This is a genomic window from Variovorax sp. RTB1 (genome assembly GCF_035018765.1).
GTDB lineage: Bacteria > Pseudomonadota > Gammaproteobacteria > Burkholderiales > Burkholderiaceae_C > Variovorax.
This window is the reverse complement of record NZ_JASJXG010000002.1, coordinates 55,313-109,868: the sequence shown is the minus strand read 5'-3', so window position 1 is coordinate 109,868 and position 54,556 is coordinate 55,313. Positions and strand designations below refer to the sequence as shown.

The window sequence follows — 54,556 nt, the reverse complement described above, 5'->3', positions numbered from 1 at the left end:
TCTTCGCCGTCAAGGGCGTGCACGTCGACCTCATCAAGCTCTACGGCAGCATGGAACTGGCGCCGCTCACCGGGCTGGCCGACGCGATCGTCGACATCGTCTCGACCGGCAACACGCTGCGGGCCAACAACCTGGTCGAGGTCGAGCACATCATGGAAATCAGCGCCCGACTGGTGGTGAACCAAGCGGCGCTCAAGCTCAAGCGCGAGCCCATCCGCCGCATCATCGATGCGTTCGCGTCGGCGATTGCGACGACACCTTGATCCTCGCGCCGTGACCCTTTCCGCCATCCTCCCTGCGATCCTTTGACGTCATGAAATTGACCGCATTTCCCGCGCGACTCTCCACCGCATCGACCAATTTCGAGGCCGAGTTCAAAGCGCGACTTCATTGGTCCGCCGAGGCGGATGCCGCCATCGAAAAAGTGGCGGCCGACATCCTCGCCGACGTACAACAGCGCGGCGATGCGGCGGTGCTCGCGTACACGCGCCGCTTCGACGGGCTCGATGCCGCATCGATGCAGCAAGTCGAGCTCACGCAGGCGGAAATGAAAACCGCTTTCGAGGAGTTGCCCGCCGTGCAGCGCGAGGCGCTCCAGTCCGCGGCTGCACGAGTGCGCAGCTTCCATGAGGCGCAGAAAAAGGCGTCGGGCGAGAGCTGGCGTTATCGCGACGCCGACGGTACGCTGCTCGGCCAAAAGGTCACGCCGCTCGACCGCGTCGGCATCTATGTGCCGGGCGGCAAGGCAGCCTATCCGTCGAGCGTGCTGATGAACGCCATTCCCGCCCACGTCGCCGGAGTTGGCGAAATCATCATGGTCGTGCCGACGCCGCGCGGTGAAAAGAACCCGCTTGTGCTGGCTGCGGCTTATGTCGCCGGCGTTACGCGCGGCTTCACGATCGGCGGCGCTCAGGCCATTGGCGCGCTGGCTTACGGCACGCAAACCATTCCGGCCGTCGACAAGATCACCGGCCCCGGCAACGCCTATGTGGCAGCGGCAAAACGCCGCGTGTTCGGCACCGTCGGCATCGACATGATCGCCGGCCCAAGCGAAATCCTGGTGTTGGCCGACGGCACCACACCACCCGACTGGGTTGCTATGGACCTCTTCAGCCAGGCCGAGCACGACGAGTTGGCGCAGAGCGTGTTGTTGAGCCCCGATGCGGCGTACATCGATCGCGTGCAGCAGGAGATCGATCGGTTGCTGCCCGACATGCCGCGCGCCGGCATCATCGCTGCGTCGTTGAACGGCCGCGGTGCGCTCATCCACACGCGCAGCATGGAAGAAGCCTGCGAAATCAGCAACCGCATCGCGCCCGAGCATCTGGAGGTGTCGAGCAGCGAGCCGCATCGGTGGGAGCCGCTGCTGCGCCACGCCGGGGCCATTTTTCTGGGCGCTTTCACCAGTGAAACGCTCGGCGACTACTGCGCTGGGCCGAACCATGTCTTGCCGACGTCCGGCACGGCGCGCTTTTCAAGTCCGCTCGGCGTCTACGATTTTCAGAAACGCAGTAGTCTGATCGAGGTGAGCGAGCAGGGCGCGCAAACGCTCGGCCCGATAGCCGTCACGCTGGCCGAAGGCGAGGGGCTGTTCGCCCATGCCCGTGCAGCGGCGATGCGACTGCGCAACTCCCGGGGTTCCTGATTTCAGTACTTTGAGTACTTTCAGTCCTTCAGTCCTTCAGTCCCGCAACCAATTCGCGATGTCCGGTATGTTTTCTATGCTGAGGCGCTGGGCCACCTTTCATCGAATTTCAACGCTGACTAATTTGGGCGCGGTGTTCGTATTTGCAGTGCTGTGCACGACTGCCGCCAATGCGATGACGATCCGCCAGTTCAAGCTGCTCGAAGCGAACGAGAAAAACGGCAAGGTCTACGCCGGCTACTACCTGGTCGGCGTGATGGAGGGTTTGCGCGAGGCCAGCGAGGCGTCGCAGCGCGAAGGCCGGAAGCCACCGTTCTGCGTCGAGAATCGCAAGCTCGATCCTGAGATGGCGCGCTCGCTCTACCAGACAGAATTGAAGCGCAACGCCGAAAGTTATGAAGCCGATATGCCCGTTCAACTGGTGCTGTCGGCAGCGCTCCGCAACAGTTACCGCTGCACGCACTGACTGATCCCCGCGACGCACAATCTTGTGACCTCGCAACCTTTCGATCTCCTGATTGCCCATGACTCCTGCATCGTCCGCCGACGTTTCGAACCCCGCGCTGCAACGCTTTCGCGCCGACGTGAAATCAATGCATGCCTACGCGGTGCAAGACGCGAACGGCATGGTCAAGCTCGACGCGATGGAAAACCCGTTCGGCCTGCCTCCTGCGCTGCAGGCCGAACTGGGCGCGCGGCTTGGTGCGCTGGCCATCAACCGTTATCCCGGCGATCGAGGTGTGGACCTGCAGCGTGCGCTGGCTGCGCACGCCCGCATGCCCGAGGGTTTCGCGCTGATGCTCGGCAATGGGTCGGACGAGCTGATTTCGCTTTTGGCGCTGGCGTGCGACCTGCCCGGTGCGACGGTGCTGGCGCCGGTGCCCGGCTTTGTGATGTACGCGATGAGTGCGCAGTTGCAGGGGCTTCGGTTCGTCGGTGTACCGCTCACCGCAAACTTCGAACTCGATGAAGCGGCGATGCTGGAAGCGATCGCGCTTGAGAAGCCCGCCATCGTCTACCTCGCTTATCCGAACAATCCCACCGCTAACTTGTGGGACGACGGCGTTATCGAGAAGATCGTCGATGCGCAAGGCGCGCAGGGCGGCTTGGTCGTGATGGACGAGGCCTACCAGCCCTTCGCTGGCAAAAGCTATATCGGCAGGATCGCCAAGCATGGGCATGTGCTCTTGATGCGCACGCTGAGCAAGTTCGGGTTGGCCGGCGTGAGGCTCGGTTACCTGATGGGCCCGGCAGCGCTCATCGCCGAGGTCGACAAGGTGCGCCCGCCCTACAACATCAGCGTGCTGAATTGCGAGTGCGCGCTGTTCGCACTTGAGCATTCCGCGGTGTTCGAGGCACAGGCCGAAACCATCCGCGCCGAGCGCGCCAAGTTGCTCGCCGCGTTGACAGCGTTGCCCGGCGTGACCGTTTGGCCGAGCGACGCCAACATGATCCTGGTGCGCATCGAGGGGGATGGGCAGGCCGGCGGCGACCGCGCCGGAAAAACCTTCGATCGCATGAAGGCGCACGGCGTGCTCGTGAAGAACGTTTCTAAAATGCACCCACTGCTCGCGAACTGCCTGCGCCTCACAGTCGGAACCGCCGACGAGAACGCTCAGATGCTCGCGGCGATCCGAAAATCCTTATGAACACCCCCACGACACCCGATCAGGTTCTCGCGGCCGCGGCCGGCGCTTCTTCCGGCGTGCCCGGCGCGCGTACGGCCTCTGTTACCCGCAACACGGCGGAAACAAAGATCACCGTCAGCGTCAATCTCGATGGCTCCGGCAAGGCGAAACTGTCAACCGGCATCGGTTTCTTCGACCACATGCTCGACCAGATCGCGCGCCACGGCTTGATCGATCTCGACATCCATTGCGAGGGCGACCTGCACATCGACGGCCACCATACGGTCGAAGACGTGGGCATCACGCTGGGCCAGGCGGTCGCCAAGGCGATCGGCGACAAGAAGGGCATTCGCCGCTACGGCCACGCCTACGTGCCGCTGGACGAAGCCTTGAGCCGTGTCGTGATCGATTTTTCGGGCCGTCCCGGGCTGGTCATGGACGTGCCGTTCACCAGCGGGATGATCGGCACTTTCGACAGCCAGCTTACCTACGAATTTTTTCAGGGCTTCGTGAACCACGCGTTCGTCACGCTGCACATCGACAACCTGAAAGGCGTCAACGCGCACCACCAGTGCGAGACGGTCTTCAAGGCGTTTGCGCGGGCCGTGAGAGCCGCGCTCGAAGTCGATCCGAGATCGATCGGCGTCATTCCGTCGACCAAAGGCTCCCTCTGAAAGATTCGAACGGCATGGCCAACACGGTGGCGGTGGTCGACTACGGCATGGGCAACCTGCGCTCGGTGTCGCAAGCCGTGCAGCACGCCGCCGATCAGGTCGGCGTACAGGTCTTTGTCACCTCCGACCCCGACGTCGTGCGCAAGGCTACGCGCGTGGTGCTGCCGGGCCAGGGTGCCATGCCCGACTGCATGCGCGAGCTGCGTGATTCGGGCCTGCAGGCGTCGGTGCTGGAGGCGGCTGCCAGCAAGCCACTGTTCGGCGTGTGCGTCGGCATGCAGATGCTGCTGTCGCACAGCCATGAGGGGCCGACCGACGGCCTCGGGCTCATTCCGGGTGACGTGGTCAAGTTCGACCTGGCGGGCAGGATGCAGCCCGACGGCAGCCGCTACAAGGTGCCGCAGATGGGGTGGAACCAGGTCCGCCAGGCGCAGCCGCACCCGATCTGGGCGGGTGTGCCCGACGGGAGCTACTTCTATTTCGTGCACAGCTTCTACGCGAAGCCGACCAATGCGAAGCACAGCGTCGGCGAGGCGGACTACGGCGCGCCCTTCACGGCCGCCATCGCACGCGATAATATTTTTGCTACCCAGTTTCATCCCGAAAAGAGCGCTGACCATGGTTTGCAGCTCTACCGCAACTTTCTCCACTGGAACCCCTGAGCCCCGTTTTCGGGCCGCCCTGCCATGTTGCTGATTCCCGCTATCGATCTCAAGGACGGTCACTGCGTTCGCCTCAAGCAGGGCGACATGGGCCAATCGACCATCTTCAGCGAAGACCCGGCCGCCATGGCGCGCAAGTGGGTCGAGGCCGGCGCGCGGCGCCTGCATCTTGTCGACCTGAACGGCGCTTTTGCCGGCAAGCCGCAGAATCACGCCGCGATCAAGGCGATCTTGCGCGAAGTCGGCGACGAGATTCCGGTGCAGCTGGGCGGCGGGATTCGTGATCTCGACACCATCGAGCGCTACATCGACGACGGCCTCCGCTACGTGATCATCGGCACCGCCGCCGTCAAGAACCCGGGCTTTTTGAAAGATGCCTGCGTGGCGTTTGGCGGCCACATCATCGTCGGCCTCGACGCGAAGGATGGCAAGGTCGCGACCGATGGCTGGAGCAAGCTCACCGGCCACGAAGTCGCCGATCTGGGCAAGAAGTTCGAAGACTACGGCGTCGAATCGATCATCTACACCGACATCGGCCGCGACGGCATGTTGTCGGGCATCAATATCGAGGCGACGGTGCGGCTGGCGCAGGCGCTGACGATCCCGATCATCGCCTCCGGCGGCTTGTCGAACATGGACGACATCGACAAGCTGTGCGCTGTCGAAAGCGATGGTGTCGAGGGCGTGATCTGCGGTCGGGCGATCTATTCCGGCGATCTCGACTTCGCACTGGCGCAGGAACGCGCCGACGAACTCGGCGCGGCCTGACAGCCTGAGCCGGCGGCGACCCGGCCTGCCCCGTGCGAGACGCCGACAGCGAGGGTCGATCAGCCTCTCGATCAGCCTCGGAAACACGTCCGAGACGATGAAGGTGGACGGGCCGACGCCGCACGCTCCATAGAATCGAGCGCATGCCGACTCAATCTCTACTTTTTCGCGGACAGCCAGCGCTGGCAGTGGCGCTGCCCGGCGGCGATCGCGCGGTGGTGGCGTTGCACGGCGCGCACCTGTTGTCGTGGACCACGGCCGATGGCATCGAGCGGATTTACCTGAGCCCGGCCGCGCAGTTCGACGGGAAGAGCGCGATCCGCGGCGGTGTGCCGGTGTGCTGGCCGCAGTTCAACGAGCGTGGCCCTCTGCCCAAGCATGGTTTTGCGCGGAACGTGCTTTGGGAGGCCGTGACCGAAGTTCCGGAAACCAAGGCGGGCGAGCTGACGCTGGTGCTGCGCGACAACGACGCCACCCGGGCGCTCTGGCCCCGCACCTTTGATTTGCGCCTTGGTATTTCGCTGACTCCCGGCAGCTTGCGCACCACTCTCGTGGCCATCAACACCGACAGTGCACCGTGGAGCTTCGCCGCCGCGCTGCACAGCTATCTGCACGTCGACGACATCGCCGATGCTCGGTTGGAAGGCCTGCAGAATGCGAAGCGCTGGGACTCGGTACGCAATGAGCGGCACGTCGAGATGACTGAATCGCTGAACTTCGACGCCGAGTTCGACAGCGTTTACGGTGCACCGGTGGCGCCGCTGAAACTGGTCCAGCCTTCCGGCACACTGCAGATCGCCCAAAGCGCGAGTTGCACCGAAACCGTGGTCTGGAACCCAGGCGCCGCGCTCAGCGCCAAGATGAGCGACATGCCGGATGACGGCTACAGGCACATGCTTTGCGTGGAAGCCGCGCGCATCGACGAGAACGTGCTGCTGGCACCCGGCGCGCAGTGGCAGTGCTGGCAACAATTCACCGTGCTCTGAATCTCTTTTTTTTCGATTTTCTGCTGACTCTTTACGACCGACCCATGCTCGCCAAACGGATCATTCCTTGCCTCGACGTCACCGGTGGCCGTGTCGTCAAGGGCGTCAACTTTCTCGAACTGCGCGATGCCGGCGACCCAGTGGAAATCGCAGCGCGCTACAACGCACAGGGCGCCGACGAACTCACGTTTCTCGACATCACCGCCACCAGCGACGGTCGCGATTTGATCCTGCCGATCATCGAAGCGGTGGCGTCGCAGGTATTCATTCCCCTGACCGTCGGCGGCGGCGTGCGCACCGTCGAAGACGTGCGGCGGCTGCTCAACGCGGGCGCCGACAAGACCAGCTTCAACTCCGCCGCCATCGCGAACCCGCAGGTCATCGACGACGCCTCGCACAAGTACGGCGCGCAATGCATCGTGGTCGCCATCGATGCCAAGCGTCGCAGCGCCGAAGAGGCCGAGCGCATCGGGCCGAACGGTCTGCGCGTCGGCCCCGGATGGGATGTGTACAGCCATGGCGGGCGGCAGAACACGGGATTGGATGCTGTGCAATGGGCCATCGAAATGGCACGCCGCGGCGCCGGCGAAATCCTGTTGACCAGCATGGACCGCGACGGCACCAAGAGCGGCTTTGACCTGGAACTCACGCGTGCCGTGAGCGATGCGATCGGCATCCCGGTGATCGCTTCCGGCGGCGTCGGCACACTGGCCGATCTGGCGGACGGCGTGCAGACCGGCGGCGCCGATGCGGTGCTGGCGGCGAGCATCTTTCATTACGGTGAGTTCACGGTCGGCGAGGCCAAGACCCTGATGGCCTCCCGTGGCATACCGATGCGGATTTAGCGATCCGGGACAATGCACCAATGAATTGGCTCGATGAAGTGAAGTGGGACGCGAACGGCCTGGTGCCGGTCATCGCGCAGGAGCGCGGCAGCAACGACGTGTTGATGTTCGCCTGGATGAACCGCGAGGCGCTCGAAAAGACCGCCGAGCTCGGCCGCGCGGTGTATTACAGCCGGTCGCGCGAAAAGTTGTGGTTCAAGGGCGAGGAGTCGGGCCATGAACAAAAGGTCCACGAGATCCGGATGGACTGCGACAACGACGTCGTGTTGCTCAAGGTCACGCAACTCGGCCATGAACCCGGCATCGCCTGCCACACAGGGCGCCACAGCTGCTTCTTCAGCAAGTACGAAGGCGGGCAATGGACGGCGGTCGAGCCTGTCCTCAAAGACCCTGAAACGATCTATAAATCATGAGCACGAGCCGAATCGACGACGCACTCGATCGCCTTGCTGCGGTGATCGAAAGCCGGTTGCCCGCCCGCGGCGGCGATCCGGACACGAGCTACGTGGCCCGGTTGTTGCATCGTGGCCCGGATGCCTTTCTGAAAAAGATCGGCGAAGAAGCCACTGAAGTCGTGATGGCCGCCAAAGATGCGGACCACGGCGGCGATGCCAAAAAAATAGTGAACGAAGTGGCCGACCTGTGGTTCCACAGTATGGTAGCGCTGGCACATTACGGGCTGTCGCCGCGTGACGTGGTGGCCGAACTGGAGCGCCGCGAAGGCACCAGCGGCATTGAAGAAAAGTCCTTGCGCAAGGCGCAAGACCGCGAAGCATCAAACGACTGAAAGGACGTCATGGCCAACGACATCGTGACCGTTCAACCCGACAACTCGCTCAAAACCTGGGGCTGGGTCAGCTACGTGCTGCATTTGGTGGTCGCCATCGGCGCCGTGTTGCCCGGCGCCCAGGTGTCGGTCGTGCTGCTGCTGGTGGCGCTGGTGATCGACGTGGTCAAACGCGATGATGCGGCCGGCACTTGGCAGGCGTCGCACTTCAGCTGGCGCATTCGCTCAGTCTTGTGGGCTGGGGTGCTGTACCTGCTGACCTCGTGGCTCTGGCTGCTGCTGTTGGTGCCGGGATGGATTGCCTGGGGCTTGATCTCCCTGTGGTTTCTCTACCGCATCGTCAAGGGAATGATCCGCATGAACGACGGCCGCCCGATGGACACCAGCAATGTCGTCTGACCCGAACTGCGTTTTCTGCAAGATCATCGAAGGCAAGATTCCTTCGCGCAAGGTCTACGAAGACGACGACCTGTTCGTCTTCCACGACATCGCGCCTTGGGCGCCGGTCCATTTCATGATGGTGCCCAAAGACCATATTCCGTCGATGGCGCAACTGACACCCGCACACGCCGCGCTGATGGGAAAAATTATGACGCTGGCGCCCAGCCTAGCGACGGAGCAGGGCTGCCGCGCTTACCCGGAAGGCGGCTTTCGCGTCGTAGTCAATACCGGCGCCGAAGGTGGGCAAGAAGTGCACCATCTCCATGTTCACGTCATGGGCGGCCCTCGTCCGTGGCTGCGCGGCTGAGATCGCCGCAAGACTAAAATTCATACATTCTTCAGGAGTCTTCCATGGGTTCTTTTTCTATCTGGCATTGGCTGATCGTGCTGCTGATCGTGGTGATGGTGTTCGGCACAAAGAAGTTGCGCAATATGGGCAGCGACCTTGGCGGTGCCGTCAAGGGTTTCAAAGACGGCGTCAAAGACGGGTCGAGCACCGACACGGCGGTACCGCCCGCCGGTCACGTAACGTCGAACCCGGCCGCCGACAAGTCGACGATCGACGTCGAAGCGCGCCAGAAGTCCTGAGCCGCCGCACCCAGTGTTCGACCTCGGTCTAGAAAAGATGGCGCTGATCGGCGTGGTCGCGCTGGTCGTCATCGGTCCCGAAAAGCTGCCCCGCGTGGCGCGCACCGTCGGCATGCTGCTGGGCAAGGCGCAGCGCTATGTCAACGACGTCAAGTCCGAGGTCAATCGGTCGATGGAGCTCGATGAGTTGCGCAAGATGAAGAGCACTGTCGAAGACGCGGCGCGCGACGTTCAGAGCAGCATCCAGTCGAGCGCGAGCGATCTCGAAAAGCAGCTCTCCGGCAGCAGCGCCGAAACGTTGTCGGCGCTGGCCGAGCCGGAGCCGGTGGTTCCGGAATACAGGCATCCCCGCAAAAACTGGCGCCTGAAACAGGGCGCCACCCCGCAGTGGTACAAGTCGCGCAACGGTGTGCGCACCAAGGCGCTTTCGGGTGCGGCGCGCGTTGCGCGCTTCCGCCCCCACAAGATCAACTAGCGCACCACCCCAGCGACCCTCGCGCGCCGCACGGCGTCCGACAGCGCTCCTTGTTCTCCATTGCTCCCCATGGCTGATTCCGATACCCATAACAAAGAAGACGAACTGGCCGGCACCGAGCAGCCTTTCGTCGCGCATCTCGTCGAGCTGCGCGACCGATTGCTGTATTGCGCCTACGGCCTTGCCGTCGCCGCGGCGCTGCTCGCTATTTGGCCCGGCCCGAGTGGTCTGATCGACATGATCGCGGTGCCGATTCGCGCGCACATGCCAAGTGGGGGCAAACTGATCGCCATTGGCGTGTTCTCGCCGTTTTTCGTGCCGCTCAAAGTGTTGGGCATGACCTCGGTGTTGCTGGCGCTGCCTTGGCTGATGTACCAGATCTGGATGTTCGTGGCGCCTGGCCTGTACAGCCACGAAAAACGCTTTGCCTTGCCGCTGATTTTCTTCGGCAGCTTGCTGGCGTACACCGGCATCGGCTTCGTGCAGTTCTTCGTGCTCGACAAGATGTTTGGCTTTATCCAGCGCTTCACGCCGGTGTCGGTCAATGCGACGCCCGACATCTCGTCATACGTTGAAGCCATCCTGTCGCTGTACATCGCGTTCGGCGTTGCGTTTCAGGTGCCGATCGTGGTGATGTTGCTGGTGCGCTTCGAGTTGGTCACCGTCGAAAAGCTGCGCTCTTTTCGCGGCTATTTCATTGTCGTCGCATTCGTGGTCGCCGCGGTGTTGACGCCGCCCGACGTGGTGTCGCAACTGGCGCTCGCCATTCCGATGTGCCTGCTTTACGAGATCGGCATCCTCGGCGCGAAATACTTCGTAAAGCACAGCAAGAAGCCCGACGACATCGCGGCATCGACCGAAGTCGATGCCAAGCTTTGAGCTGAAATTCGGCTGAGCCGAAGGGCGCTTGAGCCGAACTTCGCCGAGCGGCGGTCGGCGTTTATTCGTTGTCTTGCGCAGGTGCCTTGCGAATCGGCGTCTTGGGTCGCAGGCCGGGCGTCACGTCGAGTTCCATCTTGTCGCCGCCGCGGCGCAAGGCGAAGCGCGAGGCGTTGCCCGGCTTGAGTCCGGCGACCGCAGTCAACAGCTCCTGCACGTTGTCGATCTTCTTGTCGCCCACACCGGTGATGACGTCACCCGGACGAATCCCCGCTTTGGCAGCCGGCCCGGCCTGCAGTACGCCGGTGATGATGACGCCGGTGTCGGCCTTCACACCGAAGGTTTCGGCCAGCTCGGGCGACAGGTTGTTCGGCTCCACGCCGATCCAGCCGCGCCGCACCTGGCCTTCTTTGACGATGCCTTCAAGCACGATCTTCGCCATCGACACGGGGATCGCGAAGCCGATGCCCATGCTGCCGCCCGAGCGCGAATAGATCGCGGTATTGATGCCTTCGAGGTTGCCGTTCACGTCGATCAGCGCACCACCGGAATTGCCCGGGTTGATGGCGGCGTCGGTCTGAATAAAGTTCTCGAAGTTGTTGATGCCCAACTGGTTGCGGCCGAGTGCGGAGACGATGCCACTGGTCACGGTCTGGCCGACGCCGAACGGGTTGCCGATGGCCAGCACCTGATCGCCCACTTCCAGCCCGTCCGAATTGCCAAGGGTAATGACCGGCAGCTTGTCGAGTTCGATCTTGAGCACGGCCAAGTCGGTATCGGGGTCGGTGCCGATGACTTTGCCATGCGCATGCCGGCTGTCGTTGAGCGTAACTTCGATCTCGTCGGCGCCCTCGACCACATGGTTGTTGGTCAGGATGTAGCCATCGGCGCTGACGATCACGCCGCTGCCCAGTCCGACTTGTGGCTGGTCGCCCCCCTGGTCGCCGAAGAAAAACTTGAACCACGGGTCGTTGCTGCGCGGATTGCGCTGTGCGGCCTTGCTGGTGTTGATGCTGACCACGGCGGGAGATGCCTTCTTGGCAGCAGCGCTCAAGCTGCCCGGCGCGATGTTGTTCAGTGCGCCTGCGGGCGCTTCGACGACCGACACCACGCCACCGAGCAACGTGGCACGTCGGTTGACCCATTCGGGCTTGAGCGTCGACACGACGAAAAAAGCTGCCAGCAGCACGGTGACGGCTTGGGCGAACAGCAGCCAGATACGTTTCATGGGAAGTGGAAAGGGGGAGAAAAAGAAAACGCATTGTCCCTCAGCGCCTGGCCTTCGGCCGCGGCCACAATGGCGTGATGAGCACGACCCGCCACGAACTCCTGCATGCGTTCGACCTGCTGCTGGCCCCCGCACGTTTCAAGGACTACGGGCCAAATGGCCTGCAAGTCGAAGGCCGTACGGTGGTGCGCAAGATCGTATCCGGTGTCACTGCCAGCCGTGCGTTGATCGAAGCCGCCATTCATGCCGAAGCCGACGCGATTTTTGTCCACCACGGCTTGTTCTGGCGCGGGCAGGACGGGCGTGTCACCGGCTGGATGAAGCAGCGGCTCGGGTTGCTGCTTGGCGATGACGTAAATCTGTTCGCGTATCACCTGCCGCTCGACGCGCATCCCGACCTCGGCAACAACGCGCAGCTTGGGCTCAAGCTGGGCTTGGTCGCGCAACCTGGCTCCGGTGGTCGGTTCGGGGAGCAAGAGCTCGGGTTTCTCGGCGGACGTACCGATGGCGCATCGTTCCCCAGCGCTGCTTTGCTCGCGATTCATGTTGAAAAAATACTCGGACGCCCGGTCACGCTGGTTGATGGCGCGCATCGTCCGATCAAGACTATTGCGTGGTGCACCGGTGGCGCGCAAGGCCACTTCGAGGCAGCGATCGCGGCGGGTGCCGACGCCTTCATCACCGGAGAAATTTCAGAGCCGCAAGCGCATTACGCGCGCGAAATGGGTGTGGCGTATCTCGCCTGCGGCCATCACGCGACAGAACGCTACGGTGCGCCTGCTGTGGCCGGGCATATCGCTGCGCAGCTCGGCTTGGCCCACGAGTTCATCGACATCGACAACCCGGCATGAAGACGACGAAGCCCATTGCAATTACGTTGGGCGACCCGGCAGGTATCGGCCCCGAGATCATCGTCAAGGCTTTTCGGGATGCGCCGGATGCCACACGAGGTTGCTTCGTTGCGGGCGACGTTGCGACGGTGCGCGCTGCATGTACGGCGCTGGCGTCACCGGGGCAACTGGCTTGGCCGGTGGCATTGCTCGACAGCGCAAGCGAGGCGGTCGATGTTCCGCCTCGTTGCGTTCCGGTGCTGCAAGTGGTCGAGCCGCCGCCCGTTTTCGCCGTGGGCATCGTGAGTGCATTGGCCGGACAGGTGGCGGGCGACTGCGTGGTGTGGGCGGTGCGTGCTGCGCTTCACGGTGACATCGCTGCGATGGTGACTGCGCCGCTTCACAAGGAGTCTCTGGCTGCGGCTGGTTTTCCATATCCCGGTCACACCGAGTTGCTGCAGGCCGAGTCGGCGGCGTATCTCGGGCGCCCTGTCTCCAAGGTGCCGGTGCGCATGATGCTGGCAAACGACGAGCTGCGAACTGTGCTCGTCAGCATCCACATGTCGCTTCGAAACGCGATCGACGCCGTCACGTTCGAAGGCGTGTTGCAGACGTTGCGCATCACGCATTCAGCTTTGGGAGTGGCGCTGGGGCACGCGCCGCGAATCGGCGTGGCTGGCCTCAATCCCCACGCAGGCGAGGGTGGGTTGTTCGGTTCGGAAGAGCAGCACATCATCGCGCCGGCGATAGCCGCGGCGCGTTTGGAAGGAATCGACGCGCACGGGCCGTATGCGCCGGACACCGTGTTTATGCGTGCGCGCGCGACGCCAGGCCGCAAAGGCGAGTTCGATGTGGTCGTCGCGATGTACCACGACCAGGGGCTGATTCCCGTCAAGTATCTTGGTGTCGACAAAGGCGTCAACGTGACGCTGGGCTTGCCGCTGGTCCGCACCAGCCCCGATCACGGCACGGCGTTCGACATTGCCGGCACCGGACGCGCAGATGCATCGAGCCTGATCGAGGCGCTGCGCATGGCCCGCACGTTGGCTGGCGTCGGCAGAAATAAAGCTGCGGTTACGAGCGTTTGAGGCTGTCGCGGATTTCGCGCAACAACACGATGTCTTCGGGCGTCGGCGCAGGGGGTGGCGCCACGTCGTCGTGCCTGCGCAGTTTGTTGATCTGTTTGACCATGAGGAAAATGATGAAGGCAAGAATTGCGAAGTTCACCGCCACGGTGATGAAGCTGCCGTAGGCGAGCACGGGTACGCCAGCCTTCTTCAGGTCGGCCAGCGTGTTGGCTACGCCGGGTGGCGCTGTGCCCATCACGACGAAGTAGTTCGAAAAATCGAGCTTGCCGAATACGAGCCCGACGATCGGCATGATGATGTCGCCGACCAGTGAGTCGACGATCTTGCCGAACGCTGCCCCGATGATCACGCCCACTGCCAGGTCAACGACGTTCCCTTTGACTGCGAACTCGCGAAATTCCTTGATAAAACTCATGCCGGTTCCTCGTGCGCTAGGGCTGATTCAGGCGTCGAGTATAGGAGGCTGAAACGGCGTTGCGGGGTGTGTCGACGCCCCGCCGCACGTTGAATTCGCCTGTATCGCTCCGCTACAATCGCGGGTTGAGCCAAGCCCCAGCGAAGAAGATTGAGGACCCCCATGAGTGACATCACTGTCGGCCAACCCAGGATCGACACCAGCAGACGGACGTGGTTGATCGCATCCAGTTGTGCAGGCGCGGTGGGCGGCGTCGCCGTCGCAGTGCCCTTCATCAGCACGTTCGAGCCTTCGGAAAAGGCCAAGGCTGCGGGCGCACCTGTCGAAGTGGACATCAGTGCTCTCAAGGTCGGCGAGAAGATGACCGTCGAATGGCGCGGCAAGCCGGTCTGGATTCTGAGGCGCACGCCGGCGCAACTCGCCGAGTTGCCGAAGCTCGATCCGCAGCTGGCAGACCCGCAGTCAAAGCGGCATCCCGACGAGTTCACTCCTAAATACGCGCAGAACGAGCACCGCTCGATCAAGCCTGAAGTGCTGGTTGTCGTTGGTATCTGCACGCACCTCGGCTGCTCGCCGAGCGATCGATTTCAAACCGGCCCTCAGCCTTCGCTGCCTGCGGATTGGGAGGGCGGTTTTCTGTGCCCTTGCCACGGCTCGACCTTTGATCTTGCCGGTCGCGTGTTCAAAAACAAGCCCGCGCCCGACAACCTGCCGGTGCCGCCGCACATGTACATGACCGACACGCGTTTGCTCATCGGCGAAGACAAAAACGCCAAGGCTTGAGAGACAAACACATGGCTGAATTCCACGAGATATCGCCCAATGCACCAGCCGGTGAAAAGCTGCTGAACTGGGTCGACAACCGGTTCCCGCTGACCAAGCTGTGGAACGACCAATGGGGCAAGTACTACGCTCCGAAAAGTCTTAACTTTTGGTACGTTTTCGGTTCGCTTGCGATGCTGGTGCTGGTCATACAGATCGTGACCGGCATTTTTCTGGTCATGCACTACAAGCCCGATGCAACGCAGGCGTTTGCGTCGGTCGAGTACATCATGCGCGACGTGCCCTGGGGCTGGCTCATCCGTTACATGCATTCGACGGGTGCCTCCGCGTTCTTCGTCGTGGTGTATCTGCATATGTTCCGCGGGCTTCTTTACGGCAGCTATCGCAAGCCTCGCGAACTGATCTGGGTCTTTGGTTGCGCGATCTTTCTGTGTCTGATGGCTGAAGCCTTCATGGGCTATCTGCTGCCATGGGGCCAGATGAGCTATTGGGGCGCTCAGGTGATCGTGAACCTGTTCGCCGCGATCCCGTTCGTCGGCCCTGACCTCGCATTGCTGATTCGCGGCGACTACGTGGTGAGCGACGCCACGCTCAACCGCTTTTTCAGCTTCCACGTCATCGCCGTGCCGTTGGTGTTGCTCGGCTTGGTTGTTGCGCATTTGATCGCGCTGCACGAGGTGGGATCGAACAATCCTGACGGCATCGAGATCAAGGCGAACCGCGGCGCCGATGGCCACCCGGTCGATGGCATCCCATCGCATCCCTACTACACGGTGCACGACATCTTCGGCGTGGTGGTGTTCCTCACTATCTTCTCGGCGGTGATCTTCTTCGCGCCTGAAGCGGGTGGCTACTTCCTGGAGTACAACAATTTCATCCCGGCCGATTCTTTGAAGACGCCGAACCACATCGCACCGGTCTGGTATTTCACTCCGTTCTATTCGATGCTGCGTGCGACCACTGACGACATGGTCAACGTGTTCGCGCTCATCCTCGCGATCGCGGCGGTCTGGAACTTCATCAAGGGTAAGTCGGGCATGTTCATCAAGGTGGCTGTCGTGGTCGCGGCTTTGGTGCTGATCGCCTTGCTGAAGTCGTTCGACGCCAAGTTTTGGGGCGTCGTGGTGATGGGTGGTTCGGTCATCATCCTGTTCTTCCTGCCGTGGCTCGATCACAGCGAAGTGCGGTCAATTCGTTATCGCCCGAGCTGGCACAAGTATGTATACGGCGTGTTCGTATTCTTCTTCTTGATCTTGGGGTACCTAGGTATCGAGCCGCCAGGCGTATGGGGCGGCATCACGATTGGCTCCCTCACGCTCGACATCGCGCAGACGGTTTCGCAAGTCGGCACGTTGCTCTACTTCGGTTTCTTTCTCCTGATGCCTCTCTGGAGTCGCGCAGGCGAGTTCAAGCCGGTGCCCGACCGCGTGGTCTTTGCTGCGCACTGAGGCCGGACCAGCATGACCAAAAAGACAAATACATCGACAGGCTCTGCGACCACGATGAAGACGCTGAAGCAGGGTATTGCCAGCTGGCTGGCAACGTTCAGCCTCGCCCTAGGCTTGGCCTTTGTGGTGGCTGCCCCGGCTGCTGCCGAAAGCGAAGGTTATGTTTGGGACAAGGCGCCCAACAAAACAAACGACGTTGCCGCGTTGCAAAACGGCGCCAAGCTCTTCGTCAACTACTGCCTGAACTGCCACTCGGCTGCGTTCATGCGCTACAACCGGCTGCAGGACATCGGCATAACCGAGCAGCAGATTAAGGACAATCTTCTGTTCACGACCGACAAGGTCGGCGAGACCATGAAGGCCAACATCGATCCTCGGCAGGCCAAGGAATGGTTCGGCGCCAATCCACCCGACCTGACTTTGGTCGCGCGCTCGCGCGCTGGCCATGGCGGCACTGGCGCTGACTATCTTTACACCTACCTGCGCACGTTCTACCGCGACGACACCAAAGCGACGGGCTGGAACAACATGGCCTACCCGAGCGTGGCCATGCCGCATGTGCTGTGGGAACTGCAAGGTGACCGTCGCCCGGTCTACGAGAAGATCGAGCAACACGGTCATGAGACCGAGGTGTTCAAAGGCTGGCAACAGGTCACTCCGGGCACCATGACGCCTTTGCAGTACGACCAGTCCATTGGCGATCTCGTCAGCTACCTTCAATGGATGGCCGAGCCTGCACAAAACACGCGTGTACGCATCGGTGTGTGGGTCTTGTTGTTCTTGCTGATGGCGGTGGTCTTTACGTGGCGGTTGAACGCGTCTTACTGGAAAGAAGTCAAGTAGCGCCCGCTTACCGCCGATCGGCCGCTGACGCGTCCGGTCCTCCAGAGTGGGTTGCTGATGCTGCCCACTCTTTTTGATTTTTAGGAGTCTTTCGCCATGATGGTTCTGTATTCAGGAACAACCTGCCCCTTTTCCCATCGCTGCCGCTTTGTCTTGTTCGAGAAAGGCATGGACTTCGAAATTCGCGACGTCGACCTCTATAACAAGCCAGAAGACATCAGCGTGATGAACCCGTACGGGCAAGTGCCGATCCTGGTCGAGCGCGACCTCATCCTGTACGAGTCGAACATCATCAACGAGTACATCGACGAGCGCTTTCCGCATCCGCAATTGATGCCCGGCGACCCGGTCGACCGCGCACGCGTCCGGCTGTTTCTGCTCAACTTCGAAAAGGAACTTTTCGTGCATGTGTCGACGCTCGAAAACCGCACGTCGAAAGGCAACGATAAGGCGCTTGAGAAGGCCCGTGCACACATTCGCGATCGCCTTACGCAGCTCGCGCCGGTTTTCTTGAAGAACAAGTACATGCTTGGCGACAACTTCTCGATGCTCGACGTCGCGATTGCACCGCTGCTCTGGCGCCTTGACTACTACGGCATCGATCTCAGCAAGAACGCTGCACCGCTACTCAAGTACGCCGAACGCATTTTTTCGCGCCCGGCCTACATCGAAGCGCTGACGCCGTCTGAAAAGGTCATGCGCAAGTAAGCGCTCTTTGCCGGTGACTTTGTCGAAATGATCAACGCGCTCGAATCGTCTTCCACGCGACCGTACCTCATTCGGGCACTGTACGAATGGTGCACCGACAACGGGTTCACGCCCTATGTCGCGGTACTGGTCGACGAGACCGTGCAGGTCCCGCGCGAGTACGTCAAGAACGGCGAGATCGTGTTGAACATCAGCTTTGACGCGACGAGTTCGCTCAAGCTCGGCAACGATTTCATCGAGTTCAAGGCTCGCTTCGCAGGCACGGCGCGCGAGATCAACGTACCGGTCGGTCGCGTGATTGCCATCTACGCGCGTGAGAACGGGCAGGGGATGGCTTTTCCGGCGCCTGCGCAGCCGGCTGCTGCAAAAGGCCCACAGGTAACTCAGTCAACCGTTGATATAGGCGACGGGCGCTCACCGGTGCGCGCAGCGCAACGCGGCGACGGTGCCAGCGACACCAAAATCATGCACCTCGTCACTGGCGACGAGTTGCCCGGCCACCGTGGCACAGCCGAAGATGCACCGACGGATCAGGACGATCCGCCGCGGCCCCCAGCGGGCGGCGGCGCCAAGCCCTCGTTGAAACGCATCAAATAGTCGACGAAGTCGAGGCTACAAGTTGACACCGCGATGCGCGCTACGCGCACCGCTAAAATCCAGATCCCGCCGCTTTAGCTCAGTTGGTAGAGCAACCGCCTTGTAAGCGGTAGGTCGTCAGTTCGATTCCGACAAGCGGCACCATTCATGGCCGGGGCTCAAGATGCCCCGCACAAACAATCCCAGCACGGCGCTCAGGCGCTTCATGCCACTGGCGAGCCTTGGCGGCTCGTCGTTCAGCCAGCGGCGCACCTCGATCAGGTACAGGCTGAAGATAAGCGAAGCGATCTGGTCGGCGGGCACGTCATCCTGTGCTTCTCCGCTTTTCTGTGCAGCGCGCACCATCTGTTCGATGTGGCCCAAGATCACCGGGCGGCGGGCGTAGAAGCGATGCGCCTCTTCGCCGTGGGTAGCCCCCGGCGCCAGAAATTCGGACGTCTCGCGCAGCGCCGGACGCGCCAGCCGCGGTTCGCTGGCCCAGTAGCGGTATCGGAGCTCGAAGTACGGTAGCAATCTTTCGCGCAGCGAGCCCGGTCTTTCCAGCAATGCTTGTCCTTTGAGATTGACCGCGTCGAGCTCGTCGTTGACCACCTGCAGCAACAAGTCACGCTTGTCCTTGGCGTAGACGAATACCGTGCCGGTGGACACGTCAGCCCGCGTGGCGATCTCGCGGGTAGTCGCCGCCTCGTAGCCATGCTCGATGAACACAGCGCGCGCCGCCTCGATGATGCGCTTGCGTTTGTCGGTTTTGCTCCGCTCGCGCAGGCCCGCTCGGGGTGCTTGTGTCGGCTCAGTCTCGAAGTTGGGCATCTACGCATTATCTAGTCGTTGACGAGAAAATTGAGCAAAGTTATATTTGAGCACGCTCAATTAAACGAGTCAGTTGCCTGAAGTGGCGAGTGCCACCCCACCAAAGAGAGACACGCATGTTCCCGAAGAATGCTTGGTATGTTGCCTGCATGCCCGAGGAAATCGACGACAAACCATTGGGTCGAAAGATCTGCAGTGAGGCGATCGTTTTTTATCGCGGCCCGGACAACGTGGTCGCAGCGCTCGAAGACTTTTGCCCACATCGCGGTGCGCCGCTCTCACTGGGCTCAGTGGTCGAAGGCAAACTGGTCTGCGGTTATCACGGGCTGGAAATGGGATGCGACGGCAAGACCATCGCCATGCCGGGCCAACGCGTGCGCGGCTTTCCAGCGATACGTGCTTATCCGGTGATCGAGCGCTACGGCTTTGTCTGGGTCTGGCCCGGCGATCCAGCGCAAGCCGACGAGGCCAAGCTCCACCGGCTCGAGTGGGCCGAAAGCCCCGAATGGGCGTATGGCGGCGGGCTCTATCACATCGAATGCGACTACCGCCTCATGATCGACAACCTGATGGATCTGACGCACGAAACCTACGTTCATGCGACCAGCATAGGGCAGCCGGAAATCGACGAGACGCCGACCAAAACGACCACCGAGGGCGACGAAGTGATCACCGCCCGCCACATGGAAAACATCATGGCGCCGCCATTTTGGCGCATGGCGTTGCGCGGCAACCATCTGGCCGACGACGTGCCGGTGGATCGGTGGCAAATCTGCCGCTTCACCCCTCCGAGTCACGTGCTCATCGAGGTGGGCGTCGCCCACGCAGGCAACGGCGGCTACAACGCCGACGCCAAGTTCAAGGCGTCGAGCATCGTGGTCGACTTCATCACGCCGGAAACCGAGACGTCGATCTGGTATTTCTGGGGCATGGCGCGTAACTTCAATCCAAACGACAAGGCGTTGACAGCCAGCATCCGCGAAGGCCAGGCCAAAATTTTCGGTGAAGACCTCGAGATGCTCGAGCGCCAGCAAAGGAACCTGTCGGCGCACCCTCACCGCGCGTTGCTCAAGCTGAATATCGACTCGGGAGGAGTTCAGTCGCGCCGCGTGCTCGACCGTATCCTCGCGGCGGAGAGCGCTTCGTGACGCCAAGTGACCATCAGGTTCGCGTCGCTCGCAAGGTCGACGAGGCCATCGACATTGCAACCTTCGAACTGGTCAGCATCGACGAGCGTCTCTTGCCGGCGTTTTCGGCAGGTTCCCACATCGACGTGCACTTGCCTAACGGGTTGACTCGCCAGTATTCGCTGTGCAACGACCCGAAAGAAGCGCATCGCTACCTGATCGGCGTGCTGCGTGACCCAGGCTCGCGTGGCGGCTCGCAAAGCCTTCACGATGCGGTCAACGAAGGCGACATCTTGCACATCGGCGCGCCGAAAAATCACTTTCCGCTGGCGCACGAAGCGAAGCACAGCGTGCTTGTCGCTGGAGGCATCGGGGTCACGCCGATTTTGTGTATGGCGGAGCGCCTCGCGGTGACGGGAGCGTCGCTGGAAATGCACTACTGCACTCGCTCGCCCGAGCGCACTGCGTTCCGTCAACGCATCGCAGCTTCTGCGTTTGCAGCGAAGGTGCAATTCCATTTCGACGACGGCGATTCAGCGCAGAAGCTGGACCTCGCCCGGCTGTTGTCCAAGATGAACCCAGGGGTGCATTTGTATGTCTGCGGGCCCAAGGGCTTCATGGACTGGTTGCTGAATGCCGCCCGCGCCGCGGGCTGGCCGGCGGAGCAACTTCACTGTGAATTTTTTGGCGCGGAAGTCGTCAAATCAAAGGACGACGCCAGCTTCGAGGTGAAGCTTGCGAGTTCGGGCAAGGTTGTCTTCGTCTCCAAAGAGCAGACCGTGGTGCAAGCCCTGGCCGCCGCCGGCATCGAGGTGTTGACTTCGTGCGAGCAGGGCGTCTGTGGTACTTGTCTGACGCGCGTGCTCGAAGGTGAGCCCGACCATAGGGACATGTACCTGACGCCGGAAGAGCAGGCGGCCAACGACCAGTTCACGCCGTGTTGTTCGCGCTCGAAGTCGCGGCTTCTGGTGCTTGATTTGTGACCTTCAACTGCGAGGTTTTCTGATGTCTTGCTCGATCTCAAAAATCGTTTTTGCGTTCTTCGTTGCCACCGCTGCCGTCATGGTGAACACCGCCGATGCAGCGCCTGTGAAGCGACATGGCGCTCACCCGGTCAAAAAGGCGCGGGCCGCTGTCGATGCACCCAAGCCGGAAAAACTGGTTCGGGCGCCCGGCGGCGTCATGGTGCCGAAGCAAGCAACGGCGGGCCGCAACCCGGGCTTCATGGACGACGGAGCGAGCAAGCGCGGCGACAAGCCCTGAGCCACTCGAGCAGCTTGCGCGCGCTCTGAGAAAGCAAAAAGCCGTGAGTCGGCCAGAGCGGCGATCGCAGTCAGCGTCGAGTCTGCTGCACCTTGATTCGCAACGTCGCCACCTCCCAGCCCCGGTCCTTCAGTCGCGCGACGATCATGGGTGCCAGCTGGCGCAGCTTGGCCGCCGCGGCGCTGCCATTGACCAGCACGCACCACACATCGCCGTCGGCCGGGCCGGGCTGAACCGCGGCACGCATCTCCTTCGGTATCAGCTCTTCCACCGCTTTTAGACGTTCCGAGGCGTCGCGGGCGCGTGCCAGCAAGCCCGCGAGGGTGGGGGAGCCGTCGGCAGCCTGGAGCAATGTGAAGGTGGTTGTGCGGCGGGTCATAGGGAAATAACGGACTGAAACAAGCTGGCTAAAATGCGGGGTTTGTCGGCGCATTCGCCTGGCATCAGGGCCGCTTGCTTTTCATGAAAGTGCGCCCAATTGCTTTCACCATATCTTAGGGATCTGGATCGCAGCGCCCCGCGTGCAGGGTGTCCGTCGATCCTCCACTCATGGCAACCAATTTCCTGACCCAGATTTTCGGCAGTCGCAACGACCGTCTCCTGAAGCAATATCGGAAGACGGTCGAACGCATCAATGCGCTCGAATCCGAGTTCGAAAAGCTGAGCGACGACGCCCTGCGCGCCAAGACCGAGGAGTTCAAGGCCCGCGCCGCCAAGGGCGAAACCCTCGACGACCTGCTGCCCGAAGCCTTTGCGACTGTGCGAGAAGGTTCCAAGCGTGTCATGAAGATGCGCCACTTCGATGTGCAGTTGCTCGGCGGCATGGCCCTGCACAACGGCAAGATTTCTGAGATGCGTACCGGCGAGGGCAAGACGTTGACCGCCACGTTGCCGGTGTACCTGAACGCGCTGTCGGGCAAGGGAGTGCATGTCGTCACAGTGAACGACTACCTGGCCAGCCGCGACGCGAAATGGATGGGCCGGCTCTACAACTTTCTCGGTCTATCGGTCGGCATCAACCTGCCGAACATGCCGCGCGAAGAAAAGCAGCAGGCGTATGGCAGCGACATCACGTACGGCACGAACAACGAGTACGGCTTCGACTATCTGCGCGACAACATGGTCTACGAGCCCGGCGATCGGGTTCAGCGCGGCCTTAACTACGCCATCGTCGACGAAGTCGATTCCATCCTGATCGACGAGGCTCGCACGCCGCTGATCATCAGCGGCCAGGCCGAAGACCACACAGACACCTACCTCGCGATCAACAAGGTCGTACCGCTGCTCACCAAGCAGGAAGGTGAAGCCGATCCCCGCACCGGCGAGGGCGTCACCAAGCCCGGCGACTTCACCGTCGACGAAAAAACGCATCAGGTCTTTCTGACCGAAGACGGTCACGAGAACGCCGAGCGCATCCTCAGCGAGTTCAAGCTCTTGCCCGATGGCGCATCGCTCTACGACCCGACCAATATCACGCTGATGCACCACCTGAACGCCGCGCTGCGTGCGCGGCACCTCTATCACCGCGATCAGCATTACGTGGTGCAAGAGGGCGAGGTTGTGATCGTCGACGAATTCACTGGCCGCCTGATGACGGGCCGCCGCTGGAGCGATGGTTTGCATCAGGCCGTCGAAGCCAAGGAAGGCGTGCAGATCCAGGCCGAGAACCAGACGCTGGCGTCGATCACGTTTCAGAACTATTTCCGTCTCTACGGCAAGCTGGCTGGCATGACGGGTACGGCAGACACCGAGGCCTACGAGTTCCAGGAAATCTACGGGCTCGAAACCACGATCATTCCGCCGAATCGACACAGCAAGCGCGAAGACCAGCTCGACCGCGTCTACAAGACCACGCGCGAAAAGTACGAAGCTGCGATCGAGGATATTCGCGAGTGCTACGACCGCGGTCAGCCGGTGCTGGTCGGCACCTCGTCGATCGAGAACTCCGAAATCATCGACGAGCTGCTGAACAAGGCGGGCCTCCCGCACCAGGTGCTCAACGCGAAGCAGCATGCGCGTGAGGCCGACATCGTGGCGCAAGCCGGCCGCACGAAGATGATCACCATCGCGACCAACATGGCCGGTCGCGGCACCGACATCGTTCTTGGCGGCAACGTCGAGAAAATGATCGAGCTGGTCGAGGCCGACGAGGGCCTGGACGATGCGGGCAAGCAGGCCGAAATCGCAACGCTGCGCGTCGAATGGGACAAGGACCACGAGTTCGTGAAGTCGCTTGGCGGTTTGCGCATCATCGCGACCGAACGGCATGAATCACGTCGTATCGACAATCAACTGCGTGGCCGCTCAGGCCGGCAAGGCGATACGGGCTCGTCGCGCTTCTACCTGAGCTTGGACGATCCGTTGATGCGTATTTTTGCAGGCGATCGGGTGAAGGCGATCATGGACCGTCTCAAGATGCCGGACGGAGAGGCCATCGAAGCCGGCATCGTCACGCGCAGCATCGAGAGCGCGCAGCGCAAGGTCGAGGCGCGCAATTTCGATGTGCGCAAGCAGTTGCTCGAGTACGACGATGTTTCGAACGATCAGCGCAAGGTGATCTATCAGCAGCGCAACGACATTCTTGATGCATCCGACCTGACGGCGCAGATCGAGGCGCTGCGCGAAGGCTGTTTTACCGATCTCGCGCGACAGTTCGTCCCGCCGGAATCGGTTGAAGAGCAATGGCAGCTGGCTGCGCTCGAGAAGTCGCTGAACACCGAGTGGGGCCTCGACATTCCGTTGCAAAAAGAAGTCGAATCGGCCGCATCCATCTCCGACGAAGAGGTCGTCGAAAAGGTCGTTGCAGCAGCCAATGCCGCCTTCGACGCCAAGGTGGCGTTGATCGGGCAAGAGAACTTCACGCAGTTCGAACGCATGGTCTTGCTGCAAAGCATCGACACGCATTGGCGCGAACATCTGGCATCGCTGGACTATCTGCGCCAGGGCATCCATCTGCGCGGCTATGCGCAAAAGCAGCCCAAGCAGGAATACAAGCGCGAGGCTTTCGAGCTCTTCGGCCAGCTGCTCGACTCGGTCAAGAACGAAGTGACGCGTCAGCTGATGACGGTGCGGGTGCAGTCCGGTGAACAGCTCGAAGAAGCCGCCGAAGCGCTCGAGAGCCGCGGTGAGAACCTCGCCAACATAACCTACTCGGCGCCAACGGAATCGGGCGAAGTAGAAGTGCGCGTTGAGGAAGAGAGTCAGCGTCGCATCGCCGCGGCTGGGCTCGGCACGCTGGGCGCTGAAGCCGCTGCGTTGGCGCGCGTCGGGCGCAACGATCCATGCCCGTGCGGCAGCGGAAAGAAATTCAAACACTGCCACGGCAAGTTGAGCTGATTGGCAAGGAACCAAAACCATCTAACGCCATGCCCGTCAATCTGTCTGCCCCTGATCCTGCCGCCTTGTTCGCGGTGCCTGGCGTTCGCATCGGTGTCACCGAAGCGGGCGTACGCAAAGCCAATCGCAAAGACCTGACGGTCGTGTTGATCGACGAAGGTGCGGCGGTCGGCGGTGTTTTCACCCAGAACCGCTTTTGCGCGGCGCCGGTGCAGGTGTGCCGCGATCATCTGAAGGCGGACCATGGCATTCGTGCCATGGTCATCAACACGGGCAACGCCAATGCCGGCACTGGGGAAGATGGTCTGGCGCGCACGCGTACGGTGTGTGTTGCGTTGGCGCGGCATCTGAACATTTCACCAGAGCAGATCCTGCCGTTTTCGACGGGCGTGATCATGGAGCCGTTGCCCGTCGATCGCATCGAAGCCGGCTTGCAGGCGGCCCTGGCCGATGCAGCCCCTGGGCATTGGGCGCGTGCGGCCGAAGGCATCATGACCACTGACACCGTGCCCAAGGCCTTCAGCGAACGGGTGCTGATTGGCGGCGCCACGGTGACGATCACCGGCATCAGCAAGGGCGCCGGAATGATCCGGCCCAACATGGCGACCATGCTCGGCTTCATGGCGACCGACGCAAAGATCGACGCGTCGTTGATTCAGCCGCTGGCGCTGCAATTGGCCGATGCGTCCTTCAATCGCGTCACCATCGACGGTGATACCTCGACCAACGACTCGTTCGTTGTCATCGCGACGCAGAAGGCTGGCAACCAGAGCATCACATCGCTCGATTCGGCCGACGGTCAGGTTTTGGTGGCGGGGATGCAGAACGTGGCGCGCCAGCTCGCACAGGCGATCGTTCGTGACGGCGAGGGCGCGACCAAGTTCATCACGATCCGTGTCGAAGGCGGCAAGAACTCGGCGGAGTGCCGCCAGGTCGCGTACGCCGTCGCACACTCGCCGCTCGTCAAGACCGCCTTCTTTGCCAGCGACCCCAATCTCGGCCGCATCCTGGCCGCTGTGGGCTATGCGGGCATCGACGATCTCGACCAGACCGGCATCGATCTCTATCTCGACGACGTGCATGTGGCCGTGCACGGTGGGCGCGCCCCGGACTATCGCGAAGAAGATGGCCAGCGCGTGATGAAGCAAAGCGAGATCACGGTACGCATCGGCTTGGGTCGAGGCGATGCCAGCGACGCCGTGTGGACTTGCGACCTGAGCCACGACTACGTGTCGATCAACGCCGACTACCGCTCCTGACCATGCGCACGCGATGAACGAGAACTTCGAACACCTGCTCGTGCGCGCTGAGCAACTCATCGCGCGCATCGAATCGATTCTTCCGCAGCCGCTGGTTGCACCGACCGATTGGAACGCGTCGATCGCGTGGCGCTACCGCCGTCGCAGCTCGGGCCATGGTTCGCTGGAGCCGGTTCGCCACGTCGGCACCATGCCGCTCGATGCGCTGAAAGAAATCGAAGTTCAGAAAGAAAAGATCGAGCGCAATACGCGGCAGTTCGTCGAGGGAAAGCCTGCCAATAACGTGCTGCTAACGGGCGCTCGCGGCACCGGTAAATCGTCGCTCATCCGCGCATGTTTGCAGGCTTATGCACCGCAAGGCCTGCGCTTGATCGAGGTGGACAAGGCGGAGCTGGTGGACTTGCCCGACATCGTCGATGTCGTGTCGGGTCGGCCGGAGAAATTCATCGTCTTCAGCGATGACTTGAGCTTCGACGAAGGCGAGCCCGGCTACAAGGCGCTGAAGTCGATCCTCGACGGATCCATCTCCGCGCCGACGCCGAATGTGTTGATCTACGCGACCAGCAACCGGCGTCATTTGCTGCCGGAGTACATGAAAGACAACCTCAGCTATACCCACACAGAGGAAGGCGAAGTACACCCTGGCGAGGTGATCGAGGAAAAGATATCGTTGTCGGAGCGCTTCGGCCTGTGGGTCAGTTTCTATCCGTTCAGCCAAAACGAGTATCTGACGATCGTGGCGCAGTGGTTGTCTTCTTTTGATGTCGACGCCGCAGCCATCGACGCGGCCAAGCCTGAAGCGCTGGTGTGGGCCTTGGAGCGTGGCTCCCGAAGTGGCAGGGTGGCTTACCAGTTCGCGCGCGACTATGCGGGGCGGAGGGCGGTGTGAGCGACCTGCGCAACGCGAGCGACGTGATCACCGAGACGCGTCTGCACACCGAAGTCGCCGTCGGCATCCTGATCCGGAAAAGCGACGATGCCTTGCTCCTGTCGACGCGCCCGGATGGCAAACCTTACGCCGGTTACTGGGAGTTTCCGGGCGGCAAGGTAGAGGCGGGTGAAAGCATAGAGGAAGCATTGCGGCGCGAGCTGCACGAGGAGCTCGGCATCACGATCGACAGCGCCTCGGTGTGGAAGGTGACCGAGCACGACTACCCGCATGCGCTGGTACGGCTGCACTGGTGCAAGGTCACCGCTTGGACCGGTGAGCTAGAGATGCGCGAAGGTCAGGCGATGCGGTGGCAGCAGCTGCCGTTGGACGTCGCGCCAGTGTTACCTGGCGCAATCCCAGTGCTGGGTTGGCTGGCTGCCGAGCGCGGTGTACCCGGCCCTTGATCCTGCCGGTCTACTGAAGCCGCGGGTCGCCGAACGGATCATCATCGGGCGGTGCGTCGGTCGGCATCCTGAACTCTTCACTGGCCCAGGCGCCCAGGTCGATGCCCTTGCAGCGCGCGCTGCAGAACGGCCTATTCGGATTGGCTGGCCCATAGACGCTATCGCCGCCGCATGCGGGACAGCGAACGATCCGGTCGCCCGCCTTGTTCACTTTGCTCGTCGCCACGTTTTCTCTCCTCCCGTCCTGTCTCAAGCGCAGAGGGTCAGCTCGAGCGGCGCGTCATCGGTGCTCTGGTGCAGCCGGTCGTCGTCCTCGTGGCGCATCAATCTCACCGAGACCATCAAGCGGTTGCCGCTGATCTCAGGAATAAAGCCGAGCTTCGGATCGATGCGAAGGCGCAGCAACTGAAAGCTGCGTCCTTGCGGCAACGTTTGCTGAAACTGGCCGTGGGCTGCGATCACCTTGTAAGGAACATCGGCATCACGCAGCAGCTTGAGCAAGAGGTAAATCGATTCGGCCAATGGTGCGAGGGTCGTCAGCCAGCGCTCGATGTCGGTTCGACGCATCTTGGCCGTACCGTTTTGCCACGCAAAGTACGCGGGCAAATCGAACTGGCACGTTCCGCCGGGAATGCCGACGCGGCTGCGAATACTCATCAGCCATTCGTTGTCCGTGAGCGACTGTCCGGCCTTTCCAGGCACGGTATTGAGCGTGGCGAAGTTGCGTTCCAACTGCGCAACGACCTGGTCGAGCGCGGCCACCGAGATCTGCGGATTACCGCGATAACTGTTGAAAACGTTCTTGTGCTTGTCGAGATCGCGCAGCACATCGGCCTTCAAGTCGGCGCGCGCTGCCACGTCCATGATCTCGAAGATCGTGACGAGTGCGTAGTGGTGCAACAGCGCGGAGTCGGAGGGCACCAACTCGCCAAGGCGGCGAAAGAGATGCTCGAGCCGAAGGTAGGTCCGGATGCGCTCGTTGAAGGGGTACTCGTAGAGGATCACGCTGTTCCGTTCTGGTCGGGAATCATAGTCTCACGGCGGCCGCGGCGCGGGCGGCGCCAAGACTTGGCGGACAGCTTGCAACATGCGGTCGCCCACGACCAATTGGCCATGCATCGAGAGGTGCGTGTCATTTGGGAAATAGAAATCGCGGACTCTGGCGCGCTCATCGGCGGCAAAACTGAAAAGGTCAGGACCCAGGTCTGCAGTCTTGAAGGCCGCGACGAAGGGGGCTGCATGTTGCGTGTCGACGTACACCGTCGTCTTGTCGGGAATGACCATCCAGACGAACTTGAGGTCAGACTGAGCTTTGTCAAAAGCTTTCATTTGCTCGACCGCCTCCGGTTTGAGCGGTGGATTGTCTGTGTCCTCGAAAAAGAAGAGAGCCTTCTCGCACAGCTTGTGACTGAAGTAGCTGCAACCGTCCGGAACCGGGCGCACCCAGGTCTCGTCTCCAAAGAGCGCATCGCCCGAGAGCTTGCGGACTTTTCTCATGTTGGTGTACGTGATGAGTCCGGTCGTCAACTTGGCGCTCCAGTTCAGCTCAAAGCCGGGCACGGCTTCGAGTGGTTCGAGAAACGGAACGGTCTTGACGACGGGCTCCTTCGACATGGTCGTACAGGTGGAGCCCCCCTTGAGCCGGTCACCCAGCAGGCGCTCGACACTCTCGACCACGACGAGCTTGCCCTTGAATCCGGCGCGCCGTATCCAAGGTGTGAAGTCTTTGCACAACGGGCCGGTCTGGCCCCAGTAGATCGTCGCTACTTTGTATCCCTCTTTGACGAGCCGTGATTGCCAACGCAGCGTCATCGAAAAACTGTCACCCACCACCAGCACGTCAGCTTGGTCCAAAGGCACGCCTTTGATGTATGCCTTCGTTACGATCGGAGGTGCGGCTTGCCACCCGAACTCTGCATCCGAAAGACGGCCGATTCGCGTGAGGTCGCCATAAGGCGCCGGAGTGAAAAGCGTCACCAGCAACATCGAGACGATGACCACGAAGCCCGCGGCAAAGTAGCGAAGCCACAAACGCGCCGGCATCATTTTTCAGAGTCCTTTACGGCTCGCAACATACGGGCGCCGACCAACTGATAGCCGGCAGGAGAAAGATGCGTGTCATTCGGTGAGTAGAGGTCCATTACATGGTGCCGGCTGTTGGCGGCAAGCGCAAAAAGATCGGGACCCAGGTGCAGCGCACCAAGCGCCTGCACAAAAGAAGACGCGTGGTCTTGATTTAGGTACACCGTGGTCTTGTTCGGGATCACCATCCAGATAATCTTGGGCATTCCGGCGAGCCCGTCGAATCGAGCCATCAAGGCGGCAGAGCTTGGACTTAGCACCAGATTGCGATCGTCATCAACCAGAAAGATTCCCTTATTACACAGGCGATTGCTGAATTCCTTGCAACCGTTTGGCAAAGGACGCGACACGATCAAGTCGCCCCATCTCGGGTGGTCGAATACGAGATCGGTCTGACTCGTCTTGATGGCCCGCGTATGAATGTAGGTCAGCCAGCCGCTTGCCCACTCGGCGTCCCAGTTCAGGCGCTGCGGCAGCGTCATGGCGGTGTCCGCAGCCAGTTGGGTCGCGCGTGGAATGGCCTGGAACGGCAGTGACATCGTTGTGCACGCCGCAGCTTCGTCGAGACGTTCAGGAAGAAGGCGTTCGATGCTTTCAATGATGACGTAGCGCCCCTTGAACCCTGAGCGACGCAGCCACTCGGGAAAGTTGGCGCACAGCGGACCAGTCTTGTCCCAGTGCGTCGTGACGACGCGGTAACCACCTTCGACCAGTGCTGCTTGCCAGGCAAAGCGAATCGAAAAACTGTCGCCGATGACGAGCACGTCGGCGGCGGAAACGGGGGAGTCGACCAAATACGCACTATCGAACTTGGGACCCGGTCGACGCGCCGCAAACTCGGTTTCGGAAATGCGCCCGACGCGTGTCAAGTCTCCGTAGGCAATCGGGGTGAGCAGCGTGATCCAGAGCAACGCAAAGCAGACGACAAAGCCGACGCCGTAAATGCGAAGCCACAGAACACCCGGCTTCATGACTAGAACTGGAAATACAGGAAAGGGCTGTATGTGCCCAGCCGCGACACGCAGAGGCCCAGAAGAATGACGGTGCCCAGCGCGGTCAGTGCCGGCGCGATCCGCGCGAGCACCGCGCGATGGGCGACAGCGCCAGGAACTGGAATCCAGCGATCGAGCGAGATAGTCGGTGGCAATGCCAGGCAAATCACCATGCCGACCAACAGCGTCTGGAAGAACTCAGGCTTGCGGAAGGGCACGACGAACTCGGCAAAGGCGCTGACCGGTGCGCCGTGTATACCCAGCATTCCCTTGTAGATCTGGATCGCGGCATTCATGCTTTCGGCGCGGAAAACGACCCAAGCCACCATGACGCAAACGAAGGTCAGGAACCAGCCCAGCACGATTGCAAGCCAACCGCTGGACGGTTTGTCATGACGTACTTTGCTAGTCCAGAGGTGGTTGATGACAAGGAAGGCGCCGTGCAGCGCACCCCAGATCACGAATGTCCATGCTGCGCCATGCCAGAGGCCGCCCAGCAGCATCGTCATGAAGAGGTTGAAGTAGCGGCGACCGGGGCCCTTGCGGTTGCCGCCCAGCGGGATGTAGAGGTAGTCCCGCAGAAAGGTCGACAACGAGATATGCCAACGCCGCCAGAACTCGATGATGTTGGTCGATTTGTAGGGCGAGCGGAAATTCAGCGGGAGTTGTACGCCCAAGCAAAGCGACAGCCCGACAGCCATGTCGGAGTAGCCGGAAAAGTCGAAATAAATCTGCAGTGTGTAGGCGAGCACGCCCAGCCAAGACGTGTACAGCGAGGGCAGAACGCCGGTGTGCACGCCGTTGAACACCATGTCGGCGTACTGGCCGAGACGGTCCGCAATCAGCAACTTCTTGGCGAGTCCGAAGGTGAAGATGGCAATGCCGAGCGCTAGCTTGTTGCTGTCCGCGCGGTAGGTCGAGGGGTTGGCGAACTGCGGCATCATTTGGGCGTGATGCAGCACCGGCCCGGCCACCAGGTGCGGAAAGTACGTGACGAACAAGACGTACGGAATGAACCGCCGCTCCTTCACCTTTCCCTGCCAGCAGTCGACCAAAAAAGCGATCTGCGTGAACGTATAGAACGAGATGCCGATGGGCAACGCGAGGTGCAGCAGCGGCAGCGGGGTTGCACCGCCCGCCGTCAGACCTGCATTGACGTTCTCCATGAAGAAGTTCGCGTACTTGAAGACGGCGAGCACACCCAGGTTGATCGTGAGCGCCACGATCAAGTTGCGTTTGCGGATGGCGTCGACGCGGCCGGGCTCGGGCGTCAGGCGCTGCGCGATCCAGTAGTTGAAGCAGATCGAGGCGAGCAGCAGCGGCAGCGCCTTGACGCTCCACCAGCCGTAGAAGAAGAGCGACGCCAGGGCGAGAAAGCCGGCGGCTGCCCGCGCGTTCCGGTGACCGACCAGAAAAAACCCGATCAGCACCAACGGAAAGAAGAAAAAGATGAACGCGTACGAATTGAAAAGCATCGAGAGATCGGACTGACGTCTTAAGACTCTTTGCGGGTCTTATAAGTTCGTGGTGGCTCGGCGCCGAGCGTGGCCGAGAATTATCGCGTAGGCGGCTCGGCCCAGTGACCCATCAGTACCTTCACCTCGTCGGACAACTGTGCGAATGACTTCCCGACGTTGAAGATGACTGCGTCCGCGGCTTTCAGTCGCGAGCTTCTGCTGGCTTGCAAGGCGAGTACGGACAACGTCATTTCTTCAGTCCAGTTCGAGCGGGCCATGACGCGGGCCACCTGGACTTCAGCGGTGGCGTCGACCACCAGTATGCGATCGACCTTCTGACGCCAGCGACGCGATTCGACCAGGAGAGGTACGTCGAACACGACCAACGGGCGTTGGGCTATCGCCGCCTGCCGATCGCATTCGGCGCCGATCATCGGGTGAAGAATGGCTTCGAGCCTGGTTTTTTGAGCTGGATTTTCGAAGACGATCGATCGCATTTGCGCGCGGTCGAGTGAGCCGTCCATTGCAATGACGGCGTCGCCAAATGCCTCTCTGATGGGCCCTATGGCCGCTCCGGAAGGCTGCGTCAGGGCGCGCGAAATAGCATCGGTGTCTACCAACGCGGCGCCGCATGCGACGAGCATGGCCGCCACGGTGCTCTTGCCGCTGCCGATTCCGCCGGTGAGACCGAGGCGTTGCATCAGTCGGTTCCGTTGCGTCTCAGGTCGATTTGAACGGAAACACGAAGGGGAAGTGCTGACGAACTTCGACCGGACCGATCACGAGGCATAGCAACCCCGCCCCGGCAAGGAACGGGCCGAACGAGATTGGGATGTCCTTGTGCGCGATCCGGCCTGCCCAAAGCAGGATCGCTCCCAGAATGGCGCCAACAACTGACGACATCAGGATGATCGCGATGAGGTAGTCGGAGCCTAGCCAGGCACCCAGCGCGGCCAGCAGCTTGAAGTCGCCATAGCCCATGCCTTCCTTGCCAGTTGCAAGGCGATAGGCGTGGTAGACCAGCCAAAGGCTCAGGTAGCCCAGTGCGGCACCCCAGACGGCGGCGGGCAACGAGGTTCCAGTCAAGCCCAGCGCCGCTCCCAACAGACCAAGCCACAACAGCACATAGTTGAGCGAATCCGGCAGCAATTGGGTGTCTAGATCGATCAGAAATTGACATACCAGCAAAGCAGCGAAGGTGGCCCACAGCGCGCCAGTGAAAGTGATGCCGAAGCGGTAGGCGCACAACGCAAAGAGCACACCGGTCACGACTTCGACGATCGGGTAGCGAACGCTGATCGAGGTCTTGCACTGCGAGCATCGCCCGCGGAGCGCCAGATAGCTGATCACCGGGATGTTTTCGTACCAGCGAATCGCGTGACCACAAGCGCCGCAGCGCGATGCGGGCTTTGCCAGATCGAACGTGGGGAGTGCGTCGAGCGCTGCGCGAGCTTCGGCCGCACTGGACTCGAGTCGGGCTGGTACCGGCACCTTGGCGCCGAAAACTTGAGTCCAGAGGGAAGGTCCAACTGGTGGGCGCAGCAGGCCGCCGACGGACTCGTCGAGCCAGCCACGCAACATCATCACCGGAAGCCGGTAGATCACGACATTGAGAAAGCTGCCTATGACAAGTCCGAGCACGCCAGCGAACCCGGCATCGATCCCCTGCGACACCAACATCAGACGACTTGGCCGAGCTTGAAGATGGGCAGGTACATGGAGACCACGATACCGCCGATGAGAACGCCCAGGAACACGATGATGATGGGTTCCATCAGACTCGAAAGGCCAGCGACCATGTCGTCGACTTCGGACTCATAGAAGTCAGCGGCCTTGCCGAGCATGTGATCGATGGAGCCCGACTCTTCGCCGATGGCCGTCATCTGCAAAACCATCGATGGGAACAGGTTCGCGTTGGTCATCGCACTCGTCAGGCTGGTGCCGGTAGAAACCTCTTGCTGAATCTTGACGGTGGCATCGGCGTACACCGAGTTGCCCGAAGCGCCCCCCACGGAATCGAGCGCTTCGACCAAAGGCACGCCGGCTGCGAACATCGTCGACAACGTGCGAGTCCATCGTGCCACGCAGGATTTGTCGATAAGCGCACCGAAGATAGGCAACTTCAGCAGCACCCGGTCCATCACCTTTTGAACGCGTTCGTTGCGCTTCCACGCCTGCATGAAAAAGTACAGGCCGCCACCGATGACCCCAAATATCAACCACCAGTAAGCCACGAAGAATTCGCTGATGCCCATGACGATCAGCGTGGGCGCGGGCAAATCGGCACCAAACGAACTGAACACCGACTTGAATGCGGGAATCACGAAGATCATGATGATCGCAACCACCACGAAAGCCACGACAACGACCGAAGCGGGATACATCAATGCCGATTTGATCTTCGACTTGATCGCTTCGGTCTTTTCCATGTAAGTGGCCAGGCGGTCGAGCAACTCCTCCAAAATGCCGGCCGCTTCACCTGCCTCGACCAGATTGCAGTAGAGGTTGTCGAAATACTTCGGAAACTTGCGGAACGCCGAGGAGAGCGAAGTGCCTGTTTCCACGTCGCTGCGCACGTCGTTGAGCAGTTTGGAAACGCTGGGGTTTGCGTTGCCTCGGCCCACGATGTCGAACGACTGCAAAAGCGGTACGCCTGCTTTCATCATGGTCGCGAGTTGGCGCGTGAAGATGGCGATGTCTTTAGGCTTGATCGACTTGCCGGAGCGCATCCGGCGCTTCTTGATCTTCGATGCGAGCACGCCCTGCCGCCGCAAAGCGGCCTGGACCTGGTTCTCGCCCGCCGCGCGCACCTCGCCGCGGACGGCCTTGCCATTGCGGTCCTTGCCTTCCCATTCGAAGACGAATTCTTTAAGAGTGCGTGTCGATGCGGCGGTGGCCATGTGATCTCCGGTTCGCAGTATTTATTGGTTGGTGCACGCGACCACTTCTTCCAGTGATGTCAGCCCCTGCATGACTTTCCGAAGGCCGGATTGACGCAATGAGCGAACGCCCTCCGCCTCGGATTGCCGAGCGATGTCCAGCGCACTGCCGTCGCGCAGGATGATCTTCTGGATCTCTTCGGTGATCGGCATCACCTGGTAAATGCCAACGCGGCCTTTGTAGCCGCCATTGCAGGCCGAACAGCCCACCGGGCGGTATGGAGTCCAACCGCTGTCGGCGTCGGTCGCGCTAAAGCCTGCGTCAAGCAAGGCTTCACGCGGTATTTCGGCCGGTGTACGGCACACGATACAAAGGCGTCGGGCCAGCCGCTGCGCGGTGATCAGGATGACGCTCGATGCGATATTGAAAGGCGCGATGCCCATGTTGCGCATCCGGGTCAACGTGGTCGGTGCGTCGTTGGTGTGAAGGGTCGACAGCACCAGGTGACCGGTTTGGGCCGCCTTGATGGAAATGTCGGCTGTCTCCAGATCCCGAATTTCGCCCACCATGATGATGTCGGGATCCTGCCGCAGAAAAGCGCGGAGAGCGGTCGCAAAAGTCAGTCCGGCCTTCTCGTTGACGTTGACCTGATTGACGCCCGGCAAATTGATTTCAGACGGGTCTTCCGCCGTCGCGATATTGACGCCCGGTTTGTTCAGCAAATTCAGGCAGGTATAGAGCGACACCGTCTTTCCCGAGCCGGTCGGTCCCGTCACGAGGACCATGCCGTAAGGACGACCGATGGCCTGAAGCAAGCGCGCCTTTTCGTCGGCGTCGTAACCCAGTGCGTCGATGCCCAGCCGGGCGCTGCTCGGATCGAGAATCCGAATCACGATCTTTTCGCCGAACAAGGTCGGCAGCGTGCTGACCCGGAAATCGATGACACGGTCGGCGCCGATCTTGAGCTTCATGCGACCGTCTTGCGGCACGCGCTTTTCGGAAATGTCGAGCCGCGATATCACCTTGATGCGTGATGCCAGCTTGTCTTTGATGACTGTTGGCGGGCTCGCAATCTCGCGCAATTCACCGTCTACGCGAAATCGAACGCGGTAGTTGTGTTCGTAGGGTTCGAAGTGAATGTCCGACGCGCGCATGCTGAAGGCGTCCAGCAGCATCTTGTGCAGGAAGCGCACCACGGGCGCGTCTTCGACTTCGGCAACGGCCTGCTCGTTGGCGTCACCCGATGTGTCCGCCGTGACTTCGTCGAACTCGAATTCGGCGCCAACGATGTTGTCGATGGTTTCTGCCGCGCTGACCGCATTGGCCTCGACCATGCGCGAAAGCTTGTCGTACTCGGCGATGACCCAGTCGACGCCCATTTGCGACGCAAACTTGATCTTCTCGGCGGCTTGCTGGTCTGACGGGTCAGCGGTAGCGACGATCAGTCGGTTGTTTCGCTTGCTGAGAACGACGATGCGGTACGCCTGACACAGCTTGGTATCGAGCAGGTCTTTGGGCAGACGCTGTGGGTCGATTGCATCGAGGTCTAGCAGCGGGGCGCCGAACGCGCTGGAGAGCGTATGGGCAAGGTCGGCGGCCGAAACCGCGCCGGTGCCGGTCAATTCGGCAATGAAGCTGGTGCGACTCGACTGCGACTTCTGATAGATATCTTCAGCTGTCTTGGCAGGCAATTTGCCGGCGGAGATCAGCGCGCGCGCTAGACCGGGCAGCGCAACTGGCAGGTTTTCTTTGACGAGAGGTTCGGCAGCGGCCATGCAGCGAGTGTAAAAAGCGTGAAAAAGTGCTTCACGATCATCGCTGATCGCCTTAATACTGTAAACCGCAATTGCCGTGCCGTGCCGTGCCGTGCCGTGCCGTGCCGTATCGCACAGCTTTTGGCATTACAGCCACACAAAGGCTGGTCGGGGTGAGAGGATTCGAACCTCCGGCCTCTACGTCCCGAACGTAGCGCTCTACCAGGCTAAGCTACACCCCGATTTGTTACAACACGGCGGCGTTTCAGGGCTCGCGCTTTGCGAATTCCTATGCGCGCCGCTCGAGTAACTGAGCTGCCAATTGTAGCAAACCGTTCGTGTGCGAATTGGCTGGAAAGTCCCGAAGAGCGTCGATGGCGCGTTGCGCTTCAGTCGCAGCCGCGGCTCGCGTGGCGTCGAGTGCGCCGGTCTGGCGCACGATCTCGACAATAAGCGGCAGTTGGCTTGTATCGCCTGCTTCGATCGCTGCTCTTACCAGGGCGCTCTCGTCCGGCTGCGCTCGCTGCATCGCAAGAATCAACGGCAAGGTCGTCTTGCCTTCGCGTAGATCGTCACCCAGGTTTTTACCGGTTTCGCTGGCGTCTCCGGCATAGTCGAGCACATCGTCGATCACCTGAAATGCAGTGCCGAGTGCCTGACCGTAGGTCGCGCATGACTCTTCCACGTCTGCGCCAGCTCCAGCCAAAACCGCGGCGAGCCGGGTGCTGGCTTCGAACAGCTTTGCCGTCTTGGAGCGGATCACCCTCAGATAATCGACCTCGTTGAGCGATGCGTCGTGCATGTTCATCAGCTGTAACACCTCGCCTTCAGCAATCACGTTCGTCGCTTCTGCCAGGATTTGCATGACGCGCATGTTGTTTGCATCCAGCATCATTTGAAATGCTCGCGAGTAGAGAAAATCACCGACCAGAACACTGGCGGGGTTGCCGAAAGACTCGTTGGCAGTGGGGCGACCGCGTCGCAGGGTCGACTCGTCGACAACGTCGTCGTGCAGCAACGTTGCGGTATGAATGAACTCGACCACTGCAGCCAGGTTATATCGCTGGTCGCCGGTGTAGCCCAGCGCACCGGTCATCAGCAGCAGCAGCGCAGGGCGGAGGCGCTTTCCGCCGGCAGCGATGATGTATTGCGAAACGTGACTGACCAGAGGAACGCCCGTGTCCAGTCGCGCAGCAATCACGCGGTCGACTGCCTCCATGTCATTGGCAATCAAGCCGAGGACGGCGGCTGTGGAAGAGGCTGATGCGTCAGCGGCAGGAACTGGCAAAGCAAGGGCGCCGGAGCGCTTTAAATGGGCGTCGAAACGGGCCGAAGCCGTGGGGCGCCAATTATAGGGAGCAGCGCGCTCAAGTCATTTGCCCACGCACCAAATCATGTTAGCAACCGCAAACCGTGCTATATTCTCGGGCTCTACGGAATTCGTCCGTGGAGCTTCCTAATCAAGAGGTCATTCATGTACGCGGTCATAAAAACCGGGGGCAAGCAGTATCGTGTTGCTTCCGGCGAAAAAATTAAAGTAGAACAGATTGCTGCGGACGTAGGCCAGGAAATCGTGATCGACCAGGTTTTGGCTGTCGGAGACGGCAGTGAAATCAAAGTTGGCACGCCCCTGGTGTCCGGCGCAACCGTGACAGTCACAGTACTGTCGCACGGCAAGCACGACAAAGTGCACATCTTCAAGATGCGCCGTCGGAAGCACTATCAGAAACGTCAAGGCCATCGCCAGCAGTTCACCGAACTGCAAATCGGCGCGATCGCCGGCTAAGGAACCGACACCATGGCACAGAAAAAAGGCGGCGGCTCAACGCGAAACGGGCGCGATTCAAAGCCCAAGATGCTCGGCGTCAAGGCGTTTGGCGGCGAGATGATCAGCGCAGGCGCGATCATCGTGCGCCAACGTGGTACCCGATTCCACCCCGGCGTGAATGTCGGCATCGGCAAGGACCACACGCTGTTCGCTCTGGTGAGCGGACATGTTTCGTTCGCCATCAAGGGTTCGCTGAATAAGCACACCGTCAACGTGATGCCGGCGGCTACCCAAGCCTGATCGATCGCTCGATCCGCTCCAAGGAGCCCCGCTTGTCGGGGCTTCTTCATTTGTAAACTGGATATTCCATGAAGTTCGTCGACGAAGCTTTTATCGACATCGCTGCTGGCGATGGCGGCGACGGCTGCGTGTCGTTCCGGCATGAAAAGTACAAAGAATTTGGTGGTCCGAATGGCGGCGACGGTGGCCGAGGCGGCCACGTCTTCGCCGTGGCCGACTCCAACCTCAATACGTTGGTGGATTTTCGTTTCTCGCGCCGGCATGACGCCAAGCGCGGTCAGCATGGAATGGGTTCCGATATGTTCGGCGCCGCAGGTGACGACGTCACGTTGAAGATGCCGGTCGGCACGATCATCACCGACGCAGAAACCGGCGAAGTCTTGTTCGAACTGCTGGCACCGGGCGAAGTCATCACCATTGCCAAAGGTGGCGACGGGGGTTTCGGCAACATGCGCTTCAAGAGCGCAATCAATCGAGCTCCTCGTCAAAAAACGCCAGGATGGCCAGGCGACAAACGCAGCCTCAAGCTCGAGCTCAAGGTGTTGGCTGACGTCGGGTTGCTTGGCATGCCTAACGCGGGCAAGTCGACACTGATTACTGCCATTTCAAACGCGCGGCCGCGTATCGCAGACTATCCGTTCACCACGCTTCACCCGAACCTCGGCGTGGTGCGCGTGGGCCCCGAGCAGAGCTTCGTTGTCGCTGATCTGCCTGGTCTGATCGAAGGTGCGGCAGAAGGCGCCGGACTCGGCCATTTGTTTTTGCGCCATCTCCAGCGCACGCGATTGCTGCTGCACGTCATCGATATCGCTCCTTTCGACGAAGGTGTCGACCCGGTAGTTCAGGCGAGAGCGATCGTCGGTGAGCTGAAGAAATACGACGCAGCGCTGTACGAGAAGCCTCGCTGGCTGGTGCTGAACAAGCTCGACATGGTGCCCGACGAAGAGCGTGCCGCCCGCGTCAAAGATCTCGTCAAACGGCTGCGCTTCAAAGGCCCGGTATTCGAGATATCTGCGCTCACGCGGGAAGGGTGCGAACTGTTGGTGCAGGCCGTCTACCGTCACGTGAAAGCGCAGCAGCTCGCCGAACAGCCCCCGGCCGAAGTCGATCCGCGCTTCGCCGAACCGGCGCCTTGAAGATGGTGGCATCCACCGTCTTGCGCGACGCGCGGCGTATTGTCGTCAAAGTGGGCTCGAGCCTTGTAACGAACGAAGGGCGCGGCCTCGACGAACACGCGATTGGTGAATGGTGCCGGCAACTCGCGACGCTGGTGCGCGAAGGGCGCGAAGTGGTCATGGTGTCGAGCGGCGCCATCGCCGAGGGCATGAAGCGGCTGGGCTGGCGGGTGCGGCCGCACGAGATCAACGAGCTGCAAGCGGCTGCGGCCGTGGGCCAAATGGGCTTGGCGCAGATCTACGAAACCAAGCTGCGCGAGAATGGCATCGGTAGCGCGCAAGTGCTGTTGACGCACGCTGATTTGGCCGATCGCGAACGCTATCTCAACGCCCGGTCGACACTCGTTACGCTGCTGCGCCTCGGCGTGGTTCCGGTCATCAACGAAAACGATACGGTCGTCAACGACGAGATCAAGTTCGGCGACAACGACACGCTGGGTGCACTGGTCGCCAACCTCGTTGAAGCCGATGCATTGGTCATCCTCACCGATCAACGCGGGCTTTTCACGGCCGATCCGCGGAAGGATGCTGAAGCTCAATTCGTCCACGAAGCAGCTGCGGGCGATGCATCACTTGAGGCCATGGCGGGCGGCGCCGGTTCGAGCTTGGGCCGAGGCGGCATGATCACGAAGATTCTGGCGGCCAAGCGTGCGGCCGGGTCGGGTGCCTCTACCGTCATTGCATGGGGACGTGAACCCGACGCCCTGCTGCGCCTCACTCGCGGAGAGTCGATCGGCACGTTGTTGATCGCACAAACTGCGAAGCATCAGGCCCGCAAGCGCTGGATGGCCGATCACTTGCAGATGCGCGGCGCGGTGCGGGTCGACGCCGGCGCCGCTGCCAAGGTGCGAGGCGAAGGCAAGAGCTTGCTACCGATCGGCATGACTGCGGTAGAGGGCGACTTCTCGCGGGGCGATGTGATCGCTGTGCATGACGAGGCCGGCGTCGAGCTGGCGCGTGGTCTTGCCAACTATTCGAGCAGCGAGGCGCGGCTGCTATGCCGCAAGCCTTCGGCCGAATTCGAGCGCTTGCTCGGCTACGTCGCCGAGCCGGAAATGGTCCACCGCGACAACATGGTGCTTATGCCTTCGGCGTCGGCTACGACGACCGGCCAATCCAACGGGGCGTTCGGCGGACGCTGATCACTGCATGCCGGGGATTTCCGGTTCGCGCATCGGCTGCTTGATATAGCGAACGATCTCGGCGACCGAGGCGCGTGGCGCGTGACCTCTACACAACCCCTGATTCGCCAATTCCTTCGCATAACTGGACCGCAAATCGCGAAAGCTCTTCCACTCCGGGTTGGTGGTGGCACGCCAGCCATCGCTTCCATAGCGCGCATAGCTCTTCGTCTCTTCGCTCGAACAGCGCACGCCTTCATAGAAGGCGTTGATACCGCCACCAGTTGAATTTGAAGCTACGACCACATAGCGAACGATGCCGTCGCCGGTGATCGCGATGGTGGCCGGATCGACGCCAAACTTCGAAGTCATATACGAAGGCATTTCGATCGACAGGAGCTTGTTCGCATCGAACTTGGGCGGCGCTGGAACTTCAGTCTCTTTCCACTCGACGTCCATGCTGGTGCGGGTTGGTAGTGGTGGCGAGCCGGCTTGAGCCCAGTCAGGATTGCTCGTATCGCGCCCAGCGCTTGCGCAACCCACACCAGCGACCGAGACAAGCGTGCACAAGCAAGCAAACGTGAGAGCGCGTTTAGCGCGGCGCGTGAAGCGGATCGGGAGGATAGGGAACATCGTTCGCAAGGTTGGCATTGGCAGGAGCACTGGGGTCAGGATCGAAGCTGGCACCCGGTGGAAGCTCGAAGTTGGATTCATAGCCTGCAGCAGAAGGATGGCGCTCGAATTCTCGGGCGCGCACATTGCTGCGCAGGAAACGGTTACGAAAATCTTGTCTAGGCAGGTAGCGTGAAAGTTCGGTGAGCGCCATTTCATAGACGCCGCGCTTGAATTCGACCACCACGTCAAGCGGCACCCAGTAGTCGTGCCAGCGCCAGGCGTCGAATTCCGGATGATCGGTCGCACGCAGATTCAGGTCCCAGTCATGACCGGTGAGCTGCAATAAATACCAGATCTGTTTCTGGCCCTTGTAGTGACCTCGTGCGTCCCGGCGAATAAACCGGTCCGGCACCTCGTAGCGCAACCAGTCGCGGGTACGGGCAACGATTCGCACATGCTCCGGCTGGAGCCCTACTTCTTCATGCAGTTCCCGGAACATCGCTTGCTCCGGACTCTCGCCTCGATCGATGCCACCCTGCGGAAACTGCCAGGAGTGAGTGCGTATGCGCTTGCCCCAAAAAACCTGGTTTCTCTGGTTGAGCAGGATGATGCCGACGTTGGGCCTGAAGCCGTCCCGGTCGAGCATAATCAAACCCCAAATTTCTATGAACTGAGTCGATTATGCACGCCGTGTTACGCACGGCAAGCGACCGGTTTCGAGGGCTTTACCGGCCTTCTTCTTCCCTTTAGATCGTCCTGGCGCGCGCAAGATGAAAGCATCCCGTTTTTTTGTCTCCACCTTGAAAGAAGCTCCGGCAGACGCAGAGGTCGCGAGTCATCGCCTGATGATGCGCGCCGGCATGATCAAAAAGCTCGGCATCGGCATCTACACGTACATGCCGATGGGCCTGCGCGTGATCCGCAAAATCGAGGCGATCGTGCGCGAAGAGATGAACCGAGCCGGCGCCGTCGAGCTCGCGATGCCGGTGGTTCAGCCGGCAGAGTTCTGGCAAGAGAGCGGCCGTTTCGAGAAGATGGGCCCCGAGTTGCTTCGCATCAAGGATCGGCATGACCGCGACTACGTCGTCCAGCCGACCAGCGAAGAAGTGGTGACCGACATCGCGCGGCAGGAGATCCGCAGCTACAAGCAGCTGCCGAAGAATTTTTATCAGATTCAGACCAAGTTCCGGGATGAACGACGCCCGCGCTTTGGCCTCATGCGCGGACGCGAGTTCACGATGAAAGATGCGTACAGCTTCGATCGCGACCTTGACGCTGCCAAGCTCAGCTACAAGGCCATGTCCGATGCCTACCGCCTCATCTTCGATCGCTTCGGACTGCGCTATCGCGCTGTCGCTGCCGACAGCGGCGCCATCGGCGGCGACCTGAGCGAAGAGTTTCAGGTCATCGCCGCCACCGGCGAAGACGCCATCGTGTATTGCGCTGACAGCGACTATGCCGCCAACATGGAAAAGGCCGAGGCGCTGGCGCCAGCCGGCACTCGGCCAGACGCTTTCAATGCGCTCGCCAAGACACCTACGCCCGGTAAGAGCACCTGCGCAGACGTGGCGGAGCTGCTGGGCGTGCCGCTGTCCAGCACTGTCAAGACGCTGGTTCTGGCCACCGACATCGTCGACGCTACGGGCGACATCAAGGGCGCGAAAGTCTGGCTGTTGCTGCTGCGCGGCGATCACGACATGAACGAGATCAAGGTCGGCAAAATCGCCGGGCTCGACCAGGGCTTCCGCTTTGCCACGATCTCCGAAATCGACGATCACTTCGGCTGCAAGCCCGGCTACCTCGGTCCGCTGAATCTCAAGAAACCGCTCTCCATCGTGGCCGATCGCGAAGTGGCTGTCATGACCGACTGGATCACCGGCGCCAACCAAGTCGACTTCCATATGAGCGGCGTGAATTGGGGCCGCGACCTGCCTGAGCCCGACGTGGTGGCGGACATCCGCAACGTCGTCGCTGGCGATCCGTCGCCGGACGGCAAGGGCGTGCTGGCGATCGAGCGTGGCATCGAGGTCGGGCACGTCTTCGTGCTCGGCACCAAATACAGCAAGGCGATGAACGCCACCTTTCTCGACGAGGGCGGAAAGCCGCAATTTCTCGAAATGGGCTGCTACGGCATCGGCATCACGCGCCTGCCTGCCGCCGCCATCGAGCAGAACCACGACGAGCGCGGCATCATCTGGCCCGACGCGATCGCGCCCTTCACCGTCGTGGTGTGCCCGATCGGCATGGACCGCAGCGCCGACGTCAAAGCGACAGCCGAGTCGCTCTACGAAACGCTGCTGGCAGCCGGTGTCGATGTACTGATCGACGACCGCGGGGAGCGCCCCGGCGCCATGTTCGCGGACTGGGAACTGATAGGTGTACCGCACCGTATCGTCATCTCAGACCGCGGCATCAAGGAAGGCCAGTTCGAGTATCAGCATCGCCGGGACACAGCGGCGACGAAGGTGCCAGCCGGCGAGGCCGCTGCGTTCCTGAAAGCGCGACTGGCGGGATGAGCGGCCGCGCGCTGCCCGCGCCGTTGGCGGCGCGCACCGTTCCAGGCCCGGCGGCTTTGTCGCGGCGGCGTCTGGTGCTCGGCGCGTCGCTGGCACCCTTGGCGATGTCGATCCATCAGTCGGCCCACGCAGGCGCACAAATCGAAGAGCCGCTGATCGACTCCGTTCGAACGGCCTTGTCGTCGGCCATTCACAACAAGGCACCGCCGATCCCGGAATTCAGCGACACCGAATCGCGCCTGAGCTACCTTCGATGGCTAGGGGCCATGAGCGAACGCCTGTTGAAAAAAGTGCCGGACTGGCCGACCCGCAAAGAGCTTTTGCAAACGATTTGGTACGAATCCAAGCGGTCCGGGCTCGACGTCAGCCTGGTGCTCGGGCTAGTCCAGGTCGAGAGCAACTTCCGCAAGTTTGCAGTGTCGAGTGCCGGCGCTCGCGGCTACATGCAGGTCATGCCGTTCTGGACTCGCGTGATTGGCGACAGCGATCCGACCAAGCTGTTCCACATGCAGACCAACCTGCGCTTCGGCTGCGTCATCCTGCGCCACTACCTCCAGCGTGAGAACGGCGATTTGTTCATGACGCTTGGCCGCTATAACGGCAGCCGTGGTCGCTCGCCGTACCCGGATGCGGTGTTTGCCAACCAGCGCCCGTGGCTCTTCGCGGACCGTACACCCGACAAGATCCCGCCCGTCGCGCCGCCGCGCGGATAGTCGTCCCAGTCGTCCTGCGTTCCTGGATCAGGCTTTCTTGCTGACCAGCACTTGGTCCACGCGGTGGTTGTCGACGTCGACCACTTCGAACGCGTAGCCGCCCCAGTTCACGCAATCGGTGCGCTTGGGCACGCGGCGTAGCATCACCATCAGAAAGCCCGCCAGCGTTTCGTATTCGTCGGCGTGCGGCAGCGTATCGATGTGGAGCGCACGCATCACATCCTGCACCGGCGTCACTCCGTCGATCAACCAAGAGGTGTCGTCGCGCTTGACGATCTGCTGCTCCTCGTCTTGCGCACCGACGAGGTCGCCCATCACCGTGCTCATCACGTCGTTGAGCGTGATGACGCCGACCACCAGGCTGTATTCATTGACGATGATCGCGAAGTCTTCGTGCGCCTGCTGGAACTGTTCGAGCACTTCGGTCAGCGACAAGCGATCTGGGATAACCAGCGCCTTGTGCAGCGGCACGCCCTGGTCGAGCGCCAGCGGCTGGCCGCTCAGCACACGCTGGAACATGTCCTTGGCATCGACATAGCCGAGCACGTGATCGATATCGCCGTCGCACACCGGATACGCGGAGAAGGGTTCGGCCACGATGCGCGCACGCAGCACCGATTCAGGGTCGTCCTTTTGAAACCATGTAATGCGGTCGCGCGAAGTCATCACGCTGTGAACCAGTCGCGTGTCGAGCTCGAAGACGTTGGCGATCACCTGTTGCTCCCGCACCGCCAGCACGCCGGCCCGCGCGCCCGCTTCGGTCATCGCGAGAATATCGGCCGACGTGATCTTGTCGATGCGCTGCAGCGGAATGCCGAGCAGTTTGAAGAGCACATCCGTGCTGCGCGTGAAGAACCAGACGAGTGGCTTGAAGGTCGTGATCAGCACGCTCATCGGACCGACCATGCGCACCGCGAGGTGTTCCGGGTCGCTCATGCCGAGCCGCTTGGGGAAGAGATCGGCGAACACCAGGAACACCGCGATGATCGTCACGAACGAGGCCAGAAATGCGCCGGTCTTCGCTGCATCGGGCCCGAACCAGATGCCGAGCAAACGTTCGAAGAACGGGCTGAGCGCGCCTTCGCCCACCACGCCGCCCAAAATGGCGACCGCGTTAAGACCGATCTGGACCACGGTGAAATAGTGGCCCGGCTGCTCCTGCACTTTCAGCACTTGCTCCGCCCTGGCATCGCCTTCGTCGGCCATCTGGCGCAGCCGCAGGCGGCGCGATGCAGCAAGCGTGATTTCAGCAAGAGAAAAGAACGCGCTCGTCGCGATCAGAACGACGATGGCGAGCAGGCTTTGGGTCAGAGTCATGGCAAGTCTATGGAGCCTGCCATGGTGCCATCGAAACGGCGGGGCCCGGCGCCGGGTCTCGACCTACTGCGCGAAGCCGATGCGGCTTTTTCCAGTGGCTGCACGGGAAGCCGTGCCGGCTGTCTGCGGCACCCGCGTAGTTTTTTTACGATTCGCGCGGCAATGCCATCTACGTCGGGAAAACAGAAAAGCTGGACTTCTGGACGGAAGCAAACAATGCGCTCGCTCGGGACAGGAAGGAGCTGCAATGCGTTCGGCTCGTTGACCATCCCCGCACCAATGTCGCCTTCAAGCCGGCATTCCACACCTGAAATGAGCCAAACCCCGGGGCTCTGCCGAGTTGCTTACACCGCGCCTTGCGGGTGCGTCGGATCGATCCAGAGAACAGACTCCGGCTTTTCCACCGGTGCGATGTCGAGGTTGACGGCCACCGCCTCGCCGTCGCTTCGGCACAGCACGCATTCGAGTGCTTCTGTCGCGCTCGCATTGATTTCCTGGTGCGGCACGTAGGGCGGCACGTAGATGAAATCGCCTGGGCCGGCTTCGGCGGTGAACTCGAGGTGATCGCCCCACCGCATGCGGGCCTTGCCTCGGATCACGTAGATCACAGACTCGAGGTGCCCGTGGTGATGTGCACCGGTCTTGGCGTCCGCATGAATCGTCACCGTGCCGGCCCACAGCTTCTGCGCACCGACGCGGGCAAAGTTGATGGCAGCCGCGCGGTTCATGCCCGGCGTTTGCGCCGTGTTCACGTCGAGCTGATCTGCCTTGACGACGCGCACGCCATCGTGCTTCCAGGCCGGCTCGCCGTGCGGGTGCACGCGGCCGTCGCCTTCGTGTTCGTGGCTCAAGCCGCGCTGCCGTTCAACGCCTGTTGCAGCTCACCCGACTCGTACATTTCCATCAGGATGTCGGAGCCGCCGACAAATTCGCCCTTGATGTAGAGCTGCGGAATGGTCGGCCAGTTACTGTATTCCTTGATGCCCTGACGGACTTCCGGGTCGTCGAGCACGTTGACGGTCTTGAGCGACTTGGTGTCGACGCCCACGGCCTTCAGGATCTGGATGGCTCGGCCGGAAAAGCCGCACATCGGAAAGCTGGCGTTGCCCTTCATGAAGAGCACGATTTCGTTGGTCTTGACGAGGTCGTCGATGCGTTGCTGGGCGTCGGACATGGGGAGCTCCTTTATGGAATACGAGTTGAGGGGATTATTTCACCGTGCGCCAAACCCCGCCGGAGCAACGCGCGATGCCGGCGAGGTCATTCCGGCTTTGCACTTTGGCAAAGCCGCGCTCGGCCAGCAAGGCCCGTACGGCGGCGGCTTGATCGTGTCCGTGTTCGAGCAGCAGCCATCCACCTTCGGACAGGTGCGGCGGCGCGTCGCGCACGATGCGCCGCAGATCGTCGAGGCCGTCCGCGCCGGCGACCAGGGCGGCAATGGGCTCATGCCGCAGAGCGGCAAGGTGGCGGTCATCGGCCGCGATGTAGGGCGGGTTCGAGACGATGACGTCGTAACTGACCGCGGCGCCATCCAGCCAGTCGGCCTGAGTGAATTGCACCGCCAAGCGCAGCCGCGTGGCATTCGCTGCGGCCACTGCCAATGCATCGGCGCTGGCATCGATCGCACGCACCAACGCATCGGGCCGTGCGTGAGCCAGCGCCAGAGCGATAGCACCGCTGCCGGTGCCGAGGTCGAGCACGGTGGGTGACGCCAACGCGTCGAGCCGCTCCAGCGCCCAATCGACCAGCGTTTCAGTGTCGGGCCGCGGAACCAATACGCGGGCATCGATCTTCAAGGTAAGCCCGTGGAATTCCTTCTCGCCGACGAGATAGGCCAGAGGCTCGCCGGTCGCACGTCGGTCTAACTGCCGCGCGAAGGCCGGCCACCTCGATTCGGAAAATTCGTCGGTGTCGTGCGCCCGTAACCAGGCCCGGTCGTGTAGCGGGCGCCCGATCGCATGGAGCAAGAGCAGTTGCGCATCGAGCCGGTCGATGCCGAGTGCCAGCGCCGCAGCCAATGCCTGCGCGATCGTCATGCCGGCAGGCTCGATTCGAGTTCGGACAATTGCTCGGCTTCGCGTGCGGCTTGCAACGCGGCCAGCACGTCGCCCAGGTCGCCTTCCATGATCGCCAGCAGCTTGTAGAGCGTCAGGTTGATGCGGTGGTCGGTGAGTCGCCCCTGCGGAAAGTTGTAAGTGCGAATGCGATCGCTGCGGTCGCCGGTGCCGATCAGGCCCTTGCGCTCGGCCGCGTCCTTGGCCGCGCGCTCGCTGCGATCCTTTTCATGGATGCGGGCGGTCAGCACCTTCATTGCCTGGGCCTTGTTGCCGTGCTGGCTGCGGCCGTCCTGGCACTCGGCGACGATGCCTGTCGGAAGGTGCGTGATGCGCACCGCCGAATCGGTCTTGTTGATGTGCTGGCCGCCCGCGCCGCTGGCACGGTAGGTGTCGATGCGCAGGTCGGCCGGGTTGATCTTGATAGCCTCCTGTTCGTCCGGCTCGGCCAACACCGCGACCGTGCAGGCGCTGGTGTGGATGCGGCCTTGCGTCTCGGTCGTCGGCACCCGCTGCACCCGGTGGCCGCCCGACTCGAAGCGCAGCTGGCCAAACACATCGGTGCCGATCACGCGGACCACGACCTCCTTGTAGCCACCCAGTTCGCTCTGGCTTTCGCTGACGATCTCGCAGCGCCAGCCCACGCGCTCGGCGTAGCGCGTGTACATGCGAAGCAGGTCGGCCGCGAAGAGTGCCGATTCGTCGCCACCGGTGCCGGCGCGGATTTCGAGGAACGCGTTGCGCGAGTCGTCCGGGTCCTTGGGCAGCAGGAGGCGCTGCAGCTCTTCTTCGAGCTGAGCCAAATCGGCTTCGGCGCCTGCGATTTCGTCGCGCGCCATGTCGACCATTTCCGGGTCCGCGAGCATCCCGCGTGCGCCGGTAATGTCGGACTCCCTCCGCACATAGCGCGCATATCGGCCGGCGATTTGCGTGACCTCGGCATGCTCGCGCGAGATGGTGCGGTACTGCGCCATGTCGCTCATGATGTCTTCGCGCGACAGCAGAAAGTCGAGCTCCTCCAGGCGTAACGCATAACGCTCGAGTTGATGGCGCAGGAATGATTTCAAGGTGGAAAGACCAAAGGCAATAGGAAAAGGGGACGCCGCCATCGGCGACTGAAGCGGCTGCACTCGACAAATGCGCGCACCGCTGAACGGGCTATGGGCCCACCGACCAGCGTCGCTAACGCTCTTTGCGCAGGAACAGGCGCGAGATGGTCTGCGCAGTTTGCTCGCGCGCTGCGACGTCGCCGGCGTGAAGCTCGGTCATTGCGCCGTGCAACATCTTCTGCGTCAGCCCGCGCGCCATGGCTTCGAGTACCGCCTCCACCGGCTCGCCCTTGGCCAGCATCTTGCGGGCACGTGCCATCTCCGTCGCACGCCATTCATCGCTCTGTGCGTTGAGCTGTTGAATGAGTGGCACCGTACCGCGCTGGTCCAGCCACTGCATGAAGCTCTGGACGCCGGCGTCGATGATGACTTCGGCTTGCGCCACCGCAGCCTGGCGGTTGGCTTGGCCCTGCTGCACCACCTGCGCCAGATCGTCCACTGTGTAGAGGTACACGTCTTCGAGCGCCTTCACTTCGGGCTCGATGTCGCGTGGTACGGCCAGATCTACCATGAACATCGGCCGGTGCTTGCGTGCCTTGAGCGCCCGCTCGACCGCTCCGAGGCCGATCAGTGGCAACGTGCTCGCAGTGCAACTCACCACGATGTCGAACTCTGCGAGTCGACCCGGCAAATCGGCCAGGCGCATGGATTCGGCGCCGAAGCGTGCGGCCAGCACTTCGCCGCGCGCCTGAGTGCGATTGGCGATGGTGATCGACTTGGGCTCCTTCGCCGCGAAGTGCGTCACCGCCAGATCGATCATTTCGCCGGCGCCGACGAACAGTATCCGAGTCTGTTTCAGGTCTTCGAACAGTTGGCCGGCGAGGCGCACCGCAGCCGCCGCCATGCTGATCGAATGCGCACCGATCTCGGTGGCAGTGCGCACTTCTTTCGCGACCGCGAACGAGCGCTGAAACAACTGATTGAGCGTGCTGCCCAGCGCACCGGCCGTTTCGGCGGCGCGCACCGCATCTTTCATCTGGCCGAGGATCTGCGCCTCGCCAAGCACCATCGAATCGAGCCCGCTGGCGACGCGGAAGGCGTGACGCGCAACATCGTCGTTGTGCAGGGTGTAGGCATGCGAGCGAAGCAGGGCAGGGGCAACGCCGCCGCTTTGGGCCAACCAGCCCATCGTGTGGTCGAGCGCGATGTCGTCTGCTGCGGCGCAATAAATCTCGGTGCGATTGCAGGTCGAAAGGATCGCGGCTTCGATTTGGGGATGGCGACCAGCAGGGAAAGAGCTGCGCAGGCTCTGCAACGTCGGGGCCAACTGGTCGATCGCGAACGCGAAACGACCGCGCAGGTCGAGCGGCGCGGTCGTGTGGTTCAAGCCGAGAGCCCAGACTGACATAGCTGACAATTATAAAATTTATAGCGCCCCAGGGCGGGCGGTCTCCATGTGGCCGAGACTATCGGCGGTTTAGCCTACGCCGCCCCGCTTTTTTTTGATCTCCGCCGTGTCTCCATTTCAACTGCTCGACTCCCTGCTCAACTTCTTAGCGCCGGCCTTTTTCATCGCGCTGGTGCTGGCGTTGGCAACCCGCTTTTTGATGAGGCGACGAGCAGGAGCGCCAGGGTTCTGGACGCAGACAGGCATCAATTTCCTGGCGGGTATTGCGGTGATGGTGACCGGTCTGGTCATCTACGGCCATGACGGCATGATGTGGACCTATGGCGCCTTGGTGATCGTCTGCGGTACCGGTCAATGGCTGCTGGCCGGCGGTGCACGGCGATAGACGGAACCAGCTGGTCACGCGGGGCGCGGTCCCGGGTCCGGGCCTGGAACTTCGGCAGGTTGCGATGCGGAGGCTGGCGGCGCGACTGGCATCGGCGCAGCGGCATAGGCCGCCAGCGGCAATTGCGCCTTGTTCAGCTCGTCGAGGATCTTGAAGAGCAGGTCGCTCCGCACACCACCCGCCAACCTCGGGTTCTGCACATAGGCGATCAGCTGGAAGATCAGGAACCCGCCTTCGATGCCATCCAGCATGAGCGATGGTTCCGGGGTCGGCAGCACGCCCGGATGCTCACTGCAGGCCGACAGCATCACATCGCGCGCCCGGTGCGCATCGGTGGTCAACGGCATCGGCAAACGAATCAATACACGGCCCTCGGCGTTCGCCAGCGTCATGTTGCGGACGGTCTTGGTGATGAACTCCGAGTTGGGCACGATCAAGGTCGACCGGTCGCCCAACTGGATTTCGGTGGCACGCACGTTGATCCGCTTCACATCTCCTTCGGCCGTGCCCAGCACCACCCAATCACCTACTTTGACCGGCCGCTCCGCCAGCAGGATCAAACCGGAAATAAAGTTCTGCACGATGGCCTGCAGCCCAAAGCCGATGCCGACCGACAGCGCGCTCGCGACCCAGGCGATGCGATTCACACCGATGCCGAGCGCAGACAAGGCAAACGCGACCACCACGATCGTCCCGACGTAGCCAAGCAGCGTCGTGAGCGAACTGCGCATGCCGACTTCGAGGCTGGTCTCCGGCAGATAGCTGTTTTCGAGCCAGCGCTTGAACACGCGCAGCAAGACAAAGCCGATGAGCAACGCGGTGATCGCGCTCACGATGGCGCCCGGCACCAGCTGGAACTCGCCGACCTTCAGTCCGCTGCCATAAGTGCCGCTGCGCTGAAACACCTCGGCGGGGCTTGTGCCCAGTGGGGTGATGAGCGACACCAGCATGTAGAAGAAGAGGGCGACGCGGCCCAGCCCGGAAAGCACGACCGCGGCTTGGTCGAGCGTTTGCGGCTGCAGGTCGAAGGCCTTCTGCAGCCGTTGACCGAAGCTGCTCTTCGATGCGACGACCGCCATGAACAGGTCGTCGACGAACTTGAACAGCACGTAGAAGGCCATCGCCACGATGCCGGCCCATGTCAGCTGCGTGGCCAGAAAGCTCGCCAGCGCCACATACCCAAGCGCGACCAGCACCCATATCGCGACCGTCAACACGGCGATGGCGGCGAGCAGCAAACCGACCCACATCGGACGATCGGCAGGCTTGCCGGTCTCTGGGTCGGCTTCGGCGCTCAGGGGCTTGACGCGATGCAACACGATGGCGGTCAACGCGGTGAGCCCGAGCGCTGTGAGCACGTGCGTGGCAACCACCGCCGCGAAGCTCGCGTCGACCAGCGCATTGATGCGCGCCGGTGCCCACACCAGCGCCGCCACCACCGCGACGAACCAGGGAAGCGGAGCGAGACGCGCGGCGGCCGCTTCCGACATCGGCGGCAAGCGCCACGACGGTCGACCAGCCGACAAGAGCGCCCGCCCGAGGCTGATCACGAACGCGATGAAGATCAGCGACTGCACGACGCTTAGCGCCGCGGCCCGAGACTGCGGCGGCCACGACTCACGCTTGTCGAGCATGTAGAACGACCAGTGCGCGGCGATCGCGACCAACAGCACGTTGGTCGTCACGATGGCGATCACCAGCAGCGAACGGCGCAACCGGCCCACCGGAAGCACGCGCGCCGCCAGGCGCGCAAGGCCCTTCTCCGCCACCCAGTTGCCGAGCGTCGCGATCAGCAGTGCGGCCAACAGCACCGCGAGTACTGCGGCGCGGTGCGGTGGCTGGATCGCCAGCGCGACACCACGTTTGATGTTGCCGATCAGCTGGCCGACGCGCGCCGTGTCGTCGGGCCACGCATCGTGCAAGTCGTTCCAGAAATCGCTTCCGAGCGGTGAGGCGGCGCGCTCGGTGAGCTGCGCCTCGAACAGCGAACGACGCTGCGCCAGTAAGTCGCTGCCGCGCTGCTGTGAGTCGATGATGAGCAGCCGCGCAAGCCGGATGTCGGCATCGAGTCCGTTGCGCTCCTTGGTCAGCGCAGCACGTTGGCGCGTGATGTCGGGGTCTTCGGTCGCGCCCGCAGTCGGCGCGTTGCCGAGCTCGCCCAGCCGGGCATTGATATCTGCAAGCTGGCCGGCGTGCGACGCCACGAAAGCCTCGCCTTGCTGGCCGATGTCGTTGATCTCCGCCAGCCGCGCCCGAACCTCCTTCGCGTTGTCCAGCGTGGCGGGCAGCGCGTTGAGCTGCGCTCGCAGTTCGGCCACGCTCGGTTGGGGGTCGGCGGCCGCTGCGGGAGCGCTGTTGTCCTGCGCGTGCGCTGCGGCGCACAGCACCACGGCGAACAGAAGCGCCGACAGGCGAGAGATCCAGGTCTTGGTGCTGATCATTGAGCCTATTACACAGCGAGCCCTGCCGGCCAGACCGACGGGCTCGCTCCGGTCACGCTGCCGGACTGAAGAGGTCGATGCGGTCGGTGATGATGCCGTCGGTGCCCAGTGCCAGCAGACGCTGCACGGCCCAGTCGTCGTTGACGGTGTAGCTCAGGGTGCGCATACCGATCGCCTTGGCTTCGGCCACCGTGACGGTGTTCCACAAACCCTGGTTGCAGACGATGGCAGCGCAGCCCAGGTGAGATGCGGTGTCGAGCCAGCCATCGGTCAAGGTGTCGAGCAGCAAGCCGCGTGGCAGATCGGGCTGAGTGGTTGCAGCGCCTTCGAGCGCTTCGACCTGAAACGATGTCAGCAGCGGTGGGATGGCCGCGTCTTGCCAAAGACGAGCGGCATGCCAGGCCACGACTTGCCCCGTCTCGCGCTCGCTGCCGGGCGTCGGCTTGATCTCGATGTTGAGGAAGTAGTCGTTCGCCAGGCAGAAGCGAGCGACGCTCTCGAGCGTGGCGAGCGGTTCGCCGGCAAAGGCGCGCGAATGCCAGCTGCCGGCATCGAGCAGCGCCAGATCGCTCCACGGTAATTTGCCGCCGGCGCCCTGACCGCTCGTGGTGCGTTCCAGCGCCGCGTCGTGCATCAGAAAAGGCACGCCGTCGGCGCTCAGCTTGGCGTCGCACTCGAACATGCGGTACCCGTGCGCTGCACCGACGCGGAACGCGGCCAGCGTGTTTTCAGGCGCCAGCTGGCCCGCACCGCGGTGCGCGACCCAGCACGGATAAGGCCACTGTTTCAATCTGCGCGCTTCCCTGAGCCGGCATCGAACCAATGCAGCTTGTCTTGCCGCGCCGCGATCTTCACGGTGTCGCCGGCAACCGGTGGATGGTCGCCCTCGTCGGTACGCATGATGATTTGCTCGTCGCCGATGCGGCCGTACACCAGGCGCTCGGCGCCCAGCAGTTCGACCTGCTCGACCTGCACCGACCATCCGTTTTCGTCGAGCTTCATGTGCTCGGGCCGGATGCCGAGAATATGACCCGACCTGACGCCCGGTGCATGCCGCAGCAGGTTCATCGGCGGCGAACCG

General features: G+C 61.8%; 62 protein-coding genes and 2 tRNA genes (2 of these 64 cut by a window edge). 38 read left to right on the top strand and 26 right to left on the bottom strand.

Annotation, left to right across the window (positions count from 1 at the left end; translation table 11 throughout):
• The 16 genes from hisG to tatC all read left to right on the top strand — a co-directional run.
• Positions 1 to 263 carry the 3' end of an ATP phosphoribosyltransferase gene (gene hisG / locus QN397_RS01990; RefSeq protein ID WP_323494677.1) on the top strand. The gene continues 382 nt to the left of window position 1, outside the view, so only the last 263 of its 645 coding nucleotides appear in the window; the start codon falls outside the window, past its left edge; its stop codon occupies positions 261 to 263.
• A gap of 50 nt (positions 264 to 313) precedes the next feature.
• A complete protein-coding gene (gene hisD, locus QN397_RS01985) occupies positions 314 to 1,645 on the top strand; it encodes a histidinol dehydrogenase (RefSeq protein WP_323494676.1) in 1,332 nt (443 codons plus the stop codon).
• A 58-nt stretch (positions 1,646 to 1,703) separates the two neighbouring features.
• Positions 1,704 to 2,111: a hypothetical protein gene (locus tag QN397_RS01980; RefSeq protein ID WP_323494675.1), complete on the top strand. Its 408-nt coding sequence runs from the start codon at positions 1,704 to 1,706 to the stop codon at positions 2,109 to 2,111.
• Between the two features lie 58 nt (positions 2,112 to 2,169).
• Positions 2,170 to 3,294: a histidinol-phosphate transaminase gene (gene hisC / locus QN397_RS01975; protein ID WP_323494674.1), complete on the top strand. Its 1,125-nt coding sequence runs from the start codon at positions 2,170 to 2,172 to the stop codon at positions 3,292 to 3,294.
• Positions 3,291 to 3,947, top strand: coding sequence for an imidazoleglycerol-phosphate dehydratase HisB (gene hisB / locus QN397_RS01970; protein WP_323494673.1), 657 nt, complete (start codon positions 3,291 to 3,293; stop codon positions 3,945 to 3,947). The genes hisC and hisB overlap by 4 nt, the downstream gene beginning before the upstream one ends.
• A 14-nt stretch (positions 3,948 to 3,961) precedes the next feature.
• Positions 3,962 to 4,609, top strand: a complete 648-nt coding sequence (gene hisH / locus QN397_RS01965; protein ID WP_323494672.1) for an imidazole glycerol phosphate synthase subunit HisH — start codon at positions 3,962 to 3,964, stop codon at positions 4,607 to 4,609.
• Between the two features lie 24 nt (positions 4,610 to 4,633).
• Positions 4,634 to 5,377 (top strand): 1-(5-phosphoribosyl)-5-[(5-phosphoribosylamino)methylideneamino]imidazole-4-carboxamide isomerase, encoded by a 744-nt coding sequence (hisA, locus tag QN397_RS01960; RefSeq protein ID WP_187054543.1) that lies wholly within the window; start codon positions 4,634 to 4,636, stop codon positions 5,375 to 5,377.
• A gap of 143 nt (positions 5,378 to 5,520) precedes the next feature.
• The gene (locus tag QN397_RS01955) at positions 5,521 to 6,363 is read left to right on the top strand and encodes a D-hexose-6-phosphate mutarotase (protein WP_323494671.1); all 843 of its coding nucleotides are present in this window, start codon (positions 5,521 to 5,523) and stop codon (positions 6,361 to 6,363) included.
• Between the two features lie 44 nt (positions 6,364 to 6,407).
• Positions 6,408 to 7,208: an imidazole glycerol phosphate synthase subunit HisF gene (hisF, locus tag QN397_RS01950; protein WP_323494670.1), complete on the top strand. Its 801-nt coding sequence runs from the start codon at positions 6,408 to 6,410 to the stop codon at positions 7,206 to 7,208.
• A gap of 20 nt (positions 7,209 to 7,228) precedes the next feature.
• The gene (gene hisI / locus QN397_RS01945; protein WP_187054546.1) at positions 7,229 to 7,621 is read left to right on the top strand and encodes a phosphoribosyl-AMP cyclohydrolase; all 393 of its coding nucleotides are present in this window, start codon (positions 7,229 to 7,231) and stop codon (positions 7,619 to 7,621) included.
• Positions 7,618 to 7,995, top strand: a complete 378-nt coding sequence (locus QN397_RS01940; RefSeq protein ID WP_323494669.1) for a phosphoribosyl-ATP diphosphatase — start codon at positions 7,618 to 7,620, stop codon at positions 7,993 to 7,995. Before hisI ends, QN397_RS01940 begins: the two co-directional genes overlap by 4 nt.
• Positions 7,996 to 8,004: 9 nt before the next feature.
• Entirely contained in the window at positions 8,005 to 8,394 is a 390-nt protein-coding gene (locus QN397_RS01935) for a DUF4870 family protein (protein WP_187054548.1), read from the top strand.
• A complete protein-coding gene (locus tag QN397_RS01930) occupies positions 8,384 to 8,743 on the top strand; it encodes a histidine triad nucleotide-binding protein (protein ID WP_323494668.1) in 360 nt (119 codons plus the stop codon). Before QN397_RS01935 ends, QN397_RS01930 begins: the two co-directional genes overlap by 11 nt.
• 44 nt (positions 8,744 to 8,787) lie before the next feature.
• A complete protein-coding gene (gene tatA, locus QN397_RS01925) occupies positions 8,788 to 9,024 on the top strand; it encodes a Sec-independent protein translocase subunit TatA (RefSeq protein WP_323494667.1) in 237 nt (78 codons plus the stop codon).
• 13 nt (positions 9,025 to 9,037) lie between these two features.
• Positions 9,038 to 9,499, top strand: a complete 462-nt coding sequence (gene tatB / locus QN397_RS01920) for a Sec-independent protein translocase protein TatB (protein WP_187054551.1) — start codon at positions 9,038 to 9,040, stop codon at positions 9,497 to 9,499.
• Between the two features lie 69 nt (positions 9,500 to 9,568).
• Entirely contained in the window at positions 9,569 to 10,378 is an 810-nt protein-coding gene (gene tatC, locus QN397_RS01915; RefSeq protein WP_323494666.1) for a twin-arginine translocase subunit TatC, read from the top strand.
• Between the two features lie 61 nt (positions 10,379 to 10,439).
• Here tatC and QN397_RS01910 read toward each other — a convergent pair whose 3' ends face one another.
• On the bottom strand, positions 10,440 to 11,606 hold the full coding sequence (locus QN397_RS01910) for a Do family serine endopeptidase (RefSeq protein WP_187054553.1): 1,167 nt from the start codon (positions 11,604 to 11,606) through the stop codon (positions 10,440 to 10,442).
• 77 nt (positions 11,607 to 11,683) lie between these two features.
• On the opposite strand from QN397_RS01910, the gene QN397_RS01905 reads away from it, so the two are divergent.
• The gene (locus QN397_RS01905) at positions 11,684 to 12,457 is read left to right on the top strand and encodes a Nif3-like dinuclear metal center hexameric protein (RefSeq protein ID WP_187054554.1); all 774 of its coding nucleotides are present in this window, start codon (positions 11,684 to 11,686) and stop codon (positions 12,455 to 12,457) included.
• Positions 12,454 to 13,524, top strand: a complete 1,071-nt coding sequence (gene pdxA, locus QN397_RS01900; RefSeq protein WP_323494665.1) for a 4-hydroxythreonine-4-phosphate dehydrogenase PdxA — start codon at positions 12,454 to 12,456, stop codon at positions 13,522 to 13,524. The genes QN397_RS01905 and pdxA overlap by 4 nt, the downstream gene beginning before the upstream one ends.
• Here the strand turns inward: pdxA and mscL are convergent.
• Complete coding sequence (mscL, locus tag QN397_RS01895) at positions 13,511 to 13,939, bottom strand: large conductance mechanosensitive channel protein MscL (RefSeq protein WP_323494664.1); 429 nt, start codon at positions 13,937 to 13,939, stop codon at positions 13,511 to 13,513. The two genes, pdxA and mscL, sit on opposite strands and share 14 nt — an antisense overlap.
• A gap of 162 nt (positions 13,940 to 14,101) precedes the next feature.
• Between mscL and petA the strand changes: the two genes are divergently transcribed.
• From petA to QN397_RS01865, 6 genes are all read left to right on the top strand, one after another.
• Positions 14,102 to 14,722 (top strand): ubiquinol-cytochrome c reductase iron-sulfur subunit, encoded by a 621-nt coding sequence (petA, locus tag QN397_RS01890; RefSeq protein ID WP_323494663.1) that lies wholly within the window; start codon positions 14,102 to 14,104, stop codon positions 14,720 to 14,722.
• 11 nt (positions 14,723 to 14,733) lie between these two features.
• The gene (locus QN397_RS01885; RefSeq protein ID WP_187054558.1) at positions 14,734 to 16,170 is read left to right on the top strand and encodes a cytochrome b; all 1,437 of its coding nucleotides are present in this window, start codon (positions 14,734 to 14,736) and stop codon (positions 16,168 to 16,170) included.
• A gap of 54 nt (positions 16,171 to 16,224) precedes the next feature.
• Complete coding sequence (locus tag QN397_RS01880) at positions 16,225 to 17,013, top strand: cytochrome c1 (protein ID WP_187054898.1); 789 nt, start codon at positions 16,225 to 16,227, stop codon at positions 17,011 to 17,013.
• Positions 17,014 to 17,109: 96 nt separating this feature from the next.
• Positions 17,110 to 17,721, top strand: coding sequence for a glutathione S-transferase N-terminal domain-containing protein (locus QN397_RS01875; RefSeq protein WP_187054559.1), 612 nt, complete (start codon positions 17,110 to 17,112; stop codon positions 17,719 to 17,721).
• A gap of 27 nt (positions 17,722 to 17,748) precedes the next feature.
• A complete protein-coding gene (locus QN397_RS01870) occupies positions 17,749 to 18,318 on the top strand; it encodes a ClpXP protease specificity-enhancing factor (protein WP_323494662.1) in 570 nt (189 codons plus the stop codon).
• A gap of 68 nt (positions 18,319 to 18,386) precedes the next feature.
• A tRNA-Thr gene (locus tag QN397_RS01865) sits at positions 18,387 to 18,462 on the top strand.
• Here the strand turns inward: QN397_RS01865 and QN397_RS01860 are convergent.
• Positions 18,436 to 19,128 (bottom strand): TetR/AcrR family transcriptional regulator, encoded by a 693-nt coding sequence (locus QN397_RS01860; RefSeq protein WP_323499906.1) that lies wholly within the window; start codon positions 19,126 to 19,128, stop codon positions 18,436 to 18,438. The genes QN397_RS01865 and QN397_RS01860 overlap by 27 nt on opposite strands.
• Before the next feature lie 116 nt (positions 19,129 to 19,244).
• Between QN397_RS01860 and QN397_RS01855 the strand changes: the two genes are divergently transcribed.
• The 3 genes from QN397_RS01855 to QN397_RS01845 are packed head-to-tail and all read left to right on the top strand — an operon-like array spanning position 19,245 to position 21,518.
• On the top strand, positions 19,245 to 20,276 hold the full coding sequence (locus QN397_RS01855) for an aromatic ring-hydroxylating dioxygenase subunit alpha (protein ID WP_323495542.1): 1,032 nt from the start codon (positions 19,245 to 19,247) through the stop codon (positions 20,274 to 20,276).
• Positions 20,273 to 21,238: a PDR/VanB family oxidoreductase gene (locus tag QN397_RS01850; protein WP_323495541.1), complete on the top strand. Its 966-nt coding sequence runs from the start codon at positions 20,273 to 20,275 to the stop codon at positions 21,236 to 21,238. The genes QN397_RS01855 and QN397_RS01850 overlap by 4 nt, the downstream gene beginning before the upstream one ends.
• Before the next feature lie 22 nt (positions 21,239 to 21,260).
• Positions 21,261 to 21,518 (top strand): hypothetical protein, encoded by a 258-nt coding sequence (locus QN397_RS01845; protein WP_323495540.1) that lies wholly within the window; start codon positions 21,261 to 21,263, stop codon positions 21,516 to 21,518.
• 70 nt (positions 21,519 to 21,588) lie between these two features.
• Here the strand turns inward: QN397_RS01845 and QN397_RS01840 are convergent, their stop codons facing one another.
• Positions 21,589 to 21,897 carry a DciA family protein gene (locus tag QN397_RS01840; protein WP_323495539.1) on the bottom strand — a complete coding sequence of 103 codons (309 nt, stop codon included), beginning with the start codon at positions 21,895 to 21,897 and terminating at the stop codon, positions 21,589 to 21,591.
• Positions 21,898 to 22,067: 170 nt separating this feature from the next.
• Between QN397_RS01840 and secA the strand changes: the two genes are divergently transcribed.
• Genes secA through QN397_RS01820 form a run of 4 tightly spaced genes read left to right on the top strand, consistent with a single transcriptional unit; the run spans position 22,068 to position 27,448 of the window.
• Entirely contained in the window at positions 22,068 to 24,854 is a 2,787-nt protein-coding gene (gene secA / locus QN397_RS01835) for a preprotein translocase subunit SecA (RefSeq protein WP_323495538.1), read from the top strand.
• A 29-nt stretch (positions 24,855 to 24,883) separates the two neighbouring features.
• Positions 24,884 to 26,113, top strand: a complete 1,230-nt coding sequence (argJ, locus tag QN397_RS01830) for a bifunctional glutamate N-acetyltransferase/amino-acid acetyltransferase ArgJ (protein WP_323499905.1) — start codon at positions 24,884 to 24,886, stop codon at positions 26,111 to 26,113.
• 13 nt (positions 26,114 to 26,126) lie between these two features.
• Positions 26,127 to 27,002, top strand: a complete 876-nt coding sequence (locus tag QN397_RS01825) for an ATP-binding protein (RefSeq protein ID WP_323495536.1) — start codon at positions 26,127 to 26,129, stop codon at positions 27,000 to 27,002.
• A complete protein-coding gene (locus QN397_RS01820; protein ID WP_323495535.1) occupies positions 26,999 to 27,448 on the top strand; it encodes an NUDIX domain-containing protein in 450 nt (149 codons plus the stop codon). The genes QN397_RS01825 and QN397_RS01820 overlap by 4 nt, the downstream gene beginning before the upstream one ends.
• 10 nt (positions 27,449 to 27,458) lie before the next feature.
• Here the strand turns inward: QN397_RS01820 and QN397_RS01815 are convergent, their stop codons facing one another.
• The 11 genes from QN397_RS01815 to QN397_RS01765 all read right to left on the bottom strand — a co-directional run bounded on the left by QN397_RS01815 (position 27,459) and on the right by QN397_RS01765 (position 37,901).
• Complete coding sequence (locus QN397_RS01815; RefSeq protein ID WP_187054569.1) at positions 27,459 to 27,674, bottom strand: DNA gyrase inhibitor YacG; 216 nt, start codon at positions 27,672 to 27,674, stop codon at positions 27,459 to 27,461.
• Between the two features lie 23 nt (positions 27,675 to 27,697).
• Positions 27,698 to 28,453 (bottom strand): cell division protein ZapD, encoded by a 756-nt coding sequence (gene zapD / locus QN397_RS01810; protein WP_323495534.1) that lies wholly within the window; start codon positions 28,451 to 28,453, stop codon positions 27,698 to 27,700.
• Between the two features lie 30 nt (positions 28,454 to 28,483).
• Positions 28,484 to 29,494, bottom strand: a complete 1,011-nt coding sequence (locus tag QN397_RS01805) for a hypothetical protein (RefSeq protein ID WP_323499904.1) — start codon at positions 29,492 to 29,494, stop codon at positions 28,484 to 28,486.
• Complete coding sequence (locus tag QN397_RS01800) at positions 29,491 to 30,501, bottom strand: hypothetical protein (RefSeq protein WP_323495532.1); 1,011 nt, start codon at positions 30,499 to 30,501, stop codon at positions 29,491 to 29,493. The genes QN397_RS01805 and QN397_RS01800 overlap by 4 nt, the downstream gene beginning before the upstream one ends.
• Positions 30,502 to 30,503: 2 nt before the next feature.
• The gene (locus tag QN397_RS01795) at positions 30,504 to 31,997 is read right to left on the bottom strand and encodes an MBOAT family protein (RefSeq protein ID WP_323495531.1); all 1,494 of its coding nucleotides are present in this window, start codon (positions 31,995 to 31,997) and stop codon (positions 30,504 to 30,506) included.
• Positions 31,998 to 32,077: 80 nt separating this feature from the next.
• Positions 32,078 to 32,680 carry a dephospho-CoA kinase gene (gene coaE / locus QN397_RS01790; protein WP_323499903.1) on the bottom strand — a complete coding sequence of 201 codons (603 nt, stop codon included), beginning with the start codon at positions 32,678 to 32,680 and terminating at the stop codon, positions 32,078 to 32,080.
• Positions 32,681 to 32,699: 19 nt separating this feature from the next.
• Entirely contained in the window at positions 32,700 to 33,659 is a 960-nt protein-coding gene (locus QN397_RS01785) for a prepilin peptidase (RefSeq protein WP_323495529.1), read from the bottom strand.
• Positions 33,659 to 34,879, bottom strand: coding sequence for a type II secretion system F family protein (locus QN397_RS01780; RefSeq protein ID WP_187054576.1), 1,221 nt, complete (start codon positions 34,877 to 34,879; stop codon positions 33,659 to 33,661). The genes QN397_RS01785 and QN397_RS01780 overlap by 1 nt, the downstream gene beginning before the upstream one ends.
• Before the next feature lie 21 nt (positions 34,880 to 34,900).
• Complete coding sequence (gene pilB / locus QN397_RS01775) at positions 34,901 to 36,634, bottom strand: type IV-A pilus assembly ATPase PilB (RefSeq protein WP_187054577.1); 1,734 nt, start codon at positions 36,632 to 36,634, stop codon at positions 34,901 to 34,903.
• Between the two features lie 144 nt (positions 36,635 to 36,778).
• Positions 36,779 to 36,855, bottom strand: a tRNA-Pro gene (locus QN397_RS01770).
• 47 nt (positions 36,856 to 36,902) lie between these two features.
• Entirely contained in the window at positions 36,903 to 37,901 is a 999-nt protein-coding gene (locus QN397_RS01765; RefSeq protein WP_323495528.1) for a polyprenyl synthetase family protein, read from the bottom strand.
• A 186-nt stretch (positions 37,902 to 38,087) separates the two neighbouring features.
• On the opposite strand from QN397_RS01765, the gene rplU reads away from it, so the two are divergent.
• The 4 genes from rplU to proB all read left to right on the top strand — a co-directional run bounded on the left by rplU (position 38,088) and on the right by proB (position 40,998).
• A complete protein-coding gene (gene rplU / locus QN397_RS01760; RefSeq protein WP_187054579.1) occupies positions 38,088 to 38,399 on the top strand; it encodes a 50S ribosomal protein L21 in 312 nt (103 codons plus the stop codon).
• A gap of 12 nt (positions 38,400 to 38,411) precedes the next feature.
• The gene (rpmA, locus tag QN397_RS01755) at positions 38,412 to 38,681 is read left to right on the top strand and encodes a 50S ribosomal protein L27 (protein WP_187054580.1); all 270 of its coding nucleotides are present in this window, start codon (positions 38,412 to 38,414) and stop codon (positions 38,679 to 38,681) included.
• A 68-nt stretch (positions 38,682 to 38,749) separates the two neighbouring features.
• Entirely contained in the window at positions 38,750 to 39,817 is a 1,068-nt protein-coding gene (cgtA, locus tag QN397_RS01750; RefSeq protein ID WP_187054581.1) for an Obg family GTPase CgtA, read from the top strand.
• A 5-nt stretch (positions 39,818 to 39,822) separates the two neighbouring features.
• On the top strand, positions 39,823 to 40,998 hold the full coding sequence (gene proB, locus QN397_RS01745; RefSeq protein WP_323495527.1) for a glutamate 5-kinase: 1,176 nt from the start codon (positions 39,823 to 39,825) through the stop codon (positions 40,996 to 40,998).
• Here proB and QN397_RS01740 read toward each other — a convergent pair whose 3' ends face one another.
• Both QN397_RS01740 and QN397_RS01735 read right to left on the bottom strand, forming a co-directional pair.
• Positions 40,999 to 41,436 (bottom strand): CNP1-like family protein, encoded by a 438-nt coding sequence (locus tag QN397_RS01740; RefSeq protein WP_323495526.1) that lies wholly within the window; start codon positions 41,434 to 41,436, stop codon positions 40,999 to 41,001.
• A gap of 133 nt (positions 41,437 to 41,569) precedes the next feature.
• A complete protein-coding gene (locus tag QN397_RS01735) occupies positions 41,570 to 42,238 on the bottom strand; it encodes an RNA pyrophosphohydrolase (RefSeq protein WP_187054901.1) in 669 nt (222 codons plus the stop codon).
• Positions 42,239 to 42,362: 124 nt separating this feature from the next.
• On the opposite strand from QN397_RS01735, the gene QN397_RS01730 reads away from it, so the two are divergent.
• A complete protein-coding gene (locus tag QN397_RS01730; RefSeq protein ID WP_323495525.1) occupies positions 42,363 to 44,108 on the top strand; it encodes a proline--tRNA ligase in 1,746 nt (581 codons plus the stop codon).
• Positions 44,105 to 44,821: a lytic transglycosylase domain-containing protein gene (locus QN397_RS01725; RefSeq protein ID WP_323495524.1), complete on the top strand. Its 717-nt coding sequence runs from the start codon at positions 44,105 to 44,107 to the stop codon at positions 44,819 to 44,821. The genes QN397_RS01730 and QN397_RS01725 overlap by 4 nt, the downstream gene beginning before the upstream one ends.
• Before the next feature lie 27 nt (positions 44,822 to 44,848).
• On the opposite strand, the gene QN397_RS01720 is transcribed toward QN397_RS01725, so the two are convergent.
• From QN397_RS01720 to hemA, 6 genes are all read right to left on the bottom strand, one after another.
• The gene (locus QN397_RS01720; protein ID WP_323495523.1) at positions 44,849 to 46,138 is read right to left on the bottom strand and encodes a hemolysin family protein; all 1,290 of its coding nucleotides are present in this window, start codon (positions 46,136 to 46,138) and stop codon (positions 44,849 to 44,851) included.
• 344 nt (positions 46,139 to 46,482) lie between these two features.
• Positions 46,483 to 46,989 carry a cupin domain-containing protein gene (locus QN397_RS01715; RefSeq protein ID WP_323495522.1) on the bottom strand — a complete coding sequence of 169 codons (507 nt, stop codon included), beginning with the start codon at positions 46,987 to 46,989 and terminating at the stop codon, positions 46,483 to 46,485.
• Positions 46,986 to 47,312: a Grx4 family monothiol glutaredoxin gene (gene grxD, locus QN397_RS01710; RefSeq protein ID WP_187054588.1), complete on the bottom strand. Its 327-nt coding sequence runs from the start codon at positions 47,310 to 47,312 to the stop codon at positions 46,986 to 46,988. The genes QN397_RS01715 and grxD overlap by 4 nt, the downstream gene beginning before the upstream one ends.
• Positions 47,313 to 47,346: 34 nt before the next feature.
• Positions 47,347 to 48,174 carry a peptide chain release factor N(5)-glutamine methyltransferase gene (gene prmC / locus QN397_RS01705; RefSeq protein ID WP_323495521.1) on the bottom strand — a complete coding sequence of 276 codons (828 nt, stop codon included), beginning with the start codon at positions 48,172 to 48,174 and terminating at the stop codon, positions 47,347 to 47,349.
• Positions 48,171 to 49,259, bottom strand: coding sequence for a peptide chain release factor 1 (gene prfA / locus QN397_RS01700; RefSeq protein ID WP_323495520.1), 1,089 nt, complete (start codon positions 49,257 to 49,259; stop codon positions 48,171 to 48,173). Before prfA ends, prmC begins: the two co-directional genes overlap by 4 nt.
• A 115-nt stretch (positions 49,260 to 49,374) precedes the next feature.
• Positions 49,375 to 50,649: a glutamyl-tRNA reductase gene (gene hemA, locus QN397_RS01695; RefSeq protein WP_187054591.1), complete on the bottom strand. Its 1,275-nt coding sequence runs from the start codon at positions 50,647 to 50,649 to the stop codon at positions 49,375 to 49,377.
• A gap of 106 nt (positions 50,650 to 50,755) precedes the next feature.
• On the opposite strand from hemA, the gene QN397_RS01690 reads away from it, so the two are divergent.
• Complete coding sequence (locus tag QN397_RS01690) at positions 50,756 to 51,034, top strand: hypothetical protein (protein ID WP_323495519.1); 279 nt, start codon at positions 50,756 to 50,758, stop codon at positions 51,032 to 51,034.
• A gap of 14 nt (positions 51,035 to 51,048) precedes the next feature.
• Here the strand turns inward: QN397_RS01690 and QN397_RS01685 are convergent, their stop codons facing one another.
• The 3 genes in view from QN397_RS01685 to ugpC are tightly spaced (at most 52 nt apart) and all read right to left on the bottom strand, a layout consistent with a single transcriptional unit that may run on beyond the window.
• Positions 51,049 to 53,475: a DUF3772 domain-containing protein gene (locus tag QN397_RS01685; RefSeq protein ID WP_323495518.1), complete on the bottom strand. Its 2,427-nt coding sequence runs from the start codon at positions 53,473 to 53,475 to the stop codon at positions 51,049 to 51,051.
• A 52-nt stretch (positions 53,476 to 53,527) separates the two neighbouring features.
• Positions 53,528 to 54,265, bottom strand: a complete 738-nt coding sequence (ugpQ, locus tag QN397_RS01680) for a glycerophosphodiester phosphodiesterase (protein ID WP_323495517.1) — start codon at positions 54,263 to 54,265, stop codon at positions 53,528 to 53,530.
• Positions 54,262 to 54,556: the 3' end of a sn-glycerol-3-phosphate ABC transporter ATP-binding protein UgpC gene (ugpC, locus tag QN397_RS01675; RefSeq protein ID WP_323495516.1), read on the bottom strand. The gene runs 713 nt beyond the window's last position; 295 of the gene's 1,008 nt are visible here — the last part of the coding sequence; its start codon lies off the right edge, out of view — the gene reads right to left on this strand; it ends in the stop codon at positions 54,262 to 54,264. The genes ugpQ and ugpC overlap by 4 nt, the downstream gene beginning before the upstream one ends.

Coding starts and splice junctions, on each gene's coding strand:
- QN397_RS01735 (WP_187054901.1), bottom strand. CDS start 42,238: ATGCTCGACCGGGACGGCTTCAGGCCCAACGTCGGCATCATCCTGCTC.
- QN397_RS01785 (WP_323495529.1), bottom strand. CDS start 33,659: ATGTTGGTGTCGCAGGGGATCGATGCCGGGTTCGCTGGCGTGCTCGGA.
- QN397_RS01840 (WP_323495539.1), bottom strand. CDS start 21,897: ATGACCCGCCGCACAACCACCTTCACATTGCTCCAGGCTGCCGACGGC.
- secA (WP_323495538.1), top strand. CDS start 22,068: ATGGCAACCAATTTCCTGACCCAGATTTTCGGCAGTCGCAACGACCGT.
- hisH (WP_323494672.1), top strand. CDS start 3,962: ATGGCCAACACGGTGGCGGTGGTCGACTACGGCATGGGCAACCTGCGC.
- QN397_RS01905 (WP_187054554.1), top strand. CDS start 11,684: ATGAGCACGACCCGCCACGAACTCCTGCATGCGTTCGACCTGCTGCTG.
- hisC (WP_323494674.1), top strand. CDS start 2,170: ATGACTCCTGCATCGTCCGCCGACGTTTCGAACCCCGCGCTGCAACGC.
- QN397_RS01930 (WP_323494668.1), top strand. CDS start 8,384: ATGTCGTCTGACCCGAACTGCGTTTTCTGCAAGATCATCGAAGGCAAG.
- petA (WP_323494663.1), top strand. CDS start 14,102: ATGAGTGACATCACTGTCGGCCAACCCAGGATCGACACCAGCAGACGG.
- QN397_RS01685 (WP_323495518.1), bottom strand. CDS start 53,475: ATGATCAGCACCAAGACCTGGATCTCTCGCCTGTCGGCGCTTCTGTTC.
- hisB (WP_323494673.1), top strand. CDS start 3,291: ATGAACACCCCCACGACACCCGATCAGGTTCTCGCGGCCGCGGCCGGC.
- QN397_RS01935 (WP_187054548.1), top strand. CDS start 8,005: ATGGCCAACGACATCGTGACCGTTCAACCCGACAACTCGCTCAAAACC.
- QN397_RS01940 (WP_323494669.1), top strand. CDS start 7,618: ATGAGCACGAGCCGAATCGACGACGCACTCGATCGCCTTGCTGCGGTG.
- grxD (WP_187054588.1), bottom strand. CDS start 47,312: ATGTCCGACGCCCAGCAACGCATCGACGACCTCGTCAAGACCAACGAA.
- hemA (WP_187054591.1), bottom strand. CDS start 50,649: ATGTCAGTCTGGGCTCTCGGCTTGAACCACACGACCGCGCCGCTCGAC.
- QN397_RS01740 (WP_323495526.1), bottom strand. CDS start 41,436: ATGGACGTCGAGTGGAAAGAGACTGAAGTTCCAGCGCCGCCCAAGTTC.
- QN397_RS01885 (WP_187054558.1), top strand. CDS start 14,734: ATGGCTGAATTCCACGAGATATCGCCCAATGCACCAGCCGGTGAAAAG.
- argJ (WP_323499905.1), top strand. CDS start 24,884: ATGCCCGTCAATCTGTCTGCCCCTGATCCTGCCGCCTTGTTCGCGGTG.
- QN397_RS01800 (WP_323495532.1), bottom strand. CDS start 30,501: ATGAAGCCGGGTGTTCTGTGGCTTCGCATTTACGGCGTCGGCTTTGTC.
- pilB (WP_187054577.1), bottom strand. CDS start 36,634: ATGGCCGCTGCCGAACCTCTCGTCAAAGAAAACCTGCCAGTTGCGCTG.
- QN397_RS01725 (WP_323495524.1), top strand. CDS start 44,105: ATGAGCGGCCGCGCGCTGCCCGCGCCGTTGGCGGCGCGCACCGTTCCA.
- hisI (WP_187054546.1), top strand. CDS start 7,229: ATGAATTGGCTCGATGAAGTGAAGTGGGACGCGAACGGCCTGGTGCCG.
- QN397_RS01720 (WP_323495523.1), bottom strand. CDS start 46,138: ATGACTCTGACCCAAAGCCTGCTCGCCATCGTCGTTCTGATCGCGACG.
- QN397_RS01855 (WP_323495542.1), top strand. CDS start 19,245: ATGTTCCCGAAGAATGCTTGGTATGTTGCCTGCATGCCCGAGGAAATC.
- coaE (WP_323499903.1), bottom strand. CDS start 32,680: ATGCAACGCCTCGGTCTCACCGGCGGAATCGGCAGCGGCAAGAGCACC.
- QN397_RS01910 (WP_187054553.1), bottom strand. CDS start 11,606: ATGAAACGTATCTGGCTGCTGTTCGCCCAAGCCGTCACCGTGCTGCTG.
- QN397_RS01805 (WP_323499904.1), bottom strand. CDS start 29,494: ATGATGCCGGCGCGTTTGTGGCTTCGCTACTTTGCCGCGGGCTTCGTG.
- QN397_RS01980 (WP_323494675.1), top strand. CDS start 1,704: ATGTCCGGTATGTTTTCTATGCTGAGGCGCTGGGCCACCTTTCATCGA.
- QN397_RS01875 (WP_187054559.1), top strand. CDS start 17,110: ATGATGGTTCTGTATTCAGGAACAACCTGCCCCTTTTCCCATCGCTGC.
- rpmA (WP_187054580.1), top strand. CDS start 38,412: ATGGCACAGAAAAAAGGCGGCGGCTCAACGCGAAACGGGCGCGATTCA.
- rplU (WP_187054579.1), top strand. CDS start 38,088: ATGTACGCGGTCATAAAAACCGGGGGCAAGCAGTATCGTGTTGCTTCC.
- hisF (WP_323494670.1), top strand. CDS start 6,408: ATGCTCGCCAAACGGATCATTCCTTGCCTCGACGTCACCGGTGGCCGT.
- QN397_RS01955 (WP_323494671.1), top strand. CDS start 5,521: ATGCCGACTCAATCTCTACTTTTTCGCGGACAGCCAGCGCTGGCAGTG.
- QN397_RS01825 (WP_323495536.1), top strand. CDS start 26,127: ATGAACGAGAACTTCGAACACCTGCTCGTGCGCGCTGAGCAACTCATC.
- mscL (WP_323494664.1), bottom strand. CDS start 13,939: ATGAGTTTTATCAAGGAATTTCGCGAGTTCGCAGTCAAAGGGAACGTC.
- QN397_RS01730 (WP_323495525.1), top strand. CDS start 42,363: ATGAAAGCATCCCGTTTTTTTGTCTCCACCTTGAAAGAAGCTCCGGCA.
- prmC (WP_323495521.1), bottom strand. CDS start 48,174: ATGACGATCGCGCAGGCATTGGCTGCGGCGCTGGCACTCGGCATCGAC.
- tatA (WP_323494667.1), top strand. CDS start 8,788: ATGGGTTCTTTTTCTATCTGGCATTGGCTGATCGTGCTGCTGATCGTG.
- cgtA (WP_187054581.1), top strand. CDS start 38,750: ATGAAGTTCGTCGACGAAGCTTTTATCGACATCGCTGCTGGCGATGGC.
- QN397_RS01880 (WP_187054898.1), top strand. CDS start 16,225: ATGAAGACGCTGAAGCAGGGTATTGCCAGCTGGCTGGCAACGTTCAGC.
- tatC (WP_323494666.1), top strand. CDS start 9,569: ATGGCTGATTCCGATACCCATAACAAAGAAGACGAACTGGCCGGCACC.
- QN397_RS01845 (WP_323495540.1), top strand. CDS start 21,261: ATGTCTTGCTCGATCTCAAAAATCGTTTTTGCGTTCTTCGTTGCCACC.
- hisA (WP_187054543.1), top strand. CDS start 4,634: ATGTTGCTGATTCCCGCTATCGATCTCAAGGACGGTCACTGCGTTCGC.
- QN397_RS01860 (WP_323499906.1), bottom strand. CDS start 19,128: ATGCCCAACTTCGAGACTGAGCCGACACAAGCACCCCGAGCGGGCCTG.
- QN397_RS01780 (WP_187054576.1), bottom strand. CDS start 34,879: ATGGCCACCGCCGCATCGACACGCACTCTTAAAGAATTCGTCTTCGAA.
- QN397_RS01870 (WP_323494662.1), top strand. CDS start 17,749: ATGATCAACGCGCTCGAATCGTCTTCCACGCGACCGTACCTCATTCGG.
- QN397_RS01795 (WP_323495531.1), bottom strand. CDS start 31,997: ATGCTTTTCAATTCGTACGCGTTCATCTTTTTCTTCTTTCCGTTGGTG.
- pdxA (WP_323494665.1), top strand. CDS start 12,454: ATGAAGACGACGAAGCCCATTGCAATTACGTTGGGCGACCCGGCAGGT.
- hisD (WP_323494676.1), top strand. CDS start 314: ATGAAATTGACCGCATTTCCCGCGCGACTCTCCACCGCATCGACCAAT.